Genomic DNA, 56,372 nt, shown 5'->3' with positions numbered 1-56,372 from the left:
CCGCGAGGTCGGTCGCGATGAGGCTGTCGGACAGCAGGAAGAGCAGGCCGCCCGCGCGGGCGACGGCCCCCACCCCGTACGCGCCCGCGGCCATCGCGGTCAGCAGCACGCTGTAGAGGGCCACGGGCACGCGCATCCCCGCGTCCAGTCCGGGCCACAGGGCCACGACGAGGGCGGCCCACACCACGCCGTAGGCGGCGCAGCGCACACGGACCGCGGTGCGGGGGCCGCGGAAGGAGCCGAGCCGGGTGAAGAGCCGCAGGTAGCAGATGTGGCCGGCGGCGAAGGAGGCCATGCCGAGCAGGAAGGGCACGGTGCCGCCGACGTCGAGCAGCACGTCGCCGCCGCAGCCGCACAGCAGCGCCGCGACCAGCAGCCGCGGGCCGCGCAAGCACAGCACCCACCAGGCGAGCACGGGCATCAGCAGCGGTTTGGTCACCACCCGCAGGACGTCGAAGTGCTGGGTGACGGCCGACATGTGCAGCGCGGCGAGCATCGCGAACAGCACGACGACGCGCGCGGCCCGCTCGGCGTCGGGCCGCGGGGTGCTCTGCGTCATGCCGCGGCCTCCGGGGCGGCGGCCGGAGCAGGAGCGGCGGCCGGAACGGTGACCGGGGCAGGGGCGGGGGCCGGGGCAGGGGCGGGGGCCCAGCCGGGGCCGTTGACGAGGTGGCGGAGCCGGTCGCGCCAGCTGCCGGCCTTGGCGAGGTCGCGCGCGATGGCGGCGTACTCGTGGGTGGCCACGCGCAGCGGGTTGTACGTGGCGATGTTCTTGGTCAGGCCGTAGACGGGGCGCTCGGTCTCGGCGGTGAAGGAGCCGAACAGGCGGTCCCAGACGATGAGGATGCCGCCGAAGTTGCGGTCGAGGTAGCTGCCCTGCGAGGCGTGGTGGACGCGGTGGTGGGAGGGCGTGTTGAGCACGAACTCCAGCGGGCGGGGCAGCTTGTCGATGCGTTCGGTGTGGATCCAGAACTGGTAGACGAGGCTGACCGACGAGCAGAAGGCGAGCGCTGCCGGGTGCATGCCCAGCGCGATGAGCGGCAGGTAGAACGGCCAGGACGTCAGGCTCGTCCAGGGCTGCCGCAGCGCGGTGGAGAGGTTGAAGTTGCGGCTGGAGTGGTGCACGACGTGGCAGGCCCACAGCAGCCGGATGACGTGGTGCCCGCGGTGCGACCAGTAGTAGAAGAAGTCCTGCGCGAGCAGCATGAGCAGCACCGTCCACCAGTGCACCGGCACCCGCAGCGGGGTGAGGGCGTACAGGGCGGAGTAAACGGCGACGATCGGGATCTTCCACAGCGCGTCGGTGAGCAGGCTGCCCAGGCCCATCGACAGGCTCGCGGCGGTGTCCCGGCCCGCGTACCCGGCCGCGTCCTCGTCGGGGTGAATGCGGTAGCTGACCACCTCGACGACGGTGAGCAGCACGAAGGCGGGTATCGACCACAGGACGACATCGGGCAGTTGCGGCATGCGCGCACCATAGAGGCACGTCCCGGGCGGACACCAGAGGTTGTTACCGATTAGTACGGGCGCGTACGCGTCAAGCCCGCCGGGGCACCGCGCGGTCCCGCCGGCCGGACGGGGATGATCCACTGTCGGCGCGGCGCCGTATCCTCCTCACCATGCTGGACAACCCGACCGCGCCGCCCTCCCCCACGCCCTGGCCCGAGAACTACCCCGGGGGCTACGCCGTGGTCGACGTCGAGACCACCGGTCTCGGCCGGGACGACCGGATCGTGTCCGCCGCCGTCTACCGCCTCGACGCCCACGGGGAGGTCCAGGACCACTGGTATTCGCCGGTCAACCCGCAGCGCGACCCGGGCCCGGTGTGGATCCACGGGCTGACGGCCGCCGCGCTCGCCGACGCCCCGCTCTTCGCCGAGGTCGCAGGCGAACTGGCCGAACGCCTCGCGGGGCGCGTGCTGGTGGCGCACAACGCGGTCTTCGACTGGTCGATGCTGGCCCGCGAGTACGCCCGCGCCCGCTCGGCGGCGCCGGTCGAGCAGCGGCTGTGCACGATCGTGCTGTCCAAGGAGCTGCGGCTGCCGCTGGCCAACCACAAGCTGGAGTCGCTCGCCGCGCACTACGGGGTGGTCCAGCAGCGCGCCCACCACGCCCTGGACGACGCGCGGGTGCTCGCCGAGGCCTTCCGGCCGAGCCTGCACCTCGCGGCCGCGGCCGGGCTGCCGCTGCCGCTGCACGCGTGCCGCCCGCTGACCGAGTGGGTCGACTCCCCGGTGCCCGCGCCGCGCTTCGGGCGGCTGTACGGGTCGGGTCCGCGCTCGGGCTGGCGGCCGGCCCGCAAGCGCCCCGCGTGCCCGTACCCGAACCCGGGGCGGCTCGCGCCGGGCGGGGCGCTGGTGCAGGGGATGCGGGTGGCCTTCTCCGGCGACACCGGGATAGACCGCGAACTGCTGGAGGACCGGGCGACGGACGCGGGGCTGCACGTCGCGACCTCGGTGAGCCGGCTCACCAGCCTGCTGGTCACCAACGACCCGGACTCCCCGACGAGCAAGGCGGTCAGGGCCCGGGAGTACGGAACGCCGGTGATCGACGAGCGGGAGTTCACCGAGCTGCTCAAGGCGGTCACCCCGGCGCAGGACGTGCACGGCTGAGGACGCGGGGCGTGGCGCCGCCGTCCGGGTGGCAGGGGGGCAACACGCCCGCGCGCGCGTTGCCCGGGGTGTCCGCGGACCGCAGCCTGTGCCCCATGGCACGATGCGAAGTCTGCGGAAACGATTATGCGATGACCTTCGAGGTGCACGCGCAGGGCGCGGTGCACGTCTTCGACTGCTTCGAGTGCGCCGCCCACCGGATGGCGCCCGTGTGCGAGCACTGCCGGGTGCAGATCCTCGGGCACGGCGTCGAGGCCGACGGCCACTTCTACTGCTGCGCGCACTGCGCCGCCGCGGAGGGCGCCGCCGGCATCGTCGACCACGTCGAGACCCCCGCCCCGGCCTGAGACCCCGACCGCCGACCGGCACCGGAGAGCCCCCGCCGGCCCGCCGGTGACCCCTACCCGCGGGCGCCCCACGGGCGGGTTGTACCGTCGTGGGGTGTACCGCTTCCTGCTGTCCCGCCAATGGGTCGTCCTCACCCTCGTCGGCCTCGTGCTGATGCCGGTGATGGTCAGACTCGGCTTCTGGCAGCTGCACCGGCACGAGCACCGGGTGGCCAACAACCACCTCATCGCCGCGGCCCTGAAGGCCGCGCCGGTCCCGGTGGAGTCGGTGACCTCGCCCGGTTTCCAGGTGCCGCACGAGGACCTCTACAAGACCGTCACCGCGCGCGGCCACTACGACACCGCGCACGAGGTCGTCGCCCGGCACCGCACCGCGGGCAACTCCGGCTCCGACGACTCCTCCGGCGGCGGCGAGCAGGTCGGCTACCACGTCATCACCCCGCTGATCCTGGACGACGGCCGCGCGGTGATGGTCAACCGCGGCTGGATCGCCCCCGGCGACGACCCGACGAAGTTCCCCAAGATCACCCCGCCGCCGTCCGGCGAGGTCACCGTCGTCGGGCGGCTGCGCCCGGACGAGACCAGCTCCACGACCGGCATCCGCAACCGCACCGGCCTGCCCGACCGGCAGATCATGCTGATCAGCGGGCAGCAGGTGGAGGACGCCGGCCACCTGCGGGCACAGGTGCTCGGCGGCTACCTGGAGCTGGTGTCCACCACGCCCGACCCCGGCCACGGGCAGCCCGGACTCATCCCGGAGCCGGACCACCAGAGCATCGGCCCGCACATGGCGTACGCGATCCAGTGGTGGCTGTTCACCGCGATGGTGCCGGTCGGCTGGGTGGTGCTGCTGCGCCGGCAGCGGGCGGAGATCCTCGCCGAACGCGCGCGGCAGACCGCCGGCCCGGCCGAACCGCAGGAGCCGGAAGGCAGCGTTCCGGTAGCGGTGCGCTAGCCGCGCCAGCACACTCGACACCAGGACCGGAAGGCGACGAGGCGGGGCCGTGCCAGGACGTATCGAGGACTACGCACTCATCGGCGATCTGCAGACCGCCGCGCTCGTCGGCCGGGACGGGTCGGTCGACTGGCTGTGCCTGCCGCGCTTCGACTCCGCCGCGTGCTTCGCGGCGCTGCTCGGCGACGAGGGCAACGGCCGCTGGCGGATCGCCCCGCTGGACAGCACCTCCGACGAGTGCAGCGAGCGCTCCTACCGCGGCGACACCCTCGTCCTGGACACCGTCTGGCACACCCCGGACGGCACGGTCAAGGTCACCGACTTCATGCCGCAGCGCGACCACGCGCCCGACCTCGTACGGATCGTCGAGGGCGTGTCCGGCGAGGTCGCCGTGCGCAGCGAGCTGACGCTGCGCTTCGACTACGGCAGCGTCGTGCCCTGGGTGCGCCGCGCCGACCACCAGCGGGTCGCCGTCGCCGGGCCCGACGCCGTATGGCTGCGCACCGAGCCGCCGCTGCCGATGTACGGCAAGGACATGCGCACGTACGCGGACGTCACGGTCGCCGCCGGGGACCGGGTCGCCTTCGTGCTGACCTGGCACTCCTCGCACACCGGCAAACCCAGCCGGATAGACCCCTTCGAGGCGCTGGACCAGAGCGTCGAGGACTGGGAGCAGTGGTCGGCCCAGTGCTGCTACCAGGGGCCGTGGCGGGACGCCGTGCTGCGCTCCATGATCACCCTCAAGGCGCTCACCTACGCGCCCAGCGGCGGCATCGCCGCGGCCGCCACCACCTCGCTGCCCGAGGAGATCGGCGGGGTGCGCAACTGGGACTACCGCTACTGCTGGCTGCGCGACGCCGCCCTGACCCTCAACGCACTGGTGTCCGGCGGCTTCCTCGCCGAGGCGCAGGCGTGGCGCGACTGGCTGCTGCGGGCCGTCGCCGGCGACCCGGCCGACCTCCAGATCATGTACGGCATCGCGGGCGAACGCCGGCTCACCGAGTACGAGGTCCCCTGGCTCAAAGGCTACGCGGGCTCCGCCCCGGTCCGGGTCGGCAACGCCGCGGCCGGCCAGCTCCAGCTGGACGTCTACGGCGAGGTGCTGGACTCCCTCTTCCTGGCCCGCAACAGCGGCCTGCGCGACGAGCCGCACGCCTGGAACCTGCAACGCGCCCTCATGGAGTTCCTGGAGGGCAAGTGGCGCGAGCCCGACGAGGGCCTGTGGGAGGTACGCGGCCCGCGCCGGCACTTCGTGCACTCCAAGGTCATGGCCTGGGTCGCCGCGGACCGCGCGGTGCGCACCGTCGAGGCGCACCCGACGCGGCGCGGCGACGCGGACCGCTGGCGCTCCATGCGCATGCAGGTGCACGCCGAGGTGTGCGAGAAGGGCTACGACGCCGAACGCAACACCTTCACCCAGTCCTACGGCTCCACCGAACTGGACGCGGCCACCCTGCTGATCCCGCAGGTCGGCTTCCTGCCCGCGACCGACCGGCGGGTGGCCGGCACCGTCGAGGCGATCCGCCGCGAACTGGACCACCACGGCTTCGTCCGCCGCTACTCCCCCGACTCCGGCGGCGTCGACGGGCTGCCCGGCAGCGAGGGCGCCTTCCTCGCCTGCTCGTTCTGGCTCGCCGACGCGCTGCACGCCACCGGCCGCACGGACGAAGCCACCGAACTCTTCGAACGGCTGCTGACCGTACGCAACGACGTCGGGCTGCTCGCCGAGGAATGGGACCCGGTCGCCGGGCGCCAGCTGGGCAACTACCCGCAGGCGTTCAGCCATGTCGGCCTGGTCAACACCGCGCTCGCCCTCACGGGACTCGACGGAAGGACGCCCTGAGATGGACCTCGGACTCAAGGACCGGGTGTACGTGGTGACCGGCGGCGGCCGCGGCCTCGGCCTCGCCGCCGCCCGCGAACTCGCCGCGGAGGGTGCGAAGGTCGTCGTCTCCGGGCGCACCGCCGCGACGGTGGACGCCGCCGCGGCGGAACTGGGCGGGCCCGAGCGGGCGCTCGGCGTCGTCGCGGACAACGCGGACCCGGCGACCGCGGAGACGCTCCTGGCCACCGCGCGCGCCCGGTTCGGGGCACTCGACGGGGTGCTCATCAGCGTCGGCGGGCCGCCCGCCGGGGCTGCGGCCGACATGACCGACGAGCAGTGGCTCGCCGCCTTCCAGTCCGTCTTCCTCGGGGCCGTCCGGCTCGCCCGCTCCGCCGCGGCGGCTCTCGGCGAAGGCGGGGTCATCGGCTTCGTGCTCTCCGGCTCCGTCCGCGAGCCCATCGCCGGGCTCGCGATCTCCAACGGGCTGCGCCCGGGTCTCGCGGGCTTCGCCAAGACCCTCGCCGACGAGGTCGGACCCCGCGGGATCCGTGTCGTCAGCCTGCTGCCGGCGCGGATCGACACGGATCGCGTGCGCGAGCTGGACTCGCTCGCCGGGGACCCGGAAGCGGCCCGCGCCACGCACTCCGCCCGCATTCCGCTGCGGCGCTACGGCACTCCGGAGGAGTTCGGCCGCGCCGCGGCCTTCCTCCTCTCCCCCGCGGCCTCCTACCTCACGGGCCTCACCCTCCCGGTGGACGGCGGAGCGCTTCACTCCCTGTGAGGTAGGGGGGTACGCCCCCGGGGTGCCTCTTGCGGTGACCCGCGCGACCTTCTGCCGGTGGTGGGCTGAGCGCGCAGTTCCCCGCGCCCCTGGGTGAGTGCCACTTGCGGTGGCATGACGCCTTTCCCCCGGTGGGGGCTTGTCGCGCAGTTCCCCGCGCCCCTGGTTTGTTGCCCTGCGCGGCAGAAGCGAGCCCTTGCGGGAGGAGGGCACCCGTTTTTCAGGGGCGCGGGGAACTGCGCGCTCAGCCACCACCGGCAGAAGGTCGCGACGCCGGCCGCAAGGGGCGCCCCGGGGCGCAAATGCGGGGGCCTACCGGGTCACGTGACCCGGGAGGCGCGGTGGCGGACGGGGCGAAGGCGCGCTTCCGCCGGGAGGGAGTCGAGGCCCGCGGACGTGCGGGCACGTTCCAGAACGTGGGAGTCGAGGCGCGCGACGACGTCCTCGGGCGTGGCGCGGGGTTCGAGCCCGAGCACGAGCCGGGCCCCGGGAGTCCCCCGGCGCCCCGTGAGCATCGTGTTCGCCCACGCGACCCCCTCCGTGTCCTCCGACTCGGAACGCAGCACCGTCTCCAGGGCGCGGCCGCGCAGCAGCGCGCCCTGCCCGTCGCCGCTGTCGATCCGGATCTGCCGCAGCCGCCGCGTGCGCGGCTGCGCGAGCAGCCACCACAGGCCGGCCAGGAAGAGCACGCCGAGCACGGCGAAGACGACCGGCCACCACCAGCCGTCGGAGCGGTAGCGGGTCCTGCTGTGGTCGGTGAGCAGGACGTCCTTGGGTCCGGTGAAGGGCCACCAGCCGGGCATGGTGAAGCCCCAGTGGCGCTGGAGGTCGAGGCTGCCGACGAGTACCGACAGGCCGACCACCAGCAGGATCAGCCCGATCAGGGCCAGCAGCACCCGGTTGACGGTCGTCCGCACGGCGCCCTCACCCCTTCTTCTCGGCCCGGTGGAGGTGGATGTGCAGCTGCGGGGCGCGGGCGAGCCCGAGCTGCCGTACGGCCTCGCCGAGCGCGGCGGTCAGGTCGTCGCGCACTTCTTCCAGTTCGCGGAAGTGGGAGGCGGCGCGGGCCTTGATACGGCGGCGGCCGACGTCGACGCGCGCCCAGCGCACCCCGGAGACCTCCATGGCCCGGTCGCGCAGCACGAGTTCGGCGGCGCGCCGGTCGAGTCCGGCGCGGACGCCGTCCGCCCCGTTGCGTGTCATGGGCAGCAGGCCGCGTTCGCCGGGGGTCGCGGCGAGGATCAGCAGCCACAGCCCGAGGGCGGCGCAGACCGCGGCGCCGAGGATGATCCAGACGTTGTCGAGGTGCCGGGTGGCGAGCTGGTGGGCGAGCGTCTTGCGCCACTGCATCGCCTGGCGGTCGGCGCGTACCGAGGCGATGTCGTAGAGGAAGAGCCCGGTGAGCCCCAGGCCCACGGCGGCGGTGAGCGCGGCGGGGACGCGCCGGCCGGCCCAGAAGCGGCGGACCCTGGGGCCCTCTCCGCCGCCGGGCAGCCCGGACGTCACGGCGTAGGGCTTGATGGGGGGCCGTTTGGCGATGCTGACCCGGGCGTTCTCCTCGTCGGACTCGTTCGGGTCCTGCTCGCGGTATTCGTGACTGCCGCCGCTGTCGTCGCTCACTCCACCCTCCCCTCGTCGCGGCCGGCCGCCGCGGAGTGCAGCCGTTCCACCTCGACGGCCACCTCGGGTACATCCATACCCGTCAGGGACTCGACTCTCCCGGTGACATGGCGGCGGACCGTGCCGCAGACCGCGCCGATGTTCGCCGGGTAGCCCAGTTCCAGGGTGAGCCGGAGCCGGGCGGTGTCCTTGCGCACGGACACCGAGGCGTGCGGGCGGGCGTCGCGCGGTACGAGGTCGGCGCCCGGCGCGTCGGTGAGGACCTCACCGGCGGCCTGGGCGGCGATCTTGGCGACGACCCGGTCCGCGATACGCAGCGCCCCGCGGTCCGCCGCGGGGAGCTGTCCGGGAACCGCCGACGCCATCAGCGCCGCCGGTCACGGTCGCGGTCGCGGTCCCTGGTGCGGAAGAAGTCACCCGGTTCGAGATCCCCGTCGAAGAACTTGCCGGCGAGGAAGCCGACCGCGCCGAGCAGGGCCACCACGAGGAAGGCGCCGAAGCCGCCGAAATAGCCGGCGAACCCCAGTGCCATGCCGGCCGCGAGGCCGATCACCGCCATGCTCATCGTCCGCTCCAGGTCCGTCTCGCCGCTTCAGGTGCCGGGTGCCGCGCAGTCGTCACTACTGGACCCGCTGCTCACGGTCGTCGTCATCGTCGTCGTCGGGCAGCTTGACGTCACCGACGGCCACGTTGACCTCGACCACTTCGAGGCCGGTCATGCGTTCCACCGCGGCGATGACGTTCTCCCGCACCGCGCGGGCGACATCGACGATGGAGACGCCGTACTCGACGACGATGTCGAGGTCCAGCGCGGTCTGCACCTCGCCGACCTCGGCCTTGACGCCGCGGGTGACCGACCGGGTGCTGCCCGGGACGCGGTCGCGTACCGCGCCGAACGTCCGGGACAGGCCCGTGCCCATGGCGTGCACGCCCACCACGTCCCGTGCGGCGAGGCCGGCGATCTTCTCCACCACGCCGTCCGCGATGGTCGTACGGCCCCGGCTCGCGGGGTCGCCGAGCACCTTGCGCGGCGTACCTCCCGCCGATCCCTTGTCCAGGGTCCGCCCGCCGTCGCCTGCTGCCGACGAGCCCTCGGGCTCCGGCCGGTTGTGCTGCCCGCTGTCCGTCATCGCGAGTCGTCCCTTCGTCTGGGCTGCTCCGTGCACCACACTATGTGCGCATGCCCCGGAGCGCTGCGGGGATGCGTCCAGAGGGGACTGCCGGCCCCCCGTTCGAGTGGTAGTACACCGGAAGGCGATGAGACCTGGTGACCATGGACCGACTGGCCAGGACGGTGCGGGAACAGGTCGCGCTGGGCCGCCTGCTGCCGCTGGGCGAGGCGGCGGACTCCGCCTGGATCACCGAGAACGCCGCCGTGGCCGCACTGCGCCGAGTGGCGGACTCGCTGCCGGGCGTACGGCTGGGCGCGCTCGTGCTGGAGCTGGACGACAGCGGCGGGGACGACGGCGGGTCAGGCGCCGTGCCGGGCGGCACATCGGGCGGGGCGTCAGGCGCCGCGCCGGGCGAGGGGCCGTCAGGAGCGGTCGCGGCGCGGTCCGAGGGCGCCGCGCCGGTGGGCGCGCTGCCGTACGGGCCGCTGCGGATCACCGCGGACTTCGCGGCCGCGCTGGACGAACCCCTGCCGCGTACCGCGGAACGGCTGCGGGCCGCGTTGTGGGCGTCCGCGCGGGAGGGCATCGGGGTGCCGGTGCATTCGGTCGACCTCGCGGTGACCGGGCTGCTGGACGAGCTGCCCGCGCCGGACGCGGTGCTGGAGGGCGTGGTGGTGGAGGGCGAGGGCCCGCCGGAGCTCACGGACGGTGCGCGGGGCGGGCCCGCCGACCGGGTGGCGGCGGCCGCGCTCGCGGTGCCCGGCGTGCTGCGGCTGACCCGGCGGCTGGCGGGCTTCGGCGCGGGCGTGCGGGTACGCGACGCGGCGGACGGCCGCCGGGTGCAGGTGCAGCTCGCGGTGGCGGCGGGGAACCGCCCGTACACGGTGGCCCGCGCGGTGGCCGCGGCGGTCACGGCCGCGGCGGCGGAGGGCGCCCCCGGTCCGGTCGCGGCGGCAGTCGTGGTGACCGCCACGCAGTGAGCCGGGCCCGGGGGCGTACCCCGGCGGGCGGCTACTCGGCCGCGCCCGCGAGGTCGCGCAGCCGGCGGCCCTGGGCGGCGCGCTCGGCCGCGTACTGCGCGTCCTCCGGGTTCGCGCGGGCGGTACGCAGAAGGGCCTTGGTCTCGTTGACGGCGTCGCGCGGCGGGGCGAGCAGCGCGGCGGTCAGGTCGGCGACGGCGGCGTCCAGCTCGGCGGCGGGCACGACGAGGTTGGCGAGCCCGGTGCGCTCGGCCTCCTCGGCGTGGACGTAGCGGCCGGTCACGCAGATCTCCAGCGCGCGGCCGTAGCCGACCAGCTCGGCGAGCGGCTTGGTGCCGGTGAGGTCGGGCACCAGGCCCAGGCTGGTCTCGCGCATGGCGAACTGCACGTCCTGCGCGCACACCCGCAGGTCGCAGGCCAGTGCGAGCTGGAATCCGGCCCCGATGGCGTGGCCCTGGACGGCGGCGACCGTGATCAGGTCGGTGCGCCGCCACCAGGTGAAGGCCTGCTGGTACCCGGCGATGGTCGCGTCGAGCTCGCCCGCGTCGCCGCGCCCGAGATCGAGGAACGACGGCCCGCCGTCGAAGCCCTCGGGCGTGAACGCCTGCCGGTCGAGTCCGGCGGAGAAGGACGGCCCCTCGGCGCGCAGCACCGCGACCCGTACCTGCCCCGGCAGCAGCCGTCCCGCCTCGGTCAGCGCCTGCCACAGGGCGGGCGACTGCGCGTTGCGCTTGGCCGGGTTGCACAGGGTGATGGTGGCGACGGTGCCGGTCCCGTCCAGGGCCAGCCGGATTCCGTCGCGTTCGAGCAGGATGGTGTCTTCGGGCATCGGGGACCTCCGAAACGGACCGCGTACGTGATTACCGAAGAGTAACCACAAGCTCGGCACGCAGTCGCGCAGGGTCGGAAGGCGCCCGCCCGTCTGGACCGGGCACAGCGCCCGGTCAGGCTGTGACCAGCCCGGACCCGCCCGGAAGAGGGCGGGATCAGGCGGTGACGGCCTTCTTGCCCCGTGTCGCTCCGCCGCGACCGCGCAGGGTCACGCCGGATTCGCTGAGCATCCGGTGCACGAAGCCATAGGACCGGCCGGTCTCCTCGGCCAGTGCCCTGATGCTCGCACCGGAGTCGTACTTCTTCTTCAGGTCTGCCGCGAGCTTCTCGCGCGCGGCGCCGGTCACCCGGCTGCCCTTCTTCAGAGTCTCGGCCACCCGTGCCTCCTCCAGGGAAGTGCGCTATGGACTCTCATGATCACCCCTAAGCGCTCTCCTGGCCACCCATTCGACAAGGTCTGTCACGGGACATTCACCGCGGGAATGCCGCGATAGCCGCCGAAGAACGTTCCGCGGCGGCCGTTTTTCGCCGCAGAATTCCCGGCCGTGAAGCGCTTCCGTACAAGAGCAGCAGGTCAGCGGGCATCCGTAAGGTGTTTGCCGACGTCACACCACTGATCGCCTTCGGATCCCGGCGCATGGCGCGGGGTGCGCGCGAGTACCAGCCGGACTCACACAGATGACGGACGCGCGGTGGGCCGAATGATCCAATGGGCATGATCATCCGGCCCCTGCGGTGATCGTCAGGCGAGCGCGACCAGGTCCGCGTAGTCCTGGCCCCACAGGTCCTCGACGCCGTCGGGCAGCAGGATGATGCGCTCCGGCTGGAGCGCCTCCACCGCGCCCTCGTCGTGCGTGACCAGCACGACCGCGCCGGTGAAGGTGCGCAGCGCGCCCAGGATCTCCTCGCGGCTGGCCGGGTCCAGGTTGTTCGTCGGCTCGTCGAGCAGCAGCACGTTGGCGCTCGACACGACCAGCGAGGCGAGCGCGAGCCGGGTCTTCTCACCGCCGGACAGAACACCGGCCGGCTTGTCGACGTCGTCCCCTGAGAAGAGGAACGAGCCGAGGATCTTCCGTATATCCACCAGATCGGTGTCGGGCGCGGACGACCGCATGTTCTCCAGCACCGTACGGTCCGGGTCCAGCGTCTCGTGCTCCTGCGCGTAATAGCCGAGCTTCAGCCCGTGGCCGGGCGTGACCTCGCCGGTGTCGGGCGTCTCCACCCCGGCCAGCAGCCGCAGCAGCGTGGTCTTGCCCGCGCCGTTCAGCCCCAGGATGACCACCCGCGAGCCGCGGTCGATCGCCAGGTCCACGTCCGTGAAGATCTCCAGCGAGCCGTACGACTTCGACAGGCCGCTCGCCATCAGCGGCGTCTTGCCGCAGGGCGCCGGGTCCGGGAAGCGCAGCTTGGCCACCTTGTCCGAGACGCGCACCGCCTCCAGACCGGAGAGCAGCTTGTCCGCACGCCGCGCCATGTTCTGCGCCGCGACGGTTTTGGTGGCCTTCGCGCGCATCTTGTCGGCCTGCGAATTGAGCGCCGCGGCTTTCTTCTCCGCATTCGCGCGTTCCCGCTTGCGGCGCCTCTCGTCGGCTTCCCGCTGCTGCTGGTAGAGCTTCCAGCCCATGTTGTAGACATCGATCCCGGCGCGGTTCGCGTCGAGATAGAAGACTTTGTTCACCACGGTCTCGATGAGGTTCACGTCGTGGGAGATGACGATGAATCCGCCGCGATAGGTCTTCAGGTAGTCGCGCAGCCAGCTGATCGAGTCCGCGTCGAGGTGGTTCGTCGGCTCGTCCAGCAGCAGGGTGTCGGCGTCCGAGAACAGGATGCGGGCCAGCTCCACACGGCGCCGCTGACCGCCCGACAGGGTGTGCAGCTGCTGCCCGAGGATACGGTCCGGCAGGCCCAGCGCCGCGGCGATGGTCGCCGCCTCCGCCTCGGCCGCGTAACCGCCCTTGGTGAGGAACTCCGTCTCCAGGCGGGCGTACTTCTTCATCGCGTTCTCGCGGGTGGCGCCCTTGCCGTTCGCCATCCGCTCCTCGTTCTCGCGCATCTTGCGCAGCACGACGTCGAGGTCACGGGCGCCGAGGATGCGGTCGCGGGCGAGGATGTCGAGGTCGCCGGTGCGGGGGTCCTGGGGGAGGTAGCCGACCTCCCCGGACCGCGCGACGCTCCCCGCCGCCGGCTGGCCCTCGCCGGCCAGCACCTTGGTCAGGGTCGTCTTTCCGGCGCCGTTGCGGCCGACCAAACCGATGCGATCGCCTTTGGCGACCTGGAAGGAGGCGGACTCGATGAGGATGCGGGCGCCGGCGCGCAGCTCGATGCCGGTGGCGGTGATCACGAGGCCAGTCTACTGGCCCGCTCCCCGTCCCCTTCCTGCCGCCCGGCGGCGGGGGGCGCCCCGGGGTGCCCCTTGCGGTGGGCGTCGCGGCCTTACGGTGCGTGGGGGGTTGCTCGCGCAGTTCTCCCCCAGAGCTTCGCCTGGGAGGTGCCCCCACGCGCCCCTGAGGTGAGTGCCACTTGCGGTGGCAGTTCGGCTGTCCCCCGGTGGCGGGCTGAGCGCGCAGTTCCCCGCGCCCCTGAAAACGCTCACCCAGCGCGCGGAGGGCAACCTCTAGGGGCGCGGGGAACTGCGCGACCAGCCACCCACGCGCGGAAGATCGCGAAAAGCACCTCCGGGGGCAGACCGGGGCGTGAGGGGGTGCGGAGTCAGGGGGTGCCGGTGTGGACCTGGAAGGCGGCCTTGCGCATCGCCTTCGCCAGGACCGGGTCCGGGTGGGCGGCGGCGAGGGCGACGAGGACCTGGACGGTGCGGGGGTGGCCGACGTCGCGGACCTCCTCCAGGAGTCCGCGGACGGAGCCCTGGACCGCCGTGTCGAGGTGGCTCACCAGCAGGTGGTCCTCGCCGTGGTCGGCGACCGCGGCCGCCGTGTCGACCCACAGCCACGTCGCCTCCTCCCGGGTGAGGAGAGCCGTCGCGGTATCGGGGTCGTCGCCGTCGAGTTCGGCGAGCCAGAGGACCGCGTACGGGCGGAGCACCGGCTCGTCCACGACGGCCCGCACCGCGGGCTCCGCGGGGTCGCCGACGACCCGCAGCGCCTCGAAGGCGAGGCCGCGCAGCAGCGCGTCGTCGCCGCGGGCGGTGTCGAGGAGTTCGGCGACGGCGGGCGCGACGGGGCGCGCGGCGAGCCAGGCGCGGTACTCCGCGCGGGCGGGGCCGGGTGAGAGCCGCGAGCAGGCCCGCAGCATGGTCGGGGCGGACTGCTCCATGTGCCCGGCGGGCCCCTGCGCGGCGACGCAGATCTGCTCCAGCTTGACCCACACCGCCCAGCTGCCCAGCGGGGTGAGGGCGACCTCGTCGGGGCGGGCGGGGTCGCGCGGCTGGAGCGCTCCCACGCGGGCGACGGCGTCGAGCGTCCAGTCGAGCAGCGTCGGCAGCGGGTCGCCGGCGCCGTCGGCGGGCGGTTCATGGCGTTCGGTGCGCAGTTCGGCGACGCGCTGGCGCAGCAGGTCCAGCAGCGTGTCGATCGGGACGGGCCCGTTGGACAGGTGCAGGAAGGACAGCAACTGCGGCGCGGCCTCTATGACTTCGGCGACCAGCGCCGGGTCGGGGCCGGTGGGGTCACCGGGCAGGAACGGGTGGGCGAGCGACCACGCGTCGAAGAGCGCGACCCAGCCGCGCAGCACCGCCGTGTCGTCGCTGTCCCACGCCCGCAGCCGCCAGCCGGGCACCGCGGCCCCGCCGTGCAGTTCGATGAGGCCGGACAGCCGGGCGTGGTCCCACGCGGTGCGGATCAGCCGGGGTGTCAGGCCCAGGTCGGCGGCGGCGCGGTCGAGCGCTTCGGCGGAGAGTATGCCGGTCGGTCCCGCGGTGCCGGGCCCGGTGCCCGCCCAGCGCGCGAGCCGTACGGCGGCGCCGAGTTCGGCGCGGGCGAGCCGGGCGAGGTCCGGCAGCGGAGGCGTGCCTTCGGGGGGACGGGCAGGCCGCGACCTGCGCGTTGTCGCGGTCCTGCGGGCCGCGGTGAGCGGCCGCCGGGGGACGAGGCGGAGCGGAGTGTCTCGCGGGCTACGGGACGTCACTTGAGCAGTCTCGTACGAGCGGGCCCAGATTCCCAATCGGGCGGGAATTCACACGCTGACGCGCTCACATGAGCGGGGTGAGGAAGCGCCGCAGCGTCTCCTCGTACCCGGCCGGGTCGGCGTTCCACATCGCGCCGTGCTGGGCGCCGCGCACCGTGTGCAGCAGCACCGACTCCGGGTGCCGGGCGGCGAGTTCACGGGAGGCGTCCCAGGGGGCGAGGGTGTCGTCGGGGCCGTGGAAGATCAGCGTCGGGACGGTCGGCGGCGCGGGGTCGGCCGGGGCCGTGCCCTCACGCAGCGGCTGCACCCGGCGGCCCTCGGCCGCGCGCACCGCGAGCTGGGTCAGCGGGGCGGGCAGGCCGTGCGACTGCGCGGCCGCGGACACCGTGGCCCGCCAGTCCAGCACGGGCGAGTCCAGGACGAGTCCGGCGACCCTGGCCCGTACGGCGGACAGCCGCTGGGCGTGCAGCGCCATCGTCGCGCCCACCGACCAGCCGTACAGCACGAGGCGCTCGGCGCCGTACTCGACGGCGTAGCGCATCGCCGCGTCCAGGTCGCGCCACTCGGTACGGCCGAGGTGGCCGATGCAGTCCGCGGGCCGCGGGGCGTCCGGGTCGCCGCGGTAGCCCAGCACCAGCTGGGTGAAGCGGTGGTGGTGCAGCGTCGGCAGGACGTTCATGGCCTGCTCGCGGGTCGTGCCCAGGCCGTGCACGGTGATCACCCAGGTGCTGCGGGCGCCCGGCAGGTACCAGGCGGGCAGCGGGCCGAGTTCGCCCGGCACGGCGACCTCGGTGAAGTCCAGGCCGAGCGCGGTCCGCGGGTTGCCGCTGTGCACCTGCGGGGTGAGGCGGACGGCCGTGCCCTGGTCGAGGGAGCCGTGCGGGACGGCGAGCAGCTTGCGGGTCACCGCGTAGGCGGTGCCGTCCACGACGTCGCCCGCGATGGCGTGCAGGCCGTTGTCCGCGGTGAGGCCGTACACGCCGCGGCGTGCGGAGGAAGCCGTGCGGGTGAGGGTGACGCGGTCCTCCGTGACCGCGTGCACGGTGACCGCGCCCTCCGGGGCGGGGCCCTCGGCGGGCGGCCGCAGGGCGAAACGGGAGCCGTACCGGCCGGCCACCACGAGGGCGGCGGTGCCGGCACCCAGCACGGTCGTGGCTGTCGCCACGGCGGTTCTCAGTCGCATCCCGTCCAGTGTCGCGCGGGCCCGCGCACCCGGCCATCCGAGAGCCTCTCCCGGGTGACCCGGGCCCCGCCCTTGAGCTGCCACTTGCGGCGGCCGGTCGCCATTCCCTCGGTGGGGGCTGGCCGCTCCGTTCTCCCCCAGGCTCCGCCCGGGAGGTGCCCCCACGCGCCCCTGAAAACGCTCACCCTGCGTGGGAGTAGCTCGCGCATGCCCCGCAGGCCGGGAAACCAGGGGCGCGGGGAACTGCGCGCTCAGCTCACCGCCGGGAGAAGGTCGGGGCAGCCGCCGCGAGGGGCAGCTCAGTGCGGCTGGCCGTATGAGGCGAGGGCGGCGGACGCCGCGGTGAGGTCGTCCGGGGAAAGGGTCCGTGGACGGCCTGCGGCGGAGGCGAGGAGCCAGACGCGGCTCATCCATTCGAGCTGGGCGGTGTGCTCGTAGGCGCGGGAGAGGGACGCGGCGTGCACGAGGGTGCCGTGGTTGGCCAGCAGGCACGCCGTGCGGCCCCGCAGCGCGGCGACCGCCCCGGCGGCCAGCTCGTCCGTGCCGTAGAGCGCGTAGGGCGCGACGCGTACGGGCCCGCCGAGCGCCGCGGCCATGTAGTGGACGGGCGGCAGCTCGTCCGTGAGAAGGGTCACCGCGGTGGCGTGCGGCGCGTGGGTGTGGACGATCGCGGCCGCGTCCGTGGCGCGGTAGACGGCAAGGTGGAGCGGCAGCTCGCTGGTGGGGCGCAGGTCGCCGCGCACCTGGCGCCCGTCGAGTTCGACGGCGACCGCGTCGGCGGGGCGCAGCCGCTCGTACGGCACGCCCGTGGGCGTCACGACGACGAGTTCTCCGACGCGTACGGAGACGTTGCCGGAGGTGCCGACGACGAGCCCGTCGGCGACGCTGCGGCGGGCCGTGGCGACGACCTCTTCCCATGCTTCAGCGACAGCGTCCCGCACGGTGATCCCTTCCGTTGCCGAGGCCCGGCACGGACATTGTCACCGGCCCCGCGCCCGCACAGTTGTAGCACGCTTTGTATACCGTGAGGACGATCACCCTTGGCATTCCATTCATCGTCCTGTCATGTTGGCACCACGAGTCCCCCACCAGTTCACCTCCCGTTCATGAACGGTCCGTACGGTCGGCTCGCCACTGTCCGATCGAACGATTGCCTGGGTCCATGGAACACATGACGCTCCTGATCGGAATCGTCATCGCCACCGCTCTCGCGTTCGATTTCACGAACGGTTTCCACGACACCGCGAACGCGATGGCCACGACCATCTCGACCGGCGCCCTCAAGCCCAAGACGGCGGTGGCCATGTCCGCCGCGCTGAACCTCGTCGGGGCCTTCCTGTCCGTCGAGGTCGCCAAGACCATCTCCGGCGGCATCATCGACGAGTCCGCCGGTGTCAGACCGCAGATGATCTTCGCGGCGCTGGTCGGCGCGATCGTCTGGAACATGCTGACCTGGCTGGCCGGGCTGCCCTCCAGTTCCTCGCACGCGCTGTTCGGCGGACTGATCGGCGCGACACTGGTCGCGGTCGGACGGCACGGCGTGCACGGCGACGCCGTGGTCATGAAGGTCCTGATACCGGCGCTCGCCGCCCCCTTCGTGGCGGGCCTCGCCGCCTTCGCCGCGACGCGGCTGAGCTACCGGCTGGACCGCAAGGCCGACCCGCGGGCGACGGCGAAGGGCTACCGCGCCGGGCAGATCGCCTCGGCCGGGCTCGTCTCGCTCGCGCACGGCACCAACGACGCGCAGAAGACGATGGGCGTGATCACCCTCGCGCTCATCACCGGCGGTGTCGTCGCCCCGCACTCCGACCCGCCGCTGTGGGTCATCGTCTCGGCGGGCGCGGCCATCGCGCTGGGCACGTACATCGGCGGCTGGCGGATCATCCGCACGATGGGCAAGGGCCTCACCGACATCCAGCCGCAGCAGGGCTTCGCGGCGCAGACCGGCGCCGCCGCCACCATCCTGGCCTCCTCGCACCTGGGCTTCGCGCTGTCCACCACGCAGGTGTGCTCCGGCTCGGTCATGGGCGCGGGGCTGGGCCGCAGCGGCGCGGTGGTGCGCTGGAGCACCGCGGGGCGGATGGTCGCCGCGTGGGCGCTGACGCTCCCCGCGGCCGGGCTGGTCGGCGCGGGCGCCGCGCTGCTGGCCGACCAGGGCAACTGGGGTGTGGCCGCGGTCGCCGTGCTCGGACTCGCGGTGTGCGCAGCGATCCGTACGGCGGCGCGCCGCAGGCCCGTCACGCACGCCAACGTCAACGACGAGGTCGGCGGTGACACCGCCGGTGCCGCCGAGCCGCAGGGCGCGGTCACCGCGGCCATCGCCGCCGTGATCCCGCCGCCGGCCGGCAGCCCGGCACCCGCCCCCACCGCGACGTTCTGACCCCGGTCCGAAGGAGCCCTCATGAGCATCGACTGGCACGCCCTCGGCACTGTCCTGGTCGTCACCCTGCTGTCCACCGTCGGCCTGGTCGGCGTCTTCACCCTCGGCGTGGTCGGTCTGTCCCGGCCCGCGGCCGGCCCCGGCGGCGTGGCCGCGCGCGGCGTCGCGTACGTGTGCTTCGCCGCGTGCGCGGCGGCGGTCGCGTGGGGCATCTGGCTCATCGTCGCCAAGTAGCGGCCCCTGCCCGCCGGCGCCGTCCGGCTCTCCTCCGCGGCGGCGGGGTGTGGACCTCACCACACTCCGTCGCCGCAGGTCAGGGGCAGGTTGACGCGGTCATTGCGGCCGTGGTGGACTGCCGGATGCCATAACGGCGGCAGGAGAGGAAGTCCGGTGCGAATCCGGCGCGGTCCCGCCACTGTCACCGGGGAGTGCACTCCCGAACCCGTACGTCACGGCCGGTTCACCGGCTGGAAGACCCGGGAGTGCGTAGATCCGGGAGCCAGGAGACTCTCACCGCCGGTCACGTCGAACCAGGGCGCGGACCCTGAGTGAGGACAACAGCCATGCCCGGCGCCACTCCCCCACCCCCTCCCACCGCCACCGCCCCGCGAGGTGTGACGGCGGTCTGAGCCATGCGTGCCGACCGCACCTACGCGTACGGCGCCGCACTCGGCTTCCTCGGCGATCTCGTCGCGGGCGACCCGCGCCGCGGCCACCCGGTCGCGGCCTTCGGGCGCGCGGCGGGAGCGCTGGAGCGCCGGCTGTGGCGCGACGACCGGCTCGCCGGCGCCCTGTACACGGCGCTGTGCGCCGGGGCCGCCGCCTCCGCCGCGTCGCTCGCCGCGCGTGCCGCCCGCCGCTCCCCCGCGGCCTCCACCGCGCTGGCCGCGGCCTGCACCTGGGCGGTCCTCGGCGGCACCTCGCTGGCGCGCGAGGCGCGCGCGATCGGCGCCGCGCTGGAGGCCGGGGACCTCGACGCGGCGCGCGCCCGGCTGCCGCACCTGTGCGGGCGCGACCCGCAGCACCTGGACGCCGCCGGGATCGCCCGCGCGGTCGTCGAGTCCGTCGCCGAGAACACCTCGGACGCGGTCGTCGGCGCCCTGGTGTGGGGCGCGGCCGCAGGTCCCGCCGGGCTCGCCGGTTTCCGCGCCGCCAACACGCTGGACGCGATGGTGGGCCACCGCTCCCCGCGCCACCTGCGGTTCGGCTGGGCCTCGGCCCGGCTCGACGACGTGGTGGGGTGGCCCGGCGCCCGCCTCACCGCGGCGCTCGCCGTCCTCGCGGGCCCGCACCCGCGCGACGCCCGGCGCACCTGGCGGCGTGACGCCGCCGCCCACCCGAGCCCCAACGCGGGCCCGGTGGAGGCCGCCTTCGCCGGTGCCCTCCGTGTCCGGCTGGGCGGCACCCTCTCCTACGCGGGCCGCACTGAGCACCGCGCGGTGCTGGGTGCCGAGTTCCCGCCCCCGGCGGTGGCGGACATCGAACGAGCGATCACCCTGTCCCGCCGGGTGTCGGCGCTGGCCCTCGCGGTGAGCGTGCTGCCGTCGCTGCTGACCGGTGCCGGCGGCGGCGACGGCCCGCCGTCCGGCCGTCGCCGCCGGGGGGAGGCGTCGTGAGGGGCCTCATGGTCGCCGGGACCGCGTCCGACGCGGGCAAGAGCGTGGTCACCGCGGGGATCTGCCGCTTCCTGGTGCGGCAGGGCCTGCGGGTCGCCCCGTTCAAGGGGCAGAACATGTCGCTCAACTCCTTCGTCACGCGGGACGGCGCGGAGATCGGACGGGCGCAGGCCGTGCAGGCACAGGCGGCGCGGGTGGAGCCGTCCGCGCTGATGAACCCGGTGCTGCTCAAGCCGGGCGGCGACCGCAGCAGCCAGGTGGTGCTGCTGGGGAAGCCGGTGGGCGAGATGTCGGCCCGCGGCTACCACGGTGACGGCGGTTTCCAGGGCGGGTTGGTGGACGTCGTCGCCGACTGCCTGGCGCAGCTGGGGCGTTCGTACGACGCGGTGATCTGCGAGGGCGCCGGGAGTCCCGCGGAGATCAACCTGCGGCGTACCGACATCGTCAACCTGGGCCTGGCGCGCCGCGCGGGGCTGCCCGCGCTGCTGGTGGGCGACATCGACCGGGGCGGCGTCTTCGCCGCGTTCTTCGGCACGACCGCGCTGCTGCCGCCCGAGGAGCAGGCACTCGTCGCGGGCTACGTGGTGAACAAGTTCCGCGGGGACGTGACGCTGCTGGAGCCGGGCCTGGAGATGCTGCGCGGGCTGACCGGCCGCCCGACGCTGGGCGTGCTGCCGTACGCGCGCGGCCTGGACATCGACGAGGAGGACGGTCTGCACGTCCGCGAGCACGCGGCGGGCGAGCCGTACGGGCGCGAGACGCTGCGGGTCGCGGTGGTGCCGCTGCCGCTGATGTCGAACTTCACGGACCTGGACGCGCTCGCCGCCGAGCCCGGTGTGGAGGTGCGCTTCACCGACCGGCCCGCGGACGTGGCCGCCGCCGACCTGGTGGTGCTGCCGGGCACCCGCGGCACCGTGCGGGCGCTGGAGTGGCTGCGCGGGCGGGGCCTGGCGGCGGCGGTGGAGCGCCGCGCGGCGGCGGGCCGCCCGGTGCTGGGCATCTGCGGCGGCTTCCAGATCCTCGCCGAACGCATCGAGGACGACGTCGAGTCGAAGGCCGGTACGGTCCGCGGCCTCGGGCTGCTGCCCGCCCGGATCCGCTTCGCCGCCGCCAAGACGCTGGCCCGGCCCGCCGGTTCGGCGTACGGCGAGCCCGTCGAGGGCTACGAGATCCACCACGGGGTGGCCGAACTCGGCGCCGGGGGCGAGCCGTTCCTCGACGGGCTGCGGGTGGGCGCGGTGTGGGGCACGCACTGGCACGGCTCGCTCGAATCCGACGGCTTCCGCCGGGCCTTCCTGCGCGAGCTCGCGCACGTCGCGGGCCGCTCCTTCGTGCCCGCGCCGGACACCGACTTCGCGGCGCTGCGCGAGGCGCAGCTCGACCGGCTCGCCGACCTGGTCGCCGAGCACCTGGACACCGCCGCGCTGCTGCGGCTCATCGAGGACGGCGCTCCGGCCGGCCTCCCCTTCGTCCCACCGGGGGCACCATGACGACCGTTCTGCTGCTGTCCACCGCCGACACCGACCTGCTCGCGGCCCGCGCCGCCACCGGCGGGGCGGCCGACTACCGCATCGCCAACCCCTCCCGGGTGGATCCGGACACCGCTCTTCCCGGGCTGCTCGCGGGCGCCGACCTCGTCGTGGTGCGGCTGCTGGGCGGGCGCCGGGCGTGGGAGGAGGGACTCGCGGTCGTCGCCGCGTCCGGGGTGCCGTCGGTGCTGCTGGGCGGCGAGAGCGTGCCGGACGCGGAGCTGATGGCGCTCTCGACGGTGCCCGCGGGCGTCGTCGCGGAGGCGCTGCGCTACCTCGTGGAGGGCGGCCCGGCGAACCTGGCGGAGCTGGCGCGCTTCCTGTCCGACACGGTGCTGATGAGCGGCGAGGGCTTTGAACCGCCGCGCGCCATGCCGCAGTTCGGGGTGCACGGGGAGGACGGCGGGCACGACCCGGCGCGCCCCACGGTGGCGGTGCTCTTCTACCGGGCGCACGAACTGTCCGGCAACACCGCCTTCGTGGACACCCTGTGCGCGGCGGTCGAGGCGCGCGGCGCCAACGCCCTGCCGATGTACTGCGGTTCGCTGCGCGGCGCGGATCCGGCGCTCTTCGCGCTGCTGGGCCGGGCGGACGCGATCGTGGCGACGGTGCTGGCGTCCGGCGGCACGGTCGCGGCGGACGCGTCGGCGGGCGGTGACGACGAGGCGTGGGACATCGGCGCGCTCGCCGGGCTCGACGTGCCCGTACTCCAGGGCCTGTGCCTGACCTCCTCGCGCAAGGCGTGGCAGGAGTCGGACGCGGCGCTGTCGCCGATGGACGCGGCGATGCAGGTGGCGATCCCGGAGTTCGACGGGCGGCTGATCACCGTGCCGTTCTCGTTCAAGGAGAGCGGCGAGGGCGATGTGCCGGTGTACGTCGCCGATCCGGAGCGGGCCGCGCGGGTCGCGGGCATCGCCGTCCGGTACGCGGCCCTGCGGCACGTCCCGAACGCGGACAAGAAGATCGCGCTGGTCTTCACCGCCTACCCGACCAAGCACTCCCGGGTCGGCAACGCGGTGGGCCTGGACACCCCCGCCTCCGCCGTGCGGCTGCTCGGGGAACTGCGGGCGGCCGGTTACGACACCGGTGAACACCCCGAGGACGGGGACGAGTTGATCCACCGGCTGATCGCCGCCGGCGGGCACGACGTGGAGTGGCTGACCGAGGAGCAGCTCGCCGCCGCCCCGGCCCGGGTGCCGCTCGCCGACTACCGCGGCTGGTTCGCCCGGCTGGACGAGGGCCTGCGCGCGTCGATGCTGGAGCACTGGGGCGAACCGCCGGGCTCGCTCTACGTGGACGGCGACGACATCGTGCTGGCGTCGCTGCGCTTCGGCAACGTGGTGGTGCTCATCCAGCCGCCGCGCGGCTTCGGGGAGAACCCGATCGCGATCTACCACGACCCCGACATGCCGCCGTCGCACCACTACCTGGCCGCGTACCGCTGGCTCGACCACACCTTCGGCGCCGACGCGATCGTGCACCTGGGCAAGCACGGCACGCTGGAGTGGCTGCCCGGCAAGGGCCTCGGCCTGTCCGCGGGGTGCGCGCCGGACGCGGTGCTCGGCGAGATCCCGCTCGTCTACCCCTTCATCGTCAACGACCCGGGCGAGGGCACGCAGGCCAAGCGGCGCGGCCACGCGACCGTCGTGGACCACCTGGTGCCGCCGATGGCGCGCGCGGACAGCTACGGCGACCTCGCCAAGCTGGAGCAGCTCCTCGACGAGTACGCCCTGGTGAACGATCTCGACCCGGCGAAGGCCCCGGCGATCCGCGGCCGGATCTGGGAACTGGTGCGGGCCGCCGAGCTGCACCGCGACCTGCACATCGACGAGCAGCCCGGCGAGGACGACTTCGACGACTTCGTGCTGCACGTCGACGGCTGGCTGTGCGAGATCAAGGACGTCCAGATCCGCGACGGCCTGCACATCCTGGGCGCGGGCCCGCTCGCCGAGGCGCGCGTCAACCTCGTGCTGGCGGTGCTGCGTTCGGCCCAGGTGTGGGGCGGCAGGGGCGGCGCGCTGCCGGGCCTGCGGGCCGCGCTCGCCGAGCACGTCGGGCTGGTGGAGAAGGAGTTGCTGGCCGCGCCCGGCGAACCCCTCGCCGTACCGGCCGCGTTGACGTCCCTCGCGGACGGCCCGGCGCGTACCGCGTCCGACGCGGTGGACCTGCTGGAGCAGGTCGCGCGGCGGCTCGCCGAGACGATGGAGGCACGCGGCTGGGCACCGCAGGCCGCGGCCGCGACCGTACGCGAGGTGCTGGGCGCCGAAGTCCCGGCAGCAGTGCGGGTGCTGGACTTCGCCGCCACCGAGGTCGTGCCGCGGCTGGAGCGCACCAGTGACGAGCTGGGCCACATCCTGCGGGCGCTGCGCGGCGGTTACGTGCCCGCGGGCCCCTCCGGCTCCCCTACCCGCGGCCTGGTCAACGTGCTGCCGACCGGGCGGAACTTCTACTCCGTCGACCCCAAGGCGATCCCGTCCCGGCTGTCGTGGGACGTCGGCTCCGCGCTCGCCGAGTCGCTGCTCGCCCGGCATCTCGCCGACCACGGCGCCTACCCGAAGTCGGTGGGCCTGACGGTGTGGGGCACCTCCTGCATGCGCACGCAAGGGGACGACATCGCGGAGATCCTCGCGCTGCTGGGCTGCCGCCCGGTGTGGGACGACGCCTCGCGCCGCGTCACCGGCTTCGAGGTCGTCCCGGCCGCCGAGCTGGGCCGCCCGCGCATCGACGTCACCGTGCGCATCTCGGGCTTCTTCCGCGACGCCTTCCCGCACGTCGTCGCGCTCGTGGACGACGCGGTGCGGACGGTCGCCGAACTCGACGAGGACGCCGACGCCAACTACGTCCGCGCGCACGCCGACGAGGACACCGCCGCGCACGGCGACCGGCGGCGCGCCACCGCCCGCATCTTCGGTTCCAAGCCCGGCGCGTACGGCGCGGGCCTGCTGCCGCTCATCGACGCCCGCAACTGGCGCTCCGACGCCGACCTCGCCGAGGTCTACGCGGTGTGGGGCGGCTACGCGTACGGCCGCGGCCTCGACGGGCGCGCCGCGCGCGGCGACATGGAGGCCGCCTTCCGGCGCATCCAGGTGGCCGCGAAGAACGTCGACACGCGCGAGCACGACCTCGTCGACGCCGACGACTACTTCCAGTACCACGGCGGCATGGTCGCGATGGTCCGCCACCTCACCGGCACCTCCCCCGAGGCGTACGTCGGCGACAGCGCCCTCACCGACCAGATCCGCACCCGCACGCTCGGCGAGGAGACCCACCGCGTCTTCCGCGCCCGCGTCGTCAACCCCCGCTGGATGGCGGCGATGCGGCGGCACGGCTACAAGGGCGCCTTCGAGATGGCCGCCACCGTCGACTACCTGTTCGGGTACGACGCGACGGCGGGCGTCGTGGACGACTGGATGTACGAGCGGCTCGCCGCGGAATACGTCTTCGACGCGGAGAACGCGGACTTCATGCGGAAGTCCAACCCGTGGGCGCTGCGCGGGATTTCGGAGCGGCTGCTCGAAGCGGCGGACCGGGGCCTGTGGGCGGCCCCGGATCCGGAGACGCTCGCGCGTCTGCGCGAGACCTACCTCGCTCTGGAGGGCGACCTGGAAGGCGGCGAGGCATGAGCGCGTCCACCGCTCCCGGCGGCGCGGCCGCCCGCCGCGGGGGCACCCACCGTTCCCGGGTGCGGGTCCCTGCCTGCGGTGGGACAACCGGTGTGTCCCGTTGCGGGCCGTCGTCCCGCCCGGCCGGGGGTCCCCCCGGCGCGGGCAGGGGGAGGGCGGGCGCGAGGGACCCTCGCCCGGCGACGGCGAGCACCACCGCGGCAGGCTGCCGCGACCAGGCGGAGGAGGAAGCGTGACGTACCCGTTCAGTGCCCTCGTGGGACAGGAAGAGCTGCGGCTCGCCCTCGTGCTCAACGCCGTCTCGCCCGCGGTGGGCGGCGTGCTGGTGCGCGGCGAGAAGGGGACCGCCAAGTCGACCGCCGTGCGGGCGATGACCGCACTGCTGCCCGCCGTCCGCGTCGTCCCCGGCTGCCGCTTCTCGTGCGAGCCGGGCGCCGCCGATCCCGCGTGCCCGGACGGCCCGCACCCGGCGGACGGGGGCGCCCTGGAGCGCCCCGCGCGGCTGGTGGAGCTGCCGGTCGGCGCGTCGGAGGACCGCCTCGTCGGCGCCCTCGACCTCGAACGCGCGCTGGCCGAAGGGGTGAAGGCCTTCGAGCCGGGCCTGCTCGCGGCCGCGCACCGCGGCATCCTCTACGTCGACGAGGTCAACCTGCTGCACGACCACCTGGTCGATCTGCTGCTGGACGCCGCCGCGATGGGCGCAAGCCACGTCGAGCGCGAGGGCGTGTCCGTCACGCACGCCGCCCGCTTCCTGCTCGTCGGCACCATGAACCCCGAAGAGGGCGAGCTGCGCCCGCAGTTGCTGGACCGGTTCGGCCTGACCGTCGAGGTCGCGGCGTCCCGCGACACCGACGAGCGGGTGGAGGTCGTCCGGCGGCGGCTCGCGTACGACGCCGACCCCGCCGGTTTCGCCGCCGGTTGGGCGGCGCGGGAGCAGGAGGTCCGCGAACGCATCGCGGCCGCACGGGCGTTGCTGCCCGAGGTACGGCTCGGGGACTCCGCGCTGCGGCAGATCGCGGCCACCTGCGCGGCCTTCGAGGTCGACGGCATGCGCGCCGACATCGTGATGGCCCGCACCGCGACCGCGCTCGCCGCGTGGGCGGGCCGCACGGTCGTCCTCGCCGAGGACATCCGCCAGGCGGCGCTGCTCGCACTGCCGCACCGGCGCCGCCGCAACCCCTTCGACGCACCCGGCCTGGACGAGGACACCCTCGACCAGGCACTCGCCGAGGCCGCCGCGCAGTCCGAGCCGGATCCGGAGGCGGACCCCGACGCGGACCCGGACGACCCGGACGACCCGGACGACCCGGACCCCGACGGCAACGGCCCCGGTGGAGGCGGCGGCATCCCCCCGCAGCCCGCCGACGGCCCGCCCGACGCCGCGGACGCCGCCGACTCCCCCGCGCAGAGCCCCGCCGCCCCCGGCTCCGGCGCCCCCGACGCCGAGGGCGCCCCCGCCCCCGGCTCCCCCCGCGAACAGCCCGCGGCCGCCACCGAGACGCCCTTCCGGGTACGGCCGCTGACCGTGCCCGGCCTCGGTGAGGGCGCGGCCGGCCGCCGCTCCCGCGCCCGTACCGCGCACGGCCGTACGACCGGCGCGCGGCGCCCGCGCGGCGCCCTCGGCAAGGTGCACCTGGCCGCGACCGTGCAGGCCGCGGCGCCCCACCAGCGGGCGCGTGGGCGCCGCGGCCCCGGGATCGTGGTGCGCGCCGACGATCTGCGCGAGGCCGTGCGCGAGGGCCGGGAGGGCAATCTCGTGCTCTTCGCCGTCGACGCATCCGGCTCCATGGCGGCCCGGCAGCGGATGTCGGCGGTCAAGGGCGCGGTGCTGTCGCTGCTGCTGGACGCCTACCAGCGGCGCGACAAGGTCGGCCTGGTCACCTTCCGCGGCAAGGACGCCGAGCTGGCGCTGCCCCCGACGTCGTCGGTGGACGCGGGCGCCGCGCGGCTGGAGCGGCTGCCCACCGGCGGCCGCACCCCGCTCGCCGCGGGCCTGCTGAAGGCGCACGACGTGCTGCGCGTCGAGCGGCTGCGCGACCCGGCGCGGCGCGCGCTGCTCGTCGTCGTCACGGACGGGCGGGCCACCGGCGGTCCCGAGCCGCTCGCGCACGCCGCGCGGGCCGCCCGGCTGCTGGCGGCGACGGGGACGGCCGCGGTCGTCGTGGACTGCGAGTCCGGTCCGGTCCGCCTCGGGCTCGCGGGCACCCTCGCCGCCGACCTCGGCGGGGTCGCCGTGACCCTCGGCGAACTGCGGGCCGACACGATGTCGTCCCTGGTCAAGGACTTCCGGAGGGCCGCGTAATGCCGCAGGGACAGCCCGCTTCCGTACCCGACGACGGCCTGACGACACGGCAGCGCCGCAACCGCCCGCTGACGATCGTGCACACCGGCACGGGCAAGGGGAAGTCGACGGCCGCCTTCGGGCTCGCGCTGCGCGCGTGGAATCAGGGCTGGCCGGTGGGTGTCTTCCAGTTCGTGAAGTCCGCGAAGTGGCGGGTCGGCGAGGAGCGCGCGCTGCGCGTCCTCGGCGCCTCCGGCGAGGGCGGCACGGTGGCCTGGCACAAGATGGGCGAGGGCTGGTCGTGGGTGCAGCGCTCGCTCGACAGCAGCGAGGAGGCCGCCCGGGAGGGCTGGGAGCAGGTCAAGCGCGACCTGGCCGCGCAGACGTACCGGCTGTACGTGCTGGACGAGTTCGCGTACCCGATGACGTGGGGCTGGGTCGACACCGCCGAGGTCGTCGCGGTGCTGCGCGAGCGGCCCGGCACCCAGCATGTCGTGATCACCGGTCGCAACGCCCCCGCCGAACTGGTGGCCGCCGCCGACCTCGTCACCGACATGACCAAGGTCAAGCACCCCATGGACGCGGGACAGAAGGGCCAGAGGGGCATCGAGTGGTAGCCCGTCTCGTCGTCGCCGCGCCCGCGTCCGGATCCGGCAAGACCACGGTCGCGACCGGCCTGATGGCCGCGTACGCCGCCGCCGGTCACACCGTCTCCCCGCACAAGGTCGGCCCCGACTACATCGACCCCGGCTACCACGCGCTCGCCACCGGGCGCCCCGGCCGCAACCTCGACCCCTTCCTGTGCGGCGAACACCGCGTCGCCCCGCTCCTCCGGCACGCCGCGCAAGGCTGCGACCTCGCGGTCGTCGAGGGCGTCATGGGCCTGTTCGACGGCGCCGCGGGGCGCGGGGAGCTGGGCTCCACCGCGCAGGTCGCGACGCTGCTGCGGGCACCCGTCGTGCTCGTCGTCGACGCGTCCGCCCAGGCCCGCTCGGTGGCCGCGCTCGTGCACGGCTTCACGACGTTCGACCCGCGGGTGCGGGTGGGGGCGGTCGTCCTCAACAAGGTGGCTTCGCCACGGCACGAGCGGATGCTGCGGGACGCGCTGGAGGAGGCGGGCGTCCCGTGCGCGGGCGCGCTGCCGCGCGGGGCGGAACTCGCGGTGCCGTCCCGGCACCTGGGGCTCGTGCCCGCCGCCGAGCGCGACGGTGCCGCCCGCGCGTTCGTCCGCGCGGCGGCGGCGCGGGTGCGCGAGGCGTGCGACCTCGACATGCTGCTCGCGCTGGCGCGCACGGCCCCGCGGCTCACGGCGGAGCCGTGGGACGCGGCAGCCGAGGTCGCCCTCTCCCGCACCCGGGGCTCCGCCCCGGACCCCGCTCCTCAATCGCCGGAGGGGCTTGATTCTGCCGCGGGCGGAGGCCAATTCCAGCCCGTCCGGCAATCCACCCGGCGATCCGTGACCGAGGCTCCGGGCGGGGACGAATTCCAGCCCGTCCGGCGTTTGAGGACCGGGGTTCGGGGCGGAGCCCCGGGCGGGGTCCGGGGTGGCACCCCGGTTTCGGGAAGGGGCGGGTCAGGGGCAGAACCCACCCGCGCCCGCCCCGTCGTCGCCGTCGCCCGCGGAGCGGCCTTCAGCTTCTCCTACGCCGAGCAGGCGGAACTGCTCCGCGCCGCCGGAGCGGACGTCGTCAGCCTCGACCCGCTCACCGACGAAGCCCTCCCCGAAGGCACCCGCGGCCTCGTCCTCGGCGGCGGCTTCCCGGAGGTCTACGCGGCGGAGCTGTCCGCCAACTCCGCCCTCCGCAGCGAGATCACCCGCTTCCGCGGCCCCGTCGCCGCGGAGTGCGCGGGCCTGCTCTACCTCGCCCGTGACCTCGACGGCCACCCCATGTGCGGCCGCCTGCCCGCCTCCGCCGCGATGACCGGCACGCTCACGCTGGGCTACCGCGAGGCCGTCGCGCTGGACGGCGACAGCGTGCTCGCCGCGGCGGGCACCCGCGTGCGCGGGCACGAGTTCCACCGCACGGCGGTGACCCCGGCGGCGGGGGCCGCCCCCGCGTGGGGCTTCACGCACCCCGAGCGCCGTACCGAGGGCTTCGTGGACGGCGCCGTGCACGCCTCCTACCTGCATCTGCACTGGGCCGGCGAGCCGTCGCTCGCGACCCGTTTCGTCGAGAGGTGTGCCGCATGAACGGCAAGCTTTTGACCGGCGTCGGGGTCGGCCCCGGCGATCCGGAGCTGGTCACGGTCAAGGGCGTGGGCGCGCTGCGCGCCGCGGGCGCGGTGGTGGTGCCGGTGATGGACACCGGCGAGACCGGCCGCGCCGAGGCGACGGTGCTGCACTACGTGGACCCCGCGCGCGTCGTCCCTGTCGTCTTCGCGCTGAACGAGCGCGCCGACCGGGCCCGCCGGGAGGCCGCGTGGGACGCGGCGGGCGAGCGTGTCGCGGACCTGCTCCGTACACACGGCACGGTCGCGTTCGCGACGATCGGCGACCCCAACGTCTACTCGACGTTCACCTACCTCGCCCAGACCGTCGCGGCCCTCGTCCCCGGACTGACGGTCGCGACCGTCCCCGGTGTCACGGCGATGCAGGATCTCGCCGCGCGCAGCGGAGCGGTCCTCACCGAGGGGACGGAGCCGCTGACGCTGGTCCCGGTGACGGCGGGCGCCGCCGTGCTCAAGGCGGCGCTGGAGGGCCCCGGCACGGTCGTGGCCTACAAGTTCGGCCGTCTGGCCGCCGAGGTCGCGGCGGCCCTCGCCGCCACCGGTCGCACCGCCGACGCGGTGTGGGGCAGCGCGCTGGGCCTGCCCGGGGAGTCCATCCGCCCCGCGGCGGAACTGGCCGACGGCGGCCCGCTGCCGTACCTGTCGACCCTGATCGCCCCCGCCCGGCGGGACGCACGAGGAGGAAAGCTGTGAACGGCGCGGTGCGGGGCGCGGTGGTCCGCCGGAGCGGAGGCGGCCGGTGAGCGGGAAGGTCACGATCGTCGGGGCCGGGCCGGGGGCGGCCGATCTGCTGACGTTCCGCGCCGCGAAGGCCATCGCCGAGGCGGATGTCGTCATCTGGGCGGCGAGTCTCGTGCAGGAGGCGGTGCTGGAGCACGCCCGGGAGGGGGCGGAGATCCTCGACTCGGCGGGGATGTCGCTGGAGGACGTCGTCGCCGTCTACGAGCGCGTCGGCCGCGAGGGGCTGCGCTGCGCGCGAATCCACTCCGGGGATCCCGCACTGTGGGGCGGGACGCAGGAGCAGGTGGACCGCTGCGCCGAACTGGGCGTCGAGGTGGAGATCGTGCCCGGCGTGTCGTCCTTCTCGGCGGTCGCCGCGCGCGCCGGGCGGGAGCTGACGATCCCGCGGGTCGCGCAGTCCGTCGTGCTCACCCGGCTGGGCGGCGGCAAGACGCCGATGCCGCCGGGCGAGGAGGTCCGGGAGTTCGCGCGGCACGGCACGACGATGGCGGTCTTCCTGTCCGCCGCGCGCAGCGGCCAGCTGGCCGCCGAACTGCTGGAGGGCGGCTACCCGGTGGACACGCCGGTCATCGTGGCGCACCAGGTGACGTGGCCGGAGGAGCTGCTGCTGCACTGCACGGTGGGGACGCTGGAGGAGACGGTCAAGGCGCACCGCCTGTGGAAGCACACGCTCTTCCTCGTGGGCCCCGCGCTCGCCGCCTCCGGCACGCGCTCCCACCTCTACCACCCGGGCCACTTCCACGGCTTCCGCCGCGCGGACCCGGCCGCCCGCCGCGACCTGCGGACTCCCCGTGACTGAGCGCGCGATCGCGCGGGAGGGCGCCGGGGCGGGTACGGCCGGGAGCGGGAACGACGCGCACGGTGCGGGCGACGGCCCGCACGTGGCGAGCAACGACCCGCGCGCGACGGGCGACGGCCCGCACGTGACGGGCGACGCGAGCGGGCGGGGCGGTCGTCCGGGGCCGCTTCCGCCGGGTCCCGTCGCTCCCGGGCTCGTCACCGTCCTCGGTGCCGGTACGGGCGGGGGTGCGCCGGTCGTCGCGGGGGACGCCGCGCTGGTCGTCGGGGGTGCGCGGCATCTGGAGGCCGCCGAACTGCCCGCCGGGGCGCGGCGGTTGGTGCTCGGGCCGCTCGCGCCCGCCCTCGACGTCGTCGCGGAGTACGCGGCCGCCGGGCGGCGGGTCGTGGTGCTGGCGTCCGGGGATCCGGGGCACTTCGGGATCGTGCGGGCGCTGGGCGAACGGTTGGGGGCCGCGGCGCTGGACGTGCGGCCGTCCGTGCCGTCCGTCGCCGCCGCCTTCGCCCGGGTCGGGCTGAGCTGGGACGACGCGGTCGTGGTGAGCGCGCACGGGCGGGCGCTGCGGACCGCGGTCAACGTGTGCCTCGCGCACCGCAAGGCCGCGGTGCTGACCGGCCCCGGCGCAGGGCCCGCCGAACTGGGCGCCGCACTCGACCGCGCCGGGGCGGACCGGCGGCTCGTGGTGGCCTCGCGGCTGGGCGCGGACGGCGAGTCGGTCGTGAGCGTCTCCCCGCGGGAGGCGGCGCGGCGGGAGTGGGGCGGGGCCGTGAGCGTCGTCCTGAGCCTGCGTCCGGAGCTGCCGGTCGGGCCCGCCGTCACCGTGGCGGGCCCGCCGCCCGCGCCCGCGGGCTGGGCGCTGCCCGAGGAGGCGTTCGCCCACCGGGATTCGATGATCAGCAAGTTCGAGGTCCGGGCGCTCGCGCTCGCCCGGCTCGGGCCGCGCACCGGCGAACTGGTGTGGGACGTCGGCGCCGGGTCCGGCTCGGTGGCCGTGGAGTGCGCGCGGTTCGGGGCGGCGGTCGTCGCCGTCGACAGATGCGCGGACGCGGTCGCCCGGGTCCGGGCCAACGCCGCCGCGCACGGCGTGGACGTCACCGCCGTGCAGGGGGCCGCGCCCGGCGTCCTCGGCGAACTCCCCGACCCCGACGCGGTGTTCGTCGGCGGCGGCGGGGAGGACGTCGGCGCCGTGGTCGCCGCGTGTGCCGCGCGGGCGCGGCGCACGGTCGTGGTGACGCTCGCGGCGGTCGAGCGGGTCGCGGAGGTACGTGCCGCGCTCGGCGCCGCGGGCTTCGCGGCGGACGGGGTGCTGCTCCAGTCCTCGCGGCTCGCGCCGCTGCCCGGCGGGGTCGCACGGCTCGCCGCGGCGAACCCCGTGTTCGTACTGTGGGCCGAACGGCGGCCCGGTGTTCGGCCCGGCGAAGAAGAAGGAGCATCCGCGTGATCGGCCTCATCCACGCCACCGCGGCGGGCAGGACCGGCTGCGAGCGGCTCGCCGCCGCGTGGCCCGGCCGTACCCGCCGCTACGACGACGGGCCGGTGGGCGAGCGGCTGGCCGCGGCGTTCGCGGAGTGCGACGCGCTCGTGGTCTTTCTCGCCACGGGCGCGACCGTACGGGTGCTCGCGCCGCTGCTGACGTCCAAGGCCGGTGACCCGGCGGTCGTGACGGTGGACGAGGCGCACCGGCACGCCGTCGCCCTGCTCGGCGGCCACGCGGCCGGGGCGAACGCGCTCGCCGCCGAGGTCGCCGAGGTGCTCGGGGCCGAGCCGGTCGTGACCACCGCGACGGACGCGACCGGCACACCGGCCCTCGACGCCCTCCCCTACCCGGTGGAGGGCGCGATCCCCGCGGTGACCCGGGCCCTCCTGGACGGCGCCCCCGTCCACCTCCTGAGCCCCGTCACCTGGCCCCTCCCGCCCCTCCCCCTCCACCCCTGGCCGGACGAAGCCCCGGCAACACCTCCCGCGGCGCGGACCGGCGACGACGCCTCCGCACCGCCGGACACCACTCCCCCGGCCGCGGCGGAGAAGGACGAGCGGCGATCGGCTCCCGCCACCGGCACCCCCGCCCGGCGCGAAGCGCCGGCTCCCCCCGAGGCACGGCCCGGCGCGGGACCTTACGTCGTCGAGGTCACCGACGAGGTGCGGTCTCGCGGGGAGCGGGTCGTGTACGTCAGGCCGCCGTCGCTCGTGGTCGGGGTCGGGGGGTCGCGCGGGGTCGGTGTCGAGGAGGTCGTGGGGCTCGTCGAGGGGGCCCTGGCCGATGCCGGGCTCGCCCGGGGGAGCGTGTGGGCCCTCGCGACGGTGGAGGCCAAGAAGGACGAGGCGGGGATCGTCGGGGCGGCCCGCGCGCTGGGCGTGCCGTTGCGGACGTTCGCGGCGGCGGACCTCGCCGGGGTCGAGGTCCCGAACCCCTCCGACGCGCCGCTCGCCGCCGTCGGGACGCCTTCCGTGGCGGAGGCGGCGGCGCTGCTGGCGGCCGGGCCGGGGGGCGCACTCGTCGTCGAGAAGCGGAAGTCGGCGATGGCGACGGCCGCGGTGGCGCGGCGCAGGCCGCGCGGGCGGCTCGCGGTGGTGGGGCTCGGGCCGGGGGCCCGGGATCTGCTGACGCCGCGTGCGGCGGCGGAGTTGCGCCGGGCGTCGGTGGTCGTGGGGCTGGACCAGTACGTGGACCAGGTCCGGGACCTGCTGCGGCCGGGCACCCGGGTGCTGGAGTCGGGCCTGGGCGCGGAGGAGGCGCGGGCCCGTACGGCGGTGGCGGAGGCCCGCGCGGGGCACGCGGTCGCGCTGATCGGCAGTGGCGACGCGGGCGTGTACGCGATGGCGTCGCCCGCGCTCGCGGAGGCCGCGGACGACATCGACGTGGTGGGCGTGCCGGGCGTGACCGCGGCGCTGGCGGCGGCGGCCCTGCTGGGGGCGCCGCTCGGGCACGACCATGTGTCGATCAGCCTGTCGGATCTGCACACCCCGTGGGAGGTGATCGAGCGCCGGGTGCGGGCGGCGGCGCAGTCCGATCTGGTGGTGACGTTCTACAACCCGCGCAGCCGGGGCCGCGACTGGCAGTTGCCGAAGGCGCTGGAGCTGCTGGCGGCGCACCGTGCGCCGGCGACCCCGGTGGGGGTCGTGCGGTCCGCGTCGCGGCCGGGCGAGCAGGTGACGGTCACGACGCTGAAGGACCTCGACCCGGCGACGGTCGACATGATGACCGTCGTGACGGTCGGCAACACCGCCTCCCGCGTGGTCGCGGGCCGCATGGTGACCCCGCGCGGCTACCGCTGGCAGTCCCCGCCGCCGCCCCGCCCCCCGGCCCCGCCGAAGCCCGCGGCGCCCCCGCGCCCGTCCGCACCCCCGCGTCCGGCGGACGAACCTGCGGGCGAACCGCCCGTCCCCGCACGGCGGGTGGTGCATCCGATCGAGCAGGAGTCGTACCGGATCCTGCGCACCCGGCTGGACACCTCCGCCCTGCCGCCGCTGCGCCGCGCGGTGGTGGAGCGCGTGGTGCACGCGAGCGCGGACCTCGGGTACGCGGAGGAGCTGGTCATGGACGAGGCGCAGCTCGCCGCGGCGCACGCGGCGCTGCGCTCCGGGGCGCCGGTGGTCGCGGACGTGCGGATGGTCGCGGCCGGGATCACCGGGCGCCCGGTGGTGTGCCGGCTGAAGGACGCCACGGCCGGGCCGGACGGCCTGACGCGCAGCGCGCACGCGGTGCGGCTGGCGTTCGAGGAGGTCGGGCCGGGCGCCGTGTGGGTGGTGGGGTGCGCCCCGACCGCCCTGGAGGAACTCATCGCGCTGGACGCGGCGCCCGCGCTGGTGATCGGCCTGCCGGTCGGTTTCGTGGGCGCCGCGGAGAGCAAGGAGCATCTGCGGGCCTCGGGCCTGCCCGCGATCAGCAACGTCTCGGAGAAGGGCGGTTCCGCCGTGGCCGCCGCCGCGCTCAACGCGCTGCTCTACACCCCTTACGGCAGCATCGAGGAGAACGACCAGTGACATCCGTACCGCCCCCCGCCCTGCTGCTCGTCGGCCACGGCACCCGTGACGCCGCCGGTGCGCAGGCCTTCCGGTCCTTCACCGAGGGGCTGGGGGCCGCGCATCCGGACCTGCCGGTCGGCGGCGGTTTCATCGAGCTGTCGCCGCCGCCGCTCGCGGACAGCGTCGCGGCCCTGGTCGCGGCCGGGGTACGGGACTTCGCCGCGGTGCCGCTGGTGCTGGTCTCGGCGGGGCACGCCAAGGGCGACATCCCGGCGGCGCTGGCCCGGGAGAAGCTGCGGCACCCGGGGACGTCGTTCGCGTACGGCCGCCCGCTGGGCCCGCACCCGGGGCTGCTGGCGGTGCTGGAGCGGCGGGTGGACGAGGCGCTGGCGGCGACAGGGACGGCGCGGGCCGACGCGACGGTGCTGCTGGTCGGCCGGGGTTCGACCGATCCGGACGCGAACGCCGAGGTCTTCAAGGCGGCCCGGCTGCTGTGGGAGGGCCGCGGTTACGCGGACGTGGAGACGGCGTTCGTGTCGCTCGCGGAGCCGTCGGTCGCGGCGGGCCTGGAGCGCTGCGCGCGGCTGGGCGCGCGGACGGTCGTGGTGCTGCCGTACTTCCTGTTCGCCGGGGTGCTGCCGGACCGGGTGCGCGCCCAGGCCGCCGCGTGGGCTGCGGGCGACGGCGCCGTGGACGTGCGCTGTGCGGACGTCATCGGGCCGGAGCCGGAGCTGGCGGCGCTGGTGCTGGAGCGCTACCGGGAGGCGGTCGCGGGCGATCTGCGGATGAACTGCGACTCCTGCGTCTACCGGGTGGCGATGCCCGGCTTCGAGGACCGTGTGGGCCGCCCGCAGCAGCCGCACCACCACCCGGACGACCCGTCCCACCCGCACGGGCATGCGCATGCGCATCACTGAGAACGGGGCCGGGGCGTACGACCTGGCCCACCACGGCGACCGCGAGGCGGCCGAGGGCCTGGTCGATCTCGCCGTCAACGTCCGTACGGGCACGCCTCCGGCGTGGCTGGCGGAGCGGATCGCGGGCTCGCTCGCGGACCTGGCGCGTTATCCGGACGGGCGGGCGGCGCGGGCGGCGGTCGCCGCGCGGCACGGGCGCGACGATCCGCGCGAGGCGCTGCTGACGGCGGGCGCGGCGGAGGCGTTCGTGCTGCTGGCGCGGGCGCTGCGGCCGCGCTGCGCGGTGGTGGTGCACCCGCAGTTCACCGAGCCGGAGGCGGCGCTGCGGGCCGCGGGCCACCCGGTGGAACGGGTGCTGCTGACGGCGGCGGACGGCTTCCGGCTGGATCCCGCGGCGGTGCCGGAGCAGGCCGACCTGGTGGTGGTCGGCAACCCGACGAACCCGACGTCCGTCCTCCATCCGGCGGCCAAGCTGCGGCAGTTGGCGCGGCCGGGGCGGATCCTGGTGGTGGACGAGGCGTTCATGGACGCGGTGCCGGGCGAGCCCGAGTCGCTCGCGGCGGCCCGGGACGTCCCCGGGCTGCTGGTGCTGCGCAGTCTGACCAAGACATGGGGCCTTGCGGGGCTGCGGATCGGCTACGTGCTGGGCGGCCGCGAGCCGCTCGCGGCGCTGGAGCGGGCCCAGCCGCTGTGGGCGGTGTCGGCCCCGGCGCTCACGGCGGCGCAGGCGTGCGTGGAGCCCGCGGCGCTGGCGGAGGCCGAGGCGGCGGCGGTGCGGACGGCCGAGGACCGCGCGCATCTGCTCGCGCTGCTGGCCGCGGTGCCCGGCGTGGCGGTCGCGGGCGCGGCCCCGGCCGCGCCTTTCGTGCTGCTGCGGCTGCCGGACGCGGCGGCCGTGCGGGAGCGGCTGCGGGCGCGCGGCTGGGCGGTGCGCAGGGGCGACACCTTCCCGGGCCTGGGCCGGGAGTGGCTGCGCGTCGCGGTGCGCGACAAGGCGACGTCCGACGCGTTCGCCGCGGCGCTCACGGCGGCGGTACGGGCCTGATCCCGTACCCGCCGGGGCCGTACCCGCCGGGTCAGCCGGCCAGGCCCAGCGCCGTCAGGTCGGGGGCGCCGTAGACCTCGTGCTCGTAGACGTTGGTGAGGCGGCTGCTGCGGAAGACCAGGTGGCGGCCGTGGATGAGAGGGACGAGCGCGGCGTCGGTCATGACCTTCGCGTCGGCCTCCCGCCAGGCCGCGGTGGACTCCTCCGGGTCGTCGGCGCTCTCGCCGCGGGAGAGGACGGTGTCCAGGCCCGGGTCGTTGACCCCGGCGTAGTTGGTGGGGCTGCCGGGGGCGAGGAGGGTGCGCAGGAAGCCGCCGCCGTCGGGCCAGTCGGCGGCCCACGCGGTCACGACCATGCCCCACCCGTTCTGCTTGACCTTGCTGGGCGTGCCGAGGTCGCTGTACAGCTCGCCGATGGGGATCTGCTTGATGACGACGGCGATCCCGGCGTTCTTCAGCGACTGCTGGATCGCCTGCATGGCCGCGAGCGTCGTCGGGTTGTTGGCGGCGCCGACGAGCGTGGTGCTGAAGCCGCCGGGTTTGCCGCACGCGGCGAGCTGCTCGCGGGCCTTGGCGGTGTCGCCCCTGCCGTCGGCGCTGCCGTAGGGGTGGGCGTCGGGGTCGAAGCCGTCGGTGGTGGGCGGCAGCATCGTGGTGGCGACGTCGCCCGCCAGGTCGCCGCCGAGGGCGGTGCGGACGGACGTGCGGTCGAGGGCGTACTGGACGGCGGCCCGGCACGGCTGCTTGTCGAGGGGCGCGACGGCCGTCTGGAGGCTGATGTAGCGGGTGCTGCTGTCGTAGGCGAGGTCGGTCTGCGCGTGCAGTGTGCTGTCGGCGGTGACCTTCGCCTTGTTGCCGGCCGTCAGCTGCTGGGACTCCAGGTCGAGGTCGGCCTGGCCGGAGAAGAGGGCGTTCTCCACCGCGTCCTGCGAGTTGTACACCGACAGGTCGATCGTGTCGGGCAGCGCGGAGCGGATGGGGTCGGTGGACTGGTTCCACTGCGTGTTGCGCACCATGTGCAGCGACTTGCCGTCGGTGTAGCTCGCGACCTTGTAGGGCCCGCTGGACAGCGGCTTGTCGCGGTAGCCCTTGCCGCCGTCGGTGTCGGCCTTGCGGGGTACGGGCGCGCCCATCGGCAGCGCGAGCACGTAGGGGAAGTCGGCGAAGGGCGCGGCGAGGGTGAAGACGACGGTCCGCGCGTCCGGCGTGGCCACCGACTTCAGGCCGAGCTTGTCCGGGTCGGAGTCCTTGTACGGGCCGGGGTAGTGCTGGCCCTGGTCGAGGAGTTCGACGAAGTACGTGGGGCCGCCGATGAACACGTCCCGGTCGAAGGTGCGCTCGACGCCGTACTTGACGTCCTGCGACGTGATGGGGGTGCCGTCCTCGTACTTCAGACCGGCCTTGAGCGTGAAGGTCCACGTCCTGCCGCCGTTGCTGACCGTGCCGGTGTCGGTGGCCAGGTCCGGCAGGAGCTTGCGCCCGGCGGGGCCCGGGTCGGGGGCGTAGTCGACGAGTTTGCGCTCGTAGAGGCGCTGGAGGTTCCACGACGGCTGGGTGTAGACGGCCGCCGGGTCGAGCATCGCGTCCTCGGGGTAGGCGGCGGCGAGCCGCAGGTCGCCGCCCGTACGGTCGGAGGCGTTGACCACGCCGTCCAGTCCGCCGTTGTAGCCGCTACCGGCCTTGCCGCCGTGCCGGGCCAGCATCGCGGGCTGCGCGGTGGGCTTGCCGGTGGCGGTCGGGCGGTGGGGCGTCGGGGTGGGGTCCGTCTTGTCGTGGTGCTTGCCGCCGAGCGGGCCGTACAGGAGCGTGACGGTGACGCCGACGGCGGCCACGGCCACCGCTGCGACGGCCGTCATCCAGCGCCGCCGGGCACGCCGGGACGGGTCGAACTCCCCCGAGTTGCCGGGCCCGTTGAAGGGCAGCGGGGTGTCCGGGCGGTAGGGCGGCGGGAGCGGCACCTGCGGGCGCAGCGCGTAGGCCGGGTGCTCGGTGGGTGCGTACGCCGGGTGTTCGGCGGGGGTGGGCGGCGGCGGGGTGCTGGGGCCGGGGGCCACGCCGAAGCCGTTGCCGAAGGGCGGGGGCGTGGCGGGCGGCGGGGTCGAGGGGGGCGGCGTCGGAGGCTGCGCGGGCGGCGGCGGGGTGCCCGAACCGGCGGACGACTCACCCGACGTGGACCCGTCCGAGGCGTCGTCACCCGAGCCGTAGGGGGACTTGGCGGCGGCCAGCGGGGTGGTCGCGGTGTCGAGGGAGGGCGGGATCGCCGGGCCCGCGAGCAGCACCGCGTGACCGGCGGAGACCAGCCAGGCGCGCAGCCGGTCGCGGAAGACCCCGGCGTCGCCGTGCCGGTCGGCGGGGTTCTTCGCGAGCGCGGCGAGCACGAGCGCGTCCAGCTCCGGCGGCACCCCGGGGTTGCGCGACGAGGGCGCGGGCGGCGGGGTGTGGACGTGCCAGTACATGAGGTTGATGGGGTTGCCGTCGGTGAACGGCGGCTTGCCGGTGAGCAGTTCGGTGAGCACACAGCCGACCGCGTAGACGTCGCTGCGGGCGTCGACCTCGGCGCCGTTGATCTGCTCGGGCGACATGTAGCTCGGGGTGCCGATCGCCGAACCGGTCGTGGTGAGCCGGGAGTCGGTGTCCAGCACGCGGGCGATGCCGAAGTCCGCGACCTTGACGATGCCTTCGGGCGTGACCATCACGTTGGCCGGCTTCACGTCGCGGTGGACGGTGCCGTGGCTGTGCGCGTGCGCGAGGGCGTCGAGGATGTCGCAGGCGATCCGCACGGCCCGCTCGGGCGGGAAGAACACCCGGCGGCGCAGGAGTTGGGACAGCGAGCCGCCGGGCACGAACTCCATGACGAGGTAGGGCACGACCTCGTCGCCGTCGCGTATCTCGTCCTGGTCGTGGACGGTCACGATACCGGGGTGATTGAGCGAGCCCGCGGCCTGCGCCTCGCGGGCGAACCGGCGCCGCGCGTCGGGGTTGTCCGCCAGGTCCGGCAGCAGCGTCTTGACGGCGACCGTCCGGCCCATCCGGGTGTCCTGGGCTCGGTGGACGCGGGCCATGCCTCCCGAACCGAGCAGCCCGGCCAGCTGGTAGCGCCCCGCGAAAAGCCCGTCAGTCATTCCCGCCCCGTCCGCCTCTGCACCTCGGCGCCCGCCGTCGCGGCCGCCCCGCGCAACTCGCCGTCCGCGGCGCCGGGTTGCGCACGACGTACGCCGACCTGCCCCGGCCGAGGACGAGTTCCGGCCGCCCGCACAGCCTACGGGGCGGCGCCGGTGGTCCGGCGCCGCCCCCGGGGCTTTCGTTCCCCCGTTGTGACCTTGCTATCGCGGGGCGGTGACGTTCGGGCCGCGCGTCAGTCCCGCGGGTCCGCCGCACCGGCGCCCCGGCGGCGGCGGGCGGTCAGCAGGTACGCGCCCGCGCCCGCCGCGAGCAGGGCCACGGCGCCGCCCGCCATGTAGGGGGTGCTGGAACTCGCGCCGGTCTCGGCGAGGTTGCCGGTGCCGGGGCCGGTCTGGACGACCGCGCCCGAGCTGCCCGAACTGCCCGAGGTGCCGGCCGAGCCGGTCCCGCCCGTCGCCCCGGTGGAGGCGCCGGAGGTGCTGCCGCCGCTACCGGTGGCGCCGGACGAGCCGGAGGTGCCGGTCGTGGTGCTGCCGGAGGTGCCGGAGCTGCCGGAGGTCGAGCCCGAGGTGGAGCCGGACGTGGTCCCGGTGGTGCTCCCGGACGTGGTCCCGGTGGTGGTGCCGGACGTGGAGCCGCTGGTGCTGCCGCTCGTGCTGCCCGACGTCGTACCGGAGGTGGAACCGGACGTCGTGCCCGAGGTCGTACCGGAGGTGGATCCGGACGTGGAGCCCGACGTGGAGCCGGAGGTCGAGCCGCCGGTGGTGGTGCCGCCGGAGTGCGGGGCGGTGCAGGTGGCCGACGCGAGCGTGATCTCGCCGCTGACCTCGGCGACGCCCAGGCTCAGCGGGTTGAGGTGGATCGCGAGCCGCAGCGCGGTCGCGGCCGCGGTGGTGGACGTGGTCGTGGTCTGCGTCAGGTCGAGGCTGACGCGGCCGACGCCGGGCACGGTCAGCTCGGTCGTGCCGACCGCGCTGAGGTTGATCCGCTGCCCGAGCACGGTCAGGCCCGCGAGTTCGGAGTGTGCGGCGGGCTTGCGGCCCGCCTCGCAGGTCGCGGTCGAGGTGATGGCGTCGGCCTTGACGAGCGCCAGCAGCGGCAGCCCGGGGACGTGCACCTGGGCGTGCGCCACGTTGGCGTAGCCCTCGGCGCCGTGGGCGTCGGCGGTGGCCCGCGAGGTGGCGACGTCGGCCCGCAGGACGCTGATGCCGTGCCCGTTCTCCACGCCCTGGCCGACCGTGACCGTCAGCGCGGTCTTCTTCGCGTCGGCGGGCGCGTGCACGTCGTTGAGCGCGACGTTCACCGGCACGTCGACCGCCTTGCCGAGCAGCGACACGTCCAGGCCCGCGCGCAGCACGGCGGCGGTGGACGCGCCGCCGTGCGGGTCGCCGGCCGGGGCCGCCTGCGCGCCGGGTGCCAGGGCCGCGGCGCCCGCGGCGAGGGCGACGGCGGCTCCGACGGCGGCGGCGCGGCGGCGGACGGGCAGCGGGAAGGTGTTGGTGGTGCGGTACATCGGTGTGGGACCCCCACGGGAGACATCGGTGAACATCGGACTCCCCCCGGCCGTACGCGAGTTGGGGACAGCTGGCCGGGGCTTGCCGGGTAATGTTTACGCACTGAGAGTGAATGCGCGGCTACGCGACGCCAGTTCACCCAAAAGGGTGGTTTCTGGTGGGATCCCCGGCGAGCGGGGCGGGACGGGGCGGACCTACCACCGCTAAGCGCCCATGCCCCGTCGCACCGGCCGTGACGTGCGGCCCGTCCCGCCGGGTGCGTCCCGTGCCGGTGTCCGGGCACGCCGAAACGCGCGCCCGCGCGTGCGCGGCGCTCGCGTACGGTGGGGAAGAGGCGGCCCCGAAGTCCTGGGTGCGGTATGGGTGTTCAGCACCCCCGCGTACGGGGGCGTTCGACGCCCGCCTGCCCGACGGGTGTTCGGCACCCCGTCCGCCCGGCAGGCGTGTCAGCACCCTGCCCGCCAAGGCCCGTCCACCGGGCGCGTGTTCAGCGCCCCGGCGCCGGACGCCCGTCCGCCCCGTGGGTGTTCAGCCCACCACCGTGCCGCGCAGCACGACCCGGCGCGGCGCCGCCAGCACCCGGACGTCGGCGCGCGGGTCGGCGTCGTAGACGACCAGGTCCGCGGGGGCGCCCTCCTCCAGGCCCGGGTGACCGAGCCACTCCCGCGCCTGCCAGGTCGTCGCCGACAGGGCCGCCGTCACCGGCAGGCCCGCCGTGACGAGTTCGGCGACCTCGGCGGCGATGAGGCCGTGCGGCAGGCTGCTGCCCGCGTCGGTGCCGGCGTAGACGGCGATCCCGGCGTCGTACGCGTTGCGTACGGTCTCGTGGCGGCGCGCGTGCAGGCGGCGCATGTGGTCGGCCCAGCGGGGGTACTTGGCCTCGCCGACGGCCGCGAGGTCCGGGAAGGTCGCGATGTTGACGAGCGTGGGCACGATGGCCACCCCGTGCTCGACGAGCAGCGGGATCGTCTCGTCGGTGAGGCCCGTCGCGTGCTCGACGCAGTCGATGCCCGCCGTGACGACGTCGTGGAGGGTGTCCTCGGCGAAGCAGTGCGCGGTGACCCGCGCGCCCTCCTCGTGCGCGGCGGCGATCGCCTCGGTGAGCGCGTCCTTCGGCCAGCACGGGGTGAGGTCGCCGACCTCGCGTTCGATCCAGTCGCCGACGAGTTTGACCCAGCCGTCGCCGCGCCGTGCCTCCTGCCGTGCGTACGCGGCCAGGTCGCCGGGCTCGATCTCGTGCGCGAAGTTGCGGATGTAGCGGCGGGCGCGGGCGATGTGCCGCCCGGCGCGGATGATGCGCGGCAGGTCGGCGCGGTCGTCGACCCAGCGGGTGTCGCTGGGCGAGCCCGCGTCGCGCAGCAGCAGCGCGCCAGCGTCACGGTCGGCGAGCGCCTGCTTCTCGGAGGTGTCGTCCGGCACCTCGCCGAAGTGGTCGAGGCCGACGTGGCAGTGCGCGTCGACCAGGCCGGGCAGCGCCCAGCCGCGTACGGTCACGGCCTCGGCGGCGGGCCGGTCGTACGTGATCCGGCCGTCGACGACCCACAGCTCGTCGGTCGCGTCGTCGGGCCCGGTCAGGATCCGGCCCGTGATGTGCAGCACCTCACCCATGGGGGCACTGTACGGGTCCGGCGCCCTCCGTCACGCGGCGGGCAGCCGGCTGAAGGCGGCGCGGTAGTCGCTGGGGGTCAGGCCGACGCGGCGGGTGAGGTGCTGGCGCAGCGAGTCCGCGGTGCCCAGGCCGGACGCGCGGGCGACCTGGTCGACGGGCAGCGTGGTGGTCTCCAGCAGTTCGCGGGCCCGCTGGATGCGCTGGTGCAGCAGCCACTGGAGCGGGCTGACGCTGGTCTCGGCGCGGAAACGGCGGTTGAGGGTGCGGACGCTGACGGAGGCGTGCCGGGCGAGGTCGGTGAGGGTGAGCGGCTGGTCGAGCCGGGTCATCGCCCAGGCGCGGGTGTCGGCGAAGGAGGTGCCGGTCACGGCGGGCAGCGGCGTCTCGGTGAACTGCGCCTGCCCGCCGCACCGCACGGGCGCCACCAGGGCGTGCCGGGCGACGCTGTTGGCGACGGCGGCCCCGTAGTCGGTGCGGATGATGTGCAGGCACAGGTCGATGCCGGCCGCGTAGCCGGAGGAGGTGAGCATGGGGCCGTCCTGCACGAAGAGCACGTCGGGCTGGACGTCCACCGCAGGGTAGCGCTCGCCGAACTCCTCGGCGAGCAGCCAGTACGTGGTCGCGCGCCGCCCGTCGAGCAGGCCCGCCTCGGCGAGCAGGAAGGCGCCCGAGCAGATCGAGGCGATGCGGGTGCCTGCCTCGGCGGCGCGCCGCACCGCGGCGAGGATGCGCGGGTCGGGCTCCTCGCGCAGGCCGGTGCCGGCGACGATGACGGTGTCGGCCCCCTCCAGGGCGTCCAGCCCGCGGCGGATGACGATCTCGGCGGGCCCGTTGGTCGCGACGGCCCCCGGGTCGGGCGTGCACAGCTCCACCTCGTAGCCGGGCCGGCCGTCGGTCTCGACGCGGGCGAAGAGCATGTCGGGCACGGCGAGGTTGAACATCGACACGGGCGGCGCGGCGACCACCACGACCCGCCGCGGCCGGGCGGGCACGGCAGCCGGTACCGCCGACGGCGGCGCGGGCACGGCGAGTTCGGCGGCGACCGCGGTCGGCGCGGGCCGCGCGGGGTGCCTGGTCGGCGCGGTCGGTGCGGGACGCCTGGTCGGGGCGGGGTGCCTGGTCGGTGCGGGCTGCGCGGGCATGGCCAGAACCTCCGGTCGTTTGGCATTCTGGCCAGTTACTGTACGCCGGGCCCGCCGCGAGGCTGGTGGTCATGTCACCGGATCAGACCTCGCGCACGGCCCGTCCCCTCCCCTCCACCACCGGGGAGCGGGCCCCCGCCGCGGCCACCCGCGCCGCCGAGCCGCCCGCGTCCGGGCGGATCCTCGCCGCCGCCCTGCTCGGCTTCTTCCTCATCACCCTCGACGCCTCCGTGGTCAACGTCGCCCTCCCGGCGATCGGCGACGACCTGCACGGCGGGCTGTCCGCGCTCCAGTGGGTCATCGACGGCTACACCCTCGCCTTCGCCGCCCTGATGCTGTCCACCGGCGCCCTGTCGGACCGGATCGGCGCGGGCCGCGCCTTCACCGGCGGCGTCGTGGTCTTCGCGCTGTCGTCCCTGGCGTGCGGCCTGGCGCCGGGGCTCGCGGTGCTCGTCGCCGCACGCGTGGTGCAGGGCACGGCGGCGGCCGTGATGCTGCCGTCCTCGCTGGCGCTGGTCCGGCAGGCCTACGCCGACCCGGTGCGGCGCACCCGCGCCATCTCGGTCTGGGCGACGGGCGGTTCGACGGCGGTGGCGCTCGGCCCGGTGGTCGGCGGGGTGCTCACCACGTCCCTGGACTGGCGGTTCGTCTTCTACGTCAACCTGCCTTTCGCCGTCGTGACCCTGGTGCTGGCCCGCAGCGCCCGCAGTGAGCGCCGCCCGGCGCCCCTCGACGTCCCCGGCCAGGTCACGGCCGTGCTGGCGCTGGGCGCGCTGACGTACGCGGTGATCGAGGGCGGGACGCGCGGCTGGGTGGCGGGGGGCGTGGCGGTCGCCGCGGGGGCAGCCTTCGTACGGGCCGAGACCCGGCACCCGCACCCCGTCGTCCCGCTGGGGCTGTTCCGCGGCGCCGCCTTCTCCGCCTCGGTGGCGTCGGGCGCGGCGCTGAGCGTGGGCTTCTTCGGCATGTTCTTCGTGCTGGGGCTGTACTTCCAGGTGGTCCGCGGCGAGTCGGCGCTCACGGCGGGCCTGATGTTCCTGCCGATGACGCTCCTCATCTCGACGGTGAACGTCGTCTCCGGCCGCGTCACCAACCGTTTCGGCCCCCGCCTGCCGATGGTCACCGGCCAGCTCGTCATGGCCGCGGGCCTGCTGGCCCTGCTCCCGGTGGGCACGGGCACGCCCACGCTGCTGGTGGCGTTCGTGATGATGCCGATCGGTGTCGGCGGCGCGCTGGCCGTCCCGGCGCTGACCGCCTCCGTCATGGGTGCGGCGCCCGCCGCGCAGGCGGGCGTGGCGGCCGGGGTCCTGAACGCCGCCCGGCAGGTCGCGGGGGCGCTCAGCGTCGCGCTGTTCGGTTCGCTGGTGGCCGGTCCGCGCTTCCTGCCCGGGATGCGGACGAGCCTGCTGGTGGCGGCGGGCCTGGTGCTGGCCGCGGCCGCGGCGACGGCGGTGGCGCTGCGCCCGCGCGACTGACGCCCGCCGCGCGCCGGTTCACCCGGCGGCGGGCTCGGACGCGGTGCCGCGCTCGCGGGCGTCGAGCAGTTCGTCCCAGTGGTCGGCCGCCCACGCGCACGCGGCGGACAGCGGCTCCAGCAGGCTGCGGCCGAGCGGTGTCAGCGCGTAGTCCACGCCCTGCCGCGGGTCGGCGTGCACGGTGCGGGTGACGAAACCGTCCCGCTCCAGGCCGCGCAGCGACTGCGTGAGCACCTTGGGGGTGACGCGGCGCAGCGGCACGCGCAGCTCGGAGAAGCGCCGCGGGCCGCCCTCCAGACAGGAGAGCACGAGGGGCGCCCACTTGTCGCCGAAGCGGAAGGGCAGCAGCGAGGACGGGCACAGCTCGTCGAAGAGGTCCGCGGGCAGCGGCGGGCGGCGGTGCGTCATATGGGCTGTCTCCTTCGGCGCGAACGGCGGGACCGCGGGACGGCGGGACGGCAGTGCGGTGGTACAGCGATACGGCGGTACGGGTCGGGCGGTACCCGGGAGGTAACCGGCCCCGCGGCTACCTTTCCCGGGCACGCAGTCGCGTCGCCCAGCACCACTCCACCCTCGGCTCCAGCAGGAGCGACCGCAGGAGGTATTCCGCCCATGGGCAACTACATCGTCTTCGGGGCCGGCGGCCGGGCCGGCCGGGAGGCCGTCGCCGCGGCGCGCCACCGCGGCCACCGCGTCACGGCGGTCGTCCGCGACCCGTCGCGCCACCCGGCGCTCGCCGCCGGGGGCGTACGGCTCGCCGCGGGGGACGTCACCGACCCGGCGGCGGTCGCCGCGCTCGCGGCCGGGCACGACGCGGCGCTCAACACCGCGGCCGTGTACGGCGAGGGCACCGACCCCGGGGCCTTCTTCCCCGCCGCGGCCCGCGCGCTGGCCGTGGGCCTGGCCGAGGCCGGGGTGGACCGCCTGGTCACGGTGGGCCTGTCCGCCGTGCTGCCCGGCGCGGACGGCACCAGCCGGCTGGACTCCCCCGCGTTCCCGGACGAGTTCCGCCCGTTCTGCGCGGCCCACGCGGCGGGCCTGGCCGCGCTGCGGGCCGAGGCGGCGGCGCTGGACTGGCTCTACCTCGCCCCCGCGGGCGACTTCGTCCACGACGCCCCCGAGCCCACCGGCCGCTACGAGCACCGCCCGCACACCGACCCGGCGGCCCGCGTCACGTACGCCGACTTCGCCCTGGCCCTGCTCGACGAGGCCGCGGACCCCCGCCACCACCGCACCCACCTCCTGGTGACCTGACCGGCCCGCTGTCGGTGCCCGCGCGTACGGTCCGGGCATGACGGATCACGTGTGGGCGGGTGTACGGGAGCGGGTCGCGGCGGCGGGCGGCGGCCCGGACGGCGGCGAGGTGTTCGGGGCGCGCGGGCACGGGTGGGTCCTGGAGGATCCGCTCACCGAGGACGAGGTCGCCGAGCTGGAGGCCCAGGCGGGGATACGGCTCCCGGCGGACTACCGCTCCTTCCTGCTGCACGTCGGCGCGGGCGGCGCCGGGCCCGCGTACGGCCTCTTCCCCGTCCGGCGCGTCCAGGGCCGCTGGCGCTGGGAGGGGGACGGCGCGGACCTCGCCGACCTGTCGGCGCTCGCCGTGCCCTTCCCGGAGCGGGGCCCGGACCCGGACACCGTCGCCGCCCTGCTCGCCGAACGGCCCGAGGAGGAGGAGTTCGCGGAGATCGAGGACTTCGACGACGCCTACGAGGCGTGGGACGAGCGGTGGGAGGCCGTCATGTTCGCCCCCGGGCGTACCGCGGGCGCCGTCACGATCTGCCACCTGGGCTGCGCCCGCCGCGAGTGGCTGGTGGTCTGCGGGCCGCACCGCGGGACGGTGTGGTCCGACGACCGGGTGGACGACGTGGACCTCGCCCCGCTCCTCGACGGCGCGGGCGCGCCGCTCACCTTCGCCCGCTGGTACACCGACTGGCTGGAGCAGGCGGAAAGCGCGGCGGCCGGCACGGCGGGCGCTGCCTAGAGCGCCAGCTTGAAGCCCTCGTGGCTCGCGGTGAAGCCGAGGGAGGTGTAGAAGCGGTGGGCGTCCGTGCGGGACTTGTTGCTGGTCAGCTGGGCCAGGGCGCAGCCCTGGGCGCGGGCGCGGTCCAGGGTGCGGCGGATGAGGGCGCGGCCGAGGCCGGAGCCGCGCAGGTCGGCGCGGATGCGGACGGCCTCGATGAGGGCGCGCTCGGCGCCGCCCTTGCCGAGGCCGGGGATGCGGGTGAGCTGGAGGCAGCCGATGACGTCGCCGGGGGCGTCCACGAGGACCAGGATCTCGTTGCGCGGGTCGGCCTCGATCGTGGCGAAGGCCCGCTCGTAGGCGTCGGTGACCTCGACGGTCGCCGGGTCGACGACACCGTCCTCCCCGGCGAGGAGGGCGAGGACGGCGGGCAGGTCGCCCCGGGTCGCGGGGCGCAGGGCGGGTTCGTGCGCGGTGTTCGTGGTGCTCATGGGCCCGATCCAACCAGGCCGGGTCCGCGCCCGCGGACCCGGCCCGTACGCCGCTGCCCGTTCAGCCGCGCTCGCCGTCCACCCGGCGGGGGACGCCCAGCGGGTTGCCGTCGCGCAGTTCGGCGGGCAGCAGGGCCTGCGGGGTGTCCTGGTAGGCCACCGGGCGCAGCCAGCGTTCGATCGCGGTGGCGCCGACCGAGGTGGAGGTGGAGGTCGTGGCGGGGTAGGGCCCGCCGTGGTGCTGGGCGGCGGTGACGGCGACGCCGGTCGGCCAGCCGTTGACGAGGACGCGTCCGGCGAGGGCGCTGAGCCGGGTGAGCAGCGCTGCGGCGGCCCCGCCCTGTTCGGCGGCCTCGGCGGTGCCGAGGTGGGCGGTCGCGGTGAGGTTGCCGGGCAGCCGGTCGAGCACGGCGGCCAGCTCGTCCGCGGAGCCGTACCGTACGACGACGGTCAGCGGTCCGAAGCACTCCTCCAGCAGGACGTCGTGGGCGCCCTGCGCGGCGAGTTCGGCGGCGGCGAGGGTCACGAAGCCGGGGCGTACGCCCAGTTCGCCGTCCTCGCCGGGGGCGACGGGCGCGGTCACGGCGGGCAGCGCGGCGCGGGCGGCGGCGCCGGCCAGGAAGTTGGTGCGCATCCGGCCGTCGAGCAGCACCCCGGCCGCGGCCTCGCGGGCGGCGCCGGTGAGGGCGGCCACCAGCCGGTCGCCGTCGTCCCCGGCGGGGGCGAGGACGAGGCCGGGCTTGGTGCAGAACTGGCCGACGCCGAGCGTGAAGGATCCGGCGAGGCCGGTGCCGATCTGCTCGGCGCGTTCGGCGGCGGCGGCCTCGGTGACGACGACCGGGTTGAGGCTGCCGAGTTCGCCGTGGAAGGGGATGGGGCGCGGCCGGGCGGCGGCCGCGTCGTGCAGCGCGCGTCCGCCGGGCACGGAGCCGGTGAAGCCCGCGGCGGCGACGAGCGGGTGGCGGACCAGTTCGACACCGGCGGCGAAGCCGTGCACGAGGACGACGGTGTCGGCGGGCAGTCCGACGGAGACGGCCGCGCCGCGCAGCAGCTCGGCGCACAGCGCGGAGGTCGCGGGGTGGTCGGGGTGGGCCTTGACGACGACGGGGCAGCCCGCGGCGAGCGCGCTCGCGGTGTCGCCGCCGGGCACGGAGAAGGCGAGCGGGAAGTTGCTGGCGGCGTAGACGGCGACGACGCCCAGCGGGACCTTCATCCGGCGCAGGTCGGGCCGCGGGATGGGCTTGGCGTCGGGGTCGGGGGTGTCGATGATCACGTCGAGGTAGGCGCCCTCGTCGACGACGTCCGCGAACGTCCGCAACTGGAAGGCGGTACGGGCGAGTTCGCCGGTGAGGCGGGGTACGCCGAGGGCGGTCTCGGCGTCGGCGGCGGCGATGACGCGCTCGCCCGCCTCCTCCAGCGCCCCGGCGGCGGCACGCAGCAGCCGGGAGCGTACGCTTCGGTCGGCGAGCGCCGGGATCGCGGCGGCGGCGGCGCGTACGGCGGCGTCCACGTCCTCGGCCGTGGCCTCGACGGCGACCTGCTCGCGCTGCTTCCCGCTCCGGGGGTCGACGCTCCAGACTGGTACTGCCACCGGAATAACCTCCACATTTCCGTACCGCACGACACTGCTGCACCAGTACGTTGTTCTCTATACTGAACAGCGTCTTTAGATGTGAACCTGCAAGGGGAGCCTACGTCCGTCGCTCCCGGCCGAACAAGAGGGGTCGAGCGCATGGCTGCTGCCGAGGGAGCCGGTTCCCAGGTCAAGTCCGCGGTCCGCACGGTGGAGCTGCTGGAGTTCTTCGCGGGGCGGCCCGGTATGCACAGCCTCGCCTCCGTGCAGGAGTCGGTCGGCTACCCGAAGTCCAGCCTCTACATGCTGCTGCGCACCCTCGTGGACCTCGGCTGGATCGAGACCGACGCGACGGGCACCCGCTACGGCATCGGCGTGCGCGCGCTGCTGGTCGGCACGTCCTACATCGACGGCGACGAGGTCGTGGCCGCCGCCCGGCCCACCCTGGACCGGCTGTCGGACGACACCAGCGAGACCATCCACATGGCCCGCCTGGACGGCACCAGCGTCGTCTACCTCGCCACCCGCCAGTCCCAGCACTACCTGCGGCCCTTCACCCGGGTCGGCCGCCGGCTGCCCGCGCACTCCACCTCGCTCGGCAAGGCGCTGCTCGCGACGTACACCGACGAGCAGGTACGCGGGCTGCTGCCGGAGACGCTGGAGCCGCTCACCGAGCACACCCACACCGACCGCGAGAAGCTCATCGAGGAGCTCGCGGTCATCCGCGAGCAGGGCTTCGCGGTGGACCGCGAGGAGAACACGCTGGGCCTGCGCTGCTTCGGCATCGCGGTGCCCTACCGCACCCCGGCGCGGGACGCGGTCAGCTGCTCGGTGCCGGTGGCGCGGCTCACGGCGACGCACGAACAGCTGATCAAGGACGCGCTCTTCGACGCGCGTGACCGGCTGCTGCTGGCCACCCGCCGCCTCTGACCTCCCCCGCCGCCCGGGACCGGGCCGAAACCCCGCTCGTCAAGGGTGCCCCCTTCGTGGGAACGCCCCGGATCCCCCGGACACGCCCCCGCCCGGCAGTCGTAGGGTCGTGAACATGGGGATCATGACGAACGGGAACGACAGCAGCGCCGCGGGACGCGACTTCGGGGCGCCCGAGGGGGACGCCGAGACCAGGGAGTGGGTCGCCCGGCGCGCCTCCTCCTTCGGCGCCGTCGCCGCCGACTACGACGAACACCGCCCCGGCTACCCGTCCGAGGCCGTCACCTGGGCCCTCGCGCCCGTGCTGGCCCGGCGCGGCGGCGGCCCGCTGGACGTGCTGGACCTCGCCGCGGGCACCGGCAAGCTGACCCGCGAGGCCCTCGCGCTCGGCCACCGGGTCACCGCGGTGGAGCCGGACGAAGGGATGCTGGGCGCGCTGCGCGAGCGGCTGCCGCGGGCCACGGCGCTGTCCGGCTCGGCGGAGCGGATACCGCTGGCGGACGGTTCGGTGGACGCGGTGGTCGTGGGCCAGGCCATCCACTGGTTCGACCAGGAGCGCGCGCTGCCCGAGATCGCCCGGGTACTGCGGCCCGGCGGGGTGCTGGCGACGCTGTCCAACGCCGACGACGACCGGGTCGGCTGGATCGCGGGCCTCGGCGAGATCTCGCCGAGCCAGGTGTCCTTCCTCGGCTGGACGAAGAGCCCGGGGCGGCGGATAGACCCCCACCCGGCCTTCTCCCCCGCCGAGGACGCCGACTTCACGCATGTGATGGTGCGCACCGCCGAGACGCTGACCGCGACCGCCGCGACGCACTCGCATCTGCTGGTGATGGAACCGGCCCGGCGGGAAGCGGCCACCGCCCGGATCCTGGACTACCTCAGGTCCCGCCCGGAGACGGCCTCCGGCGAGTTCGAGCTGCACCTGGTGACCCGCGTCCAGCGCTGCGAGCGCGTGCCGGTCTGACCGGTCCGGGCTGCCGGAGGCACAGGCCTCCGGCAGCGCCCCGCGCACGCTCCATCACCCCGCGTTCACCAGCGGTTACCGCCGGGAATCGATGATTCCCAACCTCTGCCCAGAGCCTCTTCCCGCTGCTACGCTCTCGCCGCGCCGTGGCGGGGAGGTCCGGGCAGGAAGAGGTGACCGTGGGCACTGCCGTCGACGACGATTCCGCCGCGTTCCACGCGTTCTTCGAACGGCACTACGCCGAACTCTCCCGGCTGGCACACCTGTTGACGGGCGAGGCGGACGCCGCCGACGACCTCGCGGCGGACGCGCTGGTGGCCCTGTGGCGCCGCTGGGACCGGGTCAAGACGACCGAGCACCCGGTGGCGTACGCGCGCGGTGTGGTGGCGAACCTCGCCCGCTCCCGGATCCGCAGCGCGGTGCGCGAGCGGCGCCGGGTGGCCCTCTTCTGGTCGCAGCGGCCCGAACGCACCGACGGGCCCGACCTTCCGGCGGTGCTGGACCTGCGGGAGGCCTTGCAGCGGCTGCCGTTCCGCAAGCGGGCGTGCGTGGTGCTGCGGCACGCGTTCGACCTGTCGGAGCGGGACACCGCCGACGCGCTGGGCATCTCGGTGGGCACCGTCAAGAGCCAGACGTCCCGCGGCATCGCGGAGTTGGAAAGGCTGCTGCAACCCCGGACACCCGAAGCCGGTACGGTGCAGGGGCCGGATCCGGCGGCCGCGAGCGGTCCCGCGGGCCCGGCGCGGATGCCGCGCACCGCACGGCCGGACACCCCGGTCGGCGCGGCGGGCGGCTCCCCGGGCGACATGGGTCCGGGGACACAACTGCTGGGTGCGGCGGGTCATGTGGCTCGTGCTCGTACTCGTACGGGACGGGGACTGTGATGACCGATCTGCCGGAGCGGCTGCGGGAGGCCGCGCACGCCCACCGGCCCGACAGGGAACGCATGCTGGCCCGCGTCGAGCACGCGATGGCCGCCGACGGCACCGGCAACGACGTGCCCGAGTCCGCGGCGCGCGGCCACGACCGGCCGACGGCGGCGCCGTGGATGCGGGTCACCGCGGTGACTGCGGCCGTGGCGGGCGCGATCGGCATCGGCGGCCTCGCGGTGGGCGCCGTCACCGGCACCAGCCAGCCGGGCCACTCCTCGGTGACGTCGGACAGCGCCGACACCGGACGCCCCTCCCCGACCGCCCCGGGCACCACCGGCGGCGGCGAGCACCGGGTGCCCGTCCAGCGGCACCCCACCACGGCCCCGCCGCATCACAAGTCGCCCGGACCGCACAGCACTTCGGGCCACGGCGCGACCGTCCCGCCCCCGCTCCAGGCACCGCCGCCGAGCGTTCCGGGCTCGCCCCCGCACTCCTCCGGCGCGCCCTCGACGGGGGGAACCGGCCTGCCGCAGGGCAGCGGGCCGCTCCAGTCCAACGGTGTGCTCGGGTCGAACAGCGACTCGTACTGGACGGAGAGCGACGTGACGCTGACGTCGCAGAAGCCCATCACCTCGCTGACCGTGGAGCTGCGGATCGCCCGGGTCAACGGCGAGACGTACTCGGCGTCGTGGACCAACGCCACGCAGGTGAGCGTCAAGGTGTCGACCGAGGCGGACGTCATCGTCTACCGCTGGACGCTCGCGGCGGGCCAGACCCTCCCGGCGGACACGTACACCTTCGCCGGGCAGTTCACCCACGACCCCGGGCAGGGCGGTACGGACGGCGACCGCTACACCGCCACCGTCGGCTACGCGTCGGGCGGTCCGGTGACCGTCGGCGGCGGATTCTGACCGCTGCGGGCACCCGGCCGCGGGCGTTTCGGGGGTGTTCGGCACCTGTGGCGGCACTTGCGCGGAGGCGCGGACGGCGCAACCGCGGGGCGGGGAAATCTGCCGGAAATATTTTGCCGATCCACGGCAACCTCCCGCGCCCCGGCGGCGACTTGGGGGTGCACGGCCCAGCACGCTTCCCCCTCAGGAGAAGCTCCGGGGCGCGGCGGTACCCCCATGATCGCCGCTCCCCGGTCATCCCCCGCCCTGCACACGATCAACCCGTGTGCAGGGCGGCGCGGGCCGCCGCCAGATCCGCCTGGCTCGCCAGCCCCGCGTGATAGAGCCGCAGTTGGGTCGCGCCCAGCTCGGCGGCGTGCGCCGCGTCGGCGGCCAGCGTGCCGGGGCTGCCGCCCATGCCGGACACGATCGTGAAGTTGGCGGCCACCACCGTGTCCGTCCCGGCTTCCGCGGCGACGGGCGCGAGCACCGCCGCCCGCCCCGCGGCGCCCGCCGGGCCGCCCGGACAGGGCAGCACGAGGCCGTCCGCCTGGGCCAGGATCCGCGGGACGTCCACCCCGGCGTTGGCGCCGCAGCGGTACGGCACCGGGTCGGCGTGCAGCAGCACCTGGAAGCCGGGCGCTGCGGCGGCCCGTACCGCGGCCACGGCCTGCTCCTGGAGCGAACCGGCGGTCCGGGTACGCCAGTTCAGCGTCAGCTCGGTCCACCGCGGGCCGAGCAGCGCCTCGATCCCGGCGGCGCCGTCCGCCTCCCCGGCCCACACGGGGGCGAGCGCGGCCCGTACGGCGGCGGCGAGTTCGTCCGGGTCGGCGCCGAGTCCGGCGTAACCGGCGCGGCAGGCGGGGCAGAAGCACAGCGACATCAGGTACTGCCCGGCGTCGCCGAGCGGCACCCCGCCGATCTTGTCGTGGGCGTGCAGGTGGGCGAGCCCGTACCAGCCGAGCGACTCCAGCTCGGTGCCCGCGGCGCCGGGGCGTACCGCGGCCTCGGCGGCGAGGTCGAGCAGGTAGCCGCGGACGGCGGGCTGCGCGATGCAGGGCGCCCACGGGTAGCGGTCGCCGTAGGCGTTGACGACGGAGGTGTCCGGGTGCTCGGCGCCCAGCCGGGAGTTGTGCGCGAGCACGACCCAGGTGTGCACCTCCAGGCCCGCCGCGCGCAGCGCCTCGGCGGCGGTCCCCCACGCGTCGCCGGGCGCCCACGCACCGGCCGGGTAGGGCCGCGGTTCGCGGTCCTGCCAGCGGCGTTCGTCGGGCGGGTAGAGCACGGCGGCGTGCTCGGCGGTGACGACCCGGTGCCGCGGGTGGCGCGGGGTGAGCGCGCGGGTGGAGTGGTAGGCGGCGGCGAGGGTCACCTGGGCGACGCCGAGTCCGGCGATGCGCTCGGCGGCGGCGGGGTCGCCGTTGACGTCCCAGGGGTAGACGAAGGCGGAGGCGCGCATGTCAGCGCTCCCCGAGCAGCGCGGTGCCGCGCTCGATGAGTTCGGCCAGTTCCTTGATGTGCGCGGGCGCGGGTTCGCTCAGCGGCGGGCGGACCTCGCCGACGTCCAGGCCGCGCAGCCGCACCCCGGCCTTGACGAGCGAGACGGCGTAGCCGCGGCCCTTGCTGCGCAGGTCGACCAGCGGGCGGTAGAAGCCGTCCACGAGCCTGTCGACGGTGGCGTCGTCGCCGGTGGTGAGGGCGCGGTGGAAGGCCAGCGCGATCTCCGGCGAGAAGGCGAAGACGGCCGAGGAGTAGAGGGTGACGCCGAGGCCGCGGTAGGCCAGGCCGGTGAGTTCTGCGGTGGGCAGGCCGTTGAAGTAGCGGAAGCCGCTTGCGGGCAGTTCGGTGCGCACCGCGCTGATGATGCGCTGCATCAGGTCGAGGTCGCCGTAACCGTCCTTGAGGCCGATGATGTTGGGCACCTTGGCGAGTTCGACGACCGTGCCGGGGGTGAAGACGGCGTTGTCGCGCTGGTAGACGATGACGTCCAGGCTCGTGGCGGCGGCGAGCGCGGTGTAGTGCCGCAGCAGGCCCTCCTGGTCGGGGACGACCAGGTACGGCGGCATGGCCAGCAGCCCGTCGGCGCCGGCGGCTTCGGCGAGGGCGGCGTACTCGGCGGCGAGCGCGGTGCCGTACCCCGCGCCCGCGAGGACCGGGACGCGCCCGCCGGCCGCCTCGACGGCGGCGGCCACGCACGCGCCGAACTCGGCGGGGGTGAGCGCGTGGAACTCGCCCGTGCCGCAGCAGGCGAAGACGGCCGCCGCACCGGCGTCCACCCCCGCGCGAACATGGGCCCGGAAGGCGTCGAGGTCCAGGGCGCCGTCCGGACCGAAGGCCGTCACGGGGAAGAACAGCAGGCCGTCGAGACGCTCGGCGAG

At 75.3% G+C, this 56,372-nt stretch carries 48 protein-coding genes, 1 pseudogene and 1 riboswitch (2 of these 50 cut by a window edge); of the genes and pseudogenes, 27 read left to right on the top strand and 22 right to left on the bottom strand.

The window, feature by feature from the left end; translation table 11 throughout:
• Together ACWERV_RS08325 and ACWERV_RS08320 are read right to left on the bottom strand one after the other, a co-directional pair.
• On the bottom strand, positions 1–559 hold the 5' portion of the coding sequence (locus tag ACWERV_RS08325) for a lysoplasmalogenase (RefSeq protein WP_452930315.1). Its footprint begins 146 nt before the window's first position; only the first 559 of its 705 coding nucleotides appear in the window; its start codon is at positions 557–559; its stop codon lies off the left edge, out of view.
• Entirely contained in the window at positions 556–1,467 is a 912-nt protein-coding gene (locus ACWERV_RS08320) for a sterol desaturase family protein (protein ID WP_452930314.1), read from the bottom strand. Before ACWERV_RS08320 ends, ACWERV_RS08325 begins: the two co-directional genes overlap by 4 nt.
• 152 nt (positions 1,468–1,619) lie before the next feature.
• Between ACWERV_RS08320 and ACWERV_RS08315 the strand changes: the two genes are divergently transcribed.
• The 5 genes from ACWERV_RS08315 (at position 1,620) to ACWERV_RS08295 (ending at position 6,520) form a co-directional block, all read left to right on the top strand.
• Entirely contained in the window at positions 1,620–2,612 is a 993-nt protein-coding gene (locus ACWERV_RS08315) for a DEDDh family exonuclease (RefSeq protein WP_398187614.1), read from the top strand.
• A 95-nt stretch (positions 2,613–2,707) separates the two neighbouring features.
• Positions 2,708–2,959 carry a hypothetical protein gene (locus ACWERV_RS08310; RefSeq protein ID WP_398187611.1) on the top strand — a complete coding sequence of 84 codons (252 nt, stop codon included), beginning with the start codon at positions 2,708–2,710 and terminating at the stop codon, positions 2,957–2,959.
• 94 nt (positions 2,960–3,053) lie between these two features.
• On the top strand, positions 3,054–3,914 hold the full coding sequence (locus ACWERV_RS08305; protein ID WP_452930311.1) for an SURF1 family cytochrome oxidase biogenesis protein: 861 nt from the start codon (positions 3,054–3,056) through the stop codon (positions 3,912–3,914).
• Positions 3,915–3,963: 49 nt separating this feature from the next.
• Complete coding sequence (locus ACWERV_RS08300) at positions 3,964–5,757, top strand: glycoside hydrolase family 15 protein (RefSeq protein ID WP_452930310.1); 1,794 nt, start codon at positions 3,964–3,966, stop codon at positions 5,755–5,757.
• A 1-nt stretch (position 5,758) separates the two neighbouring features.
• Positions 5,759–6,520: an SDR family oxidoreductase gene (locus tag ACWERV_RS08295; RefSeq protein WP_398187603.1), complete on the top strand. Its 762-nt coding sequence runs from the start codon at positions 5,759–5,761 to the stop codon at positions 6,518–6,520.
• A 320-nt stretch (positions 6,521–6,840) separates the two neighbouring features.
• Here the strand turns inward: ACWERV_RS08295 and amaP are convergent, their stop codons facing one another.
• From amaP to ACWERV_RS08270, 5 genes are all read right to left on the bottom strand, one after another.
• On the bottom strand, positions 6,841–7,437 hold the full coding sequence (amaP, locus tag ACWERV_RS08290) for an alkaline shock response membrane anchor protein AmaP (RefSeq protein ID WP_452930307.1): 597 nt from the start codon (positions 7,435–7,437) through the stop codon (positions 6,841–6,843).
• A gap of 7 nt (positions 7,438–7,444) precedes the next feature.
• The gene (locus ACWERV_RS08285; RefSeq protein WP_452930355.1) at positions 7,445–8,041 is read right to left on the bottom strand and encodes a DUF6286 domain-containing protein; all 597 of its coding nucleotides are present in this window, start codon (positions 8,039–8,041) and stop codon (positions 7,445–7,447) included.
• A gap of 95 nt (positions 8,042–8,136) precedes the next feature.
• Positions 8,137–8,505, bottom strand: coding sequence for an Asp23/Gls24 family envelope stress response protein (locus tag ACWERV_RS08280; protein WP_398187597.1), 369 nt, complete (start codon positions 8,503–8,505; stop codon positions 8,137–8,139).
• Complete coding sequence (locus tag ACWERV_RS08275) at positions 8,505–8,705, bottom strand: hypothetical protein (protein WP_398187594.1); 201 nt, start codon at positions 8,703–8,705, stop codon at positions 8,505–8,507. Before ACWERV_RS08275 ends, ACWERV_RS08280 begins: the two co-directional genes overlap by 1 nt.
• Positions 8,706–8,760: 55 nt before the next feature.
• Entirely contained in the window at positions 8,761–9,270 is a 510-nt protein-coding gene (locus ACWERV_RS08270; protein WP_452930305.1) for an Asp23/Gls24 family envelope stress response protein, read from the bottom strand.
• Positions 9,271–9,413: 143 nt separating this feature from the next.
• Between ACWERV_RS08270 and ACWERV_RS08265 the strand changes: the two genes are divergently transcribed.
• On the top strand, positions 9,414–10,232 hold the full coding sequence (locus tag ACWERV_RS08265) for a nucleopolyhedrovirus P10 family protein (protein ID WP_452930353.1): 819 nt from the start codon (positions 9,414–9,416) through the stop codon (positions 10,230–10,232).
• 31 nt (positions 10,233–10,263) lie between these two features.
• On the opposite strand, the gene ACWERV_RS08260 is transcribed toward ACWERV_RS08265, so the two are convergent.
• The 6 genes from ACWERV_RS08260 to ACWERV_RS08235 all read right to left on the bottom strand — a co-directional run bounded on the left by ACWERV_RS08260 (position 10,264) and on the right by ACWERV_RS08235 (position 17,267).
• Positions 10,264–11,061 (bottom strand): enoyl-CoA hydratase/isomerase family protein, encoded by a 798-nt coding sequence (locus ACWERV_RS08260; RefSeq protein ID WP_398187588.1) that lies wholly within the window; start codon positions 11,059–11,061, stop codon positions 10,264–10,266.
• Positions 11,062–11,218: 157 nt separating this feature from the next.
• The gene (locus ACWERV_RS08255; RefSeq protein ID WP_031522969.1) at positions 11,219–11,440 is read right to left on the bottom strand and encodes a helix-turn-helix domain-containing protein; all 222 of its coding nucleotides are present in this window, start codon (positions 11,438–11,440) and stop codon (positions 11,219–11,221) included.
• A gap of 365 nt (positions 11,441–11,805) precedes the next feature.
• Entirely contained in the window at positions 11,806–13,404 is a 1,599-nt protein-coding gene (locus ACWERV_RS08250) for an ABC-F family ATP-binding cassette domain-containing protein (RefSeq protein WP_452930302.1), read from the bottom strand.
• A gap of 368 nt (positions 13,405–13,772) precedes the next feature.
• Positions 13,773–15,143, bottom strand: coding sequence for a hypothetical protein (locus ACWERV_RS08245; RefSeq protein ID WP_452930299.1), 1,371 nt, complete (start codon positions 15,141–15,143; stop codon positions 13,773–13,775).
• 64 nt (positions 15,144–15,207) lie between these two features.
• Positions 15,208–16,326, bottom strand: coding sequence for an alpha/beta hydrolase (locus ACWERV_RS08240; protein WP_452930296.1), 1,119 nt, complete (start codon positions 16,324–16,326; stop codon positions 15,208–15,210).
• 299 nt (positions 16,327–16,625) lie between these two features.
• Positions 16,626–17,267, bottom strand: a complete 642-nt coding sequence (locus tag ACWERV_RS08235) for a class II aldolase/adducin family protein (protein ID WP_452930294.1) — start codon at positions 17,265–17,267, stop codon at positions 16,626–16,628.
• Between the two features lie 221 nt (positions 17,268–17,488).
• Between ACWERV_RS08235 and ACWERV_RS08230 the strand changes: the two genes are divergently transcribed.
• The 14 genes from ACWERV_RS08230 to cobC all read left to right on the top strand — a co-directional run bounded on the left by ACWERV_RS08230 (position 17,489) and on the right by cobC (position 37,452).
• Complete coding sequence (locus ACWERV_RS08230) at positions 17,489–18,706, top strand: anion permease (protein ID WP_452930292.1); 1,218 nt, start codon at positions 17,489–17,491, stop codon at positions 18,704–18,706.
• Between the two features lie 21 nt (positions 18,707–18,727).
• On the top strand, positions 18,728–18,940 hold the full coding sequence (locus tag ACWERV_RS08225) for a hypothetical protein (protein ID WP_452930290.1): 213 nt from the start codon (positions 18,728–18,730) through the stop codon (positions 18,938–18,940).
• 97 nt (positions 18,941–19,037) lie between these two features.
• Positions 19,038–19,235, top strand: a riboswitch (cobalamin riboswitch).
• A gap of 103 nt (positions 19,236–19,338) precedes the next feature.
• Positions 19,339–20,322, top strand: a complete 984-nt coding sequence (locus tag ACWERV_RS08220; protein ID WP_452930287.1) for a cobalamin biosynthesis protein — start codon at positions 19,339–19,341, stop codon at positions 20,320–20,322.
• An 8-nt stretch (positions 20,323–20,330) separates the two neighbouring features.
• Positions 20,331–21,812 (top strand): cobyric acid synthase, encoded by a 1,482-nt coding sequence (locus ACWERV_RS08215; RefSeq protein WP_452930350.1) that lies wholly within the window; start codon positions 20,331–20,333, stop codon positions 21,810–21,812.
• Positions 21,809–25,474, top strand: coding sequence for a cobaltochelatase subunit CobN (gene cobN, locus ACWERV_RS08210; protein ID WP_452930284.1), 3,666 nt, complete (start codon positions 21,809–21,811; stop codon positions 25,472–25,474). Before ACWERV_RS08215 ends, cobN begins: the two co-directional genes overlap by 4 nt.
• Before the next feature lie 232 nt (positions 25,475–25,706).
• Positions 25,707–27,776, top strand: a complete 2,070-nt coding sequence (locus tag ACWERV_RS08205) for a putative cobaltochelatase (RefSeq protein ID WP_452930282.1) — start codon at positions 25,707–25,709, stop codon at positions 27,774–27,776.
• Positions 27,776–28,372, top strand: coding sequence for a cob(I)yrinic acid a,c-diamide adenosyltransferase (gene cobO, locus ACWERV_RS08200; protein WP_398187557.1), 597 nt, complete (start codon positions 27,776–27,778; stop codon positions 28,370–28,372). Before ACWERV_RS08205 ends, cobO begins: the two co-directional genes overlap by 1 nt.
• Positions 28,366–29,946, top strand: coding sequence for a cobyrinate a,c-diamide synthase (locus ACWERV_RS08195; protein WP_452930279.1), 1,581 nt, complete (start codon positions 28,366–28,368; stop codon positions 29,944–29,946). The genes cobO and ACWERV_RS08195 overlap by 7 nt, the downstream gene beginning before the upstream one ends.
• Positions 29,943–30,677: a precorrin-2 C(20)-methyltransferase gene (gene cobI / locus ACWERV_RS08190; protein ID WP_452930276.1), complete on the top strand. Its 735-nt coding sequence runs from the start codon at positions 29,943–29,945 to the stop codon at positions 30,675–30,677. The genes ACWERV_RS08195 and cobI overlap by 4 nt, the downstream gene beginning before the upstream one ends.
• A 46-nt stretch (positions 30,678–30,723) precedes the next feature.
• The gene (gene cobM, locus ACWERV_RS08185) at positions 30,724–31,524 is read left to right on the top strand and encodes a precorrin-4 C(11)-methyltransferase (RefSeq protein WP_452930273.1); all 801 of its coding nucleotides are present in this window, start codon (positions 30,724–30,726) and stop codon (positions 31,522–31,524) included.
• Positions 31,517–32,965, top strand: coding sequence for a precorrin-6y C5,15-methyltransferase (decarboxylating) subunit CbiE (cbiE, locus tag ACWERV_RS08180; RefSeq protein WP_452930270.1), 1,449 nt, complete (start codon positions 31,517–31,519; stop codon positions 32,963–32,965). The genes cobM and cbiE overlap by 8 nt, the downstream gene beginning before the upstream one ends.
• A complete protein-coding gene (gene cobJ / locus ACWERV_RS08175; protein WP_452930267.1) occupies positions 32,962–35,508 on the top strand; it encodes a precorrin-3B C(17)-methyltransferase in 2,547 nt (848 codons plus the stop codon). Before cbiE ends, cobJ begins: the two co-directional genes overlap by 4 nt.
• Complete coding sequence (locus ACWERV_RS08170; protein WP_452930264.1) at positions 35,505–36,407, top strand: sirohydrochlorin chelatase; 903 nt, start codon at positions 35,505–35,507, stop codon at positions 36,405–36,407. The genes cobJ and ACWERV_RS08170 overlap by 4 nt, the downstream gene beginning before the upstream one ends.
• Positions 36,394–37,452, top strand: coding sequence for an Rv2231c family pyridoxal phosphate-dependent protein CobC (gene cobC / locus ACWERV_RS08165; protein ID WP_452930261.1), 1,059 nt, complete (start codon positions 36,394–36,396; stop codon positions 37,450–37,452). The genes ACWERV_RS08170 and cobC overlap by 14 nt, the downstream gene beginning before the upstream one ends.
• A gap of 31 nt (positions 37,453–37,483) precedes the next feature.
• On the opposite strand, the gene ACWERV_RS08160 is transcribed toward cobC, so the two are convergent.
• The 4 genes from ACWERV_RS08160 to ACWERV_RS08145 all read right to left on the bottom strand — a co-directional run bounded on the left by ACWERV_RS08160 (position 37,484) and on the right by ACWERV_RS08145 (position 44,839).
• A complete protein-coding gene (locus tag ACWERV_RS08160) occupies positions 37,484–40,573 on the bottom strand; it encodes an ABC transporter substrate-binding protein (RefSeq protein ID WP_452930258.1) in 3,090 nt (1,029 codons plus the stop codon).
• A 233-nt stretch (positions 40,574–40,806) separates the two neighbouring features.
• Positions 40,807–42,123 (bottom strand): SCO1860 family LAETG-anchored protein, encoded by a 1,317-nt coding sequence (locus ACWERV_RS08155; protein WP_452930255.1) that lies wholly within the window; start codon positions 42,121–42,123, stop codon positions 40,807–40,809.
• Between the two features lie 493 nt (positions 42,124–42,616).
• Positions 42,617–43,696, bottom strand: a complete 1,080-nt coding sequence (locus ACWERV_RS08150) for an amidohydrolase family protein (protein WP_452930253.1) — start codon at positions 43,694–43,696, stop codon at positions 42,617–42,619.
• A gap of 30 nt (positions 43,697–43,726) precedes the next feature.
• Positions 43,727–44,839 carry a GlxA family transcriptional regulator gene (locus ACWERV_RS08145; RefSeq protein ID WP_452930250.1) on the bottom strand — a complete coding sequence of 371 codons (1,113 nt, stop codon included), beginning with the start codon at positions 44,837–44,839 and terminating at the stop codon, positions 43,727–43,729.
• A gap of 71 nt (positions 44,840–44,910) precedes the next feature.
• On the opposite strand from ACWERV_RS08145, the gene ACWERV_RS08140 reads away from it, so the two are divergent.
• Positions 44,911–46,314 (top strand): MFS transporter, encoded by a 1,404-nt coding sequence (locus ACWERV_RS08140; protein WP_452930247.1) that lies wholly within the window; start codon positions 44,911–44,913, stop codon positions 46,312–46,314.
• 18 nt (positions 46,315–46,332) lie between these two features.
• On the opposite strand, the gene ACWERV_RS08135 is transcribed toward ACWERV_RS08140, so the two are convergent.
• Positions 46,333–46,722 (bottom strand): winged helix-turn-helix transcriptional regulator, encoded by a 390-nt coding sequence (locus ACWERV_RS08135; RefSeq protein ID WP_452930244.1) that lies wholly within the window; start codon positions 46,720–46,722, stop codon positions 46,333–46,335.
• A 204-nt stretch (positions 46,723–46,926) separates the two neighbouring features.
• Here ACWERV_RS08135 and ACWERV_RS08130 point away from each other — a divergent pair, with 204 nt between their 5' ends.
• Both ACWERV_RS08130 and ACWERV_RS08125 read left to right on the top strand, forming a co-directional pair.
• The gene (locus ACWERV_RS08130) at positions 46,927–47,568 is read left to right on the top strand and encodes an NAD(P)-dependent oxidoreductase (RefSeq protein ID WP_452930241.1); all 642 of its coding nucleotides are present in this window, start codon (positions 46,927–46,929) and stop codon (positions 47,566–47,568) included.
• Between the two features lie 37 nt (positions 47,569–47,605).
• Positions 47,606–48,295, top strand: coding sequence for an SMI1/KNR4 family protein (locus ACWERV_RS08125; RefSeq protein ID WP_452930238.1), 690 nt, complete (start codon positions 47,606–47,608; stop codon positions 48,293–48,295).
• On the opposite strand, the gene ACWERV_RS08120 is transcribed toward ACWERV_RS08125, so the two are convergent.
• The gene (locus ACWERV_RS08120) at positions 48,292–48,765 is read right to left on the bottom strand and encodes a GNAT family N-acetyltransferase (RefSeq protein WP_452930235.1); all 474 of its coding nucleotides are present in this window, start codon (positions 48,763–48,765) and stop codon (positions 48,292–48,294) included. The two genes, ACWERV_RS08125 and ACWERV_RS08120, sit on opposite strands and share 4 nt — an antisense overlap.
• Positions 48,766–48,826: 61 nt before the next feature.
• The gene (locus ACWERV_RS08115; RefSeq protein ID WP_452930232.1) at positions 48,827–50,356 is read right to left on the bottom strand and encodes an aldehyde dehydrogenase (NADP(+)); all 1,530 of its coding nucleotides are present in this window, start codon (positions 50,354–50,356) and stop codon (positions 48,827–48,829) included.
• Positions 50,357–50,497: 141 nt separating this feature from the next.
• Here ACWERV_RS08115 and ACWERV_RS08110 point away from each other — a divergent pair, with 141 nt between their 5' ends.
• From ACWERV_RS08110 to ACWERV_RS08095, 4 genes and pseudogenes are all read left to right on the top strand, one after another.
• Positions 50,498–51,268, top strand: a complete 771-nt coding sequence (locus ACWERV_RS08110; RefSeq protein WP_398187509.1) for an IclR family transcriptional regulator — start codon at positions 50,498–50,500, stop codon at positions 51,266–51,268.
• 124 nt (positions 51,269–51,392) lie between these two features.
• Complete coding sequence (locus ACWERV_RS08105) at positions 51,393–52,232, top strand: class I SAM-dependent methyltransferase (protein ID WP_452930229.1); 840 nt, start codon at positions 51,393–51,395, stop codon at positions 52,230–52,232.
• Between the two features lie 179 nt (positions 52,233–52,411).
• A pseudogene (locus ACWERV_RS08100) lies at positions 52,412–52,909 on the top strand (SigE family RNA polymerase sigma factor); the annotation flags it as partial.
• A 206-nt stretch (positions 52,910–53,115) separates the two neighbouring features.
• Positions 53,116–54,015, top strand: a complete 900-nt coding sequence (locus tag ACWERV_RS08095; protein WP_452930226.1) for a hypothetical protein — start codon at positions 53,116–53,118, stop codon at positions 54,013–54,015.
• Between the two features lie 256 nt (positions 54,016–54,271).
• Here ACWERV_RS08095 and ACWERV_RS08090 read toward each other — a convergent pair whose 3' ends face one another.
• Together ACWERV_RS08090 and ACWERV_RS08085 are read right to left on the bottom strand one after the other, a co-directional pair.
• Positions 54,272–55,453: a hypothetical protein gene (locus ACWERV_RS08090; RefSeq protein WP_452930223.1), complete on the bottom strand. Its 1,182-nt coding sequence runs from the start codon at positions 55,451–55,453 to the stop codon at positions 54,272–54,274.
• 1 nt (position 55,454) lies between these two features.
• Positions 55,455–56,372, bottom strand: partial view of a 5-dehydro-4-deoxyglucarate dehydratase gene (locus tag ACWERV_RS08085; protein ID WP_452930220.1) — the 3' portion only. Its footprint extends 15 nt past the window's final position; 918 of the gene's 933 nt are visible here — the last part of the coding sequence; its start codon lies off the right edge, out of view — the gene reads right to left on this strand; the stop codon is at positions 55,455–55,457.

It is taken from the genome of Streptomyces sp. NPDC004031 (genome assembly GCF_053604375.1).
The sequence above is the reverse complement of the archived record's forward strand: the minus strand, read 5'-3'. Positions and strand labels throughout refer to the sequence as shown.

Bases quoted from the DNA above. Each gene is read 5' to 3' on its own strand.
- ACWERV_RS08320 (WP_452930314.1), bottom strand. From the start codon at position 1,467: ATGCCGCAACTGCCCGATGTCGTCCTGTGGTCGATACCCGCCTTCGTG.
- ACWERV_RS08315 (WP_398187614.1), top strand. From the start codon at position 1,620: ATGCTGGACAACCCGACCGCGCCGCCCTCCCCCACGCCCTGGCCCGAG.
- ACWERV_RS08310 (WP_398187611.1), top strand. From the start codon at position 2,708: ATGGCACGATGCGAAGTCTGCGGAAACGATTATGCGATGACCTTCGAG.
- ACWERV_RS08295 (WP_398187603.1), top strand. From the start codon at position 5,759: ATGGACCTCGGACTCAAGGACCGGGTGTACGTGGTGACCGGCGGCGGC.
- ACWERV_RS08280 (WP_398187597.1), bottom strand. From the start codon at position 8,505: ATGGCGTCGGCGGTTCCCGGACAGCTCCCCGCGGCGGACCGCGGGGCG.
- ACWERV_RS08275 (WP_398187594.1), bottom strand. From the start codon at position 8,705: ATGAGCATGGCGGTGATCGGCCTCGCGGCCGGCATGGCACTGGGGTTC.
- ACWERV_RS08270 (WP_452930305.1), bottom strand. From the start codon at position 9,270: ATGACGGACAGCGGGCAGCACAACCGGCCGGAGCCCGAGGGCTCGTCG.
- ACWERV_RS08265 (WP_452930353.1), top strand. From the start codon at position 9,414: ATGGACCGACTGGCCAGGACGGTGCGGGAACAGGTCGCGCTGGGCCGC.
- ACWERV_RS08260 (WP_398187588.1), bottom strand. From the start codon at position 11,061: ATGCCCGAAGACACCATCCTGCTCGAACGCGACGGAATCCGGCTGGCC.
- ACWERV_RS08240 (WP_452930296.1), bottom strand. From the start codon at position 16,326: ATGCGACTGAGAACCGCCGTGGCGACAGCCACGACCGTGCTGGGTGCC.
- ACWERV_RS08230 (WP_452930292.1), top strand. From the start codon at position 17,489: ATGGAACACATGACGCTCCTGATCGGAATCGTCATCGCCACCGCTCTC.
- ACWERV_RS08225 (WP_452930290.1), top strand. From the start codon at position 18,728: ATGAGCATCGACTGGCACGCCCTCGGCACTGTCCTGGTCGTCACCCTG.
- ACWERV_RS08220 (WP_452930287.1), top strand. From the start codon at position 19,339: ATGCGTGCCGACCGCACCTACGCGTACGGCGCCGCACTCGGCTTCCTC.
- ACWERV_RS08215 (WP_452930350.1), top strand. From the start codon at position 20,331: ATGGTCGCCGGGACCGCGTCCGACGCGGGCAAGAGCGTGGTCACCGCG.
- cobN (WP_452930284.1), top strand. From the start codon at position 21,809: ATGACGACCGTTCTGCTGCTGTCCACCGCCGACACCGACCTGCTCGCG.
- cobO (WP_398187557.1), top strand. From the start codon at position 27,776: ATGCCGCAGGGACAGCCCGCTTCCGTACCCGACGACGGCCTGACGACA.
- cobI (WP_452930276.1), top strand. From the start codon at position 29,943: ATGAACGGCAAGCTTTTGACCGGCGTCGGGGTCGGCCCCGGCGATCCG.
- cobC (WP_452930261.1), top strand. From the start codon at position 36,394: ATGCGCATCACTGAGAACGGGGCCGGGGCGTACGACCTGGCCCACCAC.
- ACWERV_RS08160 (WP_452930258.1), bottom strand. From the start codon at position 40,573: ATGACTGACGGGCTTTTCGCGGGGCGCTACCAGCTGGCCGGGCTGCTC.
- ACWERV_RS08155 (WP_452930255.1), bottom strand. From the start codon at position 42,123: ATGTTCACCGATGTCTCCCGTGGGGGTCCCACACCGATGTACCGCACC.
- ACWERV_RS08150 (WP_452930253.1), bottom strand. From the start codon at position 43,696: ATGGGTGAGGTGCTGCACATCACGGGCCGGATCCTGACCGGGCCCGAC.
- ACWERV_RS08145 (WP_452930250.1), bottom strand. From the start codon at position 44,839: ATGCCCGCGCAGCCCGCACCGACCAGGCACCCCGCCCCGACCAGGCGT.
- ACWERV_RS08140 (WP_452930247.1), top strand. From the start codon at position 44,911: ATGTCACCGGATCAGACCTCGCGCACGGCCCGTCCCCTCCCCTCCACC.
- ACWERV_RS08135 (WP_452930244.1), bottom strand. From the start codon at position 46,722: ATGACGCACCGCCGCCCGCCGCTGCCCGCGGACCTCTTCGACGAGCTG.
- ACWERV_RS08130 (WP_452930241.1), top strand. From the start codon at position 46,927: ATGGGCAACTACATCGTCTTCGGGGCCGGCGGCCGGGCCGGCCGGGAG.
- ACWERV_RS08125 (WP_452930238.1), top strand. From the start codon at position 47,606: ATGACGGATCACGTGTGGGCGGGTGTACGGGAGCGGGTCGCGGCGGCG.
- ACWERV_RS08120 (WP_452930235.1), bottom strand. From the start codon at position 48,765: ATGAGCACCACGAACACCGCGCACGAACCCGCCCTGCGCCCCGCGACC.
- ACWERV_RS08110 (WP_398187509.1), top strand. From the start codon at position 50,498: ATGGCTGCTGCCGAGGGAGCCGGTTCCCAGGTCAAGTCCGCGGTCCGC.
- ACWERV_RS08105 (WP_452930229.1), top strand. From the start codon at position 51,393: ATGACGAACGGGAACGACAGCAGCGCCGCGGGACGCGACTTCGGGGCG.
- ACWERV_RS08095 (WP_452930226.1), top strand. From the start codon at position 53,116: ATGACCGATCTGCCGGAGCGGCTGCGGGAGGCCGCGCACGCCCACCGG.
- ACWERV_RS08090 (WP_452930223.1), bottom strand. From the start codon at position 55,453: ATGCGCGCCTCCGCCTTCGTCTACCCCTGGGACGTCAACGGCGACCCC.